This is a genomic window from Streptomyces sp. HUAS MS02 (assembly GCF_055702265.1).
Map to the genome: position 1 here is coordinate 4,497,073 of NZ_CM146747.1, position 57,671 is coordinate 4,554,743.

The 57,671-nt window shown below is 71.4% G+C and carries 41 protein-coding genes and 2 pseudogenes (2 of these 43 only partly in view); 10 read left to right on the forward strand and 33 right to left on the reverse strand.

All coding sequences use genetic code 11. The annotated features are described in order from the left end of the window. The 3 genes from ACZ9QC_RS19325 to ACZ9QC_RS19335 all read left to right on the forward strand — a co-directional run. Window positions 1–326, forward strand: the 3' end of a protein-coding gene (locus ACZ9QC_RS19325; protein ID WP_472921257.1) for an EamA/RhaT family transporter. Its footprint begins 649 nt before the window's first position; 326 of the gene's 975 nt are visible here — the last part of the coding sequence; its start codon lies beyond the left edge, outside the window; the stop codon is at window positions 324–326. Next, window positions 323–1,072, forward strand: a complete 750-nt coding sequence (locus ACZ9QC_RS19330; RefSeq protein ID WP_472921258.1) for a phosphodiesterase — start codon at window positions 323–325, stop codon at window positions 1,070–1,072. Before ACZ9QC_RS19325 ends, ACZ9QC_RS19330 begins: the two co-directional genes overlap by 4 nt. A gap of 65 nt (window positions 1,073–1,137) precedes the next feature. Further along, window positions 1,138–2,280 carry a serine hydrolase domain-containing protein gene (locus tag ACZ9QC_RS19335; RefSeq protein ID WP_472921259.1) on the forward strand — a complete coding sequence of 381 codons (1,143 nt, stop codon included), beginning with the start codon at window positions 1,138–1,140 and terminating at the stop codon, window positions 2,278–2,280. Between the two features lie 345 nt (window positions 2,281–2,625). Here the strand turns inward: ACZ9QC_RS19335 and ACZ9QC_RS19340 are convergent, their stop codons facing one another. The 8 genes from ACZ9QC_RS19340 to ACZ9QC_RS19375 form a co-directional block, all read right to left on the reverse strand. Beyond that, window positions 2,626–5,367: a helix-turn-helix transcriptional regulator gene (locus ACZ9QC_RS19340; RefSeq protein WP_472921260.1), complete on the reverse strand. Its 2,742-nt coding sequence runs from the start codon at window positions 5,365–5,367 to the stop codon at window positions 2,626–2,628. A 182-nt stretch (window positions 5,368–5,549) separates the two neighbouring features. Continuing rightward, window positions 5,550–6,653 carry a methyltransferase gene (locus tag ACZ9QC_RS19345; protein WP_472921261.1) on the reverse strand — a complete coding sequence of 368 codons (1,104 nt, stop codon included), beginning with the start codon at window positions 6,651–6,653 and terminating at the stop codon, window positions 5,550–5,552. A 78-nt stretch (window positions 6,654–6,731) separates the two neighbouring features. Further along, window positions 6,732–8,381, reverse strand: coding sequence for a serine hydrolase domain-containing protein (locus ACZ9QC_RS19350; RefSeq protein WP_472921262.1), 1,650 nt, complete (start codon window positions 8,379–8,381; stop codon window positions 6,732–6,734). Continuing rightward, window positions 8,378–9,295 (reverse strand): class I SAM-dependent methyltransferase, encoded by a 918-nt coding sequence (locus tag ACZ9QC_RS19355; protein WP_472921263.1) that lies wholly within the window; start codon window positions 9,293–9,295, stop codon window positions 8,378–8,380. The genes ACZ9QC_RS19350 and ACZ9QC_RS19355 overlap by 4 nt, the downstream gene beginning before the upstream one ends. Further along, the gene (locus ACZ9QC_RS19360; protein ID WP_472921264.1) at window positions 9,292–10,434 is read right to left on the reverse strand and encodes a Gfo/Idh/MocA family protein; all 1,143 of its coding nucleotides are present in this window, start codon (window positions 10,432–10,434) and stop codon (window positions 9,292–9,294) included. The genes ACZ9QC_RS19355 and ACZ9QC_RS19360 overlap by 4 nt, the downstream gene beginning before the upstream one ends. A gap of 7 nt (window positions 10,435–10,441) precedes the next feature. After that, window positions 10,442–11,755 carry a B12-binding domain-containing radical SAM protein gene (locus ACZ9QC_RS19365; protein WP_472921265.1) on the reverse strand — a complete coding sequence of 438 codons (1,314 nt, stop codon included), beginning with the start codon at window positions 11,753–11,755 and terminating at the stop codon, window positions 10,442–10,444. A 14-nt stretch (window positions 11,756–11,769) separates the two neighbouring features. Beyond that, complete coding sequence (locus ACZ9QC_RS19370; protein WP_472921266.1) at window positions 11,770–12,918, reverse strand: Gfo/Idh/MocA family oxidoreductase; 1,149 nt, start codon at window positions 12,916–12,918, stop codon at window positions 11,770–11,772. Continuing rightward, window positions 12,915–14,483 carry a Rossmann-fold NAD(P)-binding domain-containing protein gene (locus ACZ9QC_RS19375; RefSeq protein ID WP_472921267.1) on the reverse strand — a complete coding sequence of 523 codons (1,569 nt, stop codon included), beginning with the start codon at window positions 14,481–14,483 and terminating at the stop codon, window positions 12,915–12,917. Before ACZ9QC_RS19375 ends, ACZ9QC_RS19370 begins: the two co-directional genes overlap by 4 nt. A gap of 367 nt (window positions 14,484–14,850) precedes the next feature. On the opposite strand from ACZ9QC_RS19375, the gene ACZ9QC_RS19380 reads away from it, so the two are divergent. Continuing rightward, window positions 14,851–16,161, forward strand: coding sequence for a phthiocerol/phthiodiolone dimycocerosyl transferase family protein (locus ACZ9QC_RS19380; protein ID WP_472921268.1), 1,311 nt, complete (start codon window positions 14,851–14,853; stop codon window positions 16,159–16,161). 102 nt (window positions 16,162–16,263) lie between these two features. Further along, complete coding sequence (locus tag ACZ9QC_RS19385) at window positions 16,264–16,791, forward strand: DinB family protein (RefSeq protein ID WP_472921269.1); 528 nt, start codon at window positions 16,264–16,266, stop codon at window positions 16,789–16,791. A gap of 311 nt (window positions 16,792–17,102) precedes the next feature. Here the strand turns inward: ACZ9QC_RS19385 and ACZ9QC_RS19390 are convergent. Beyond that, window positions 17,103–17,258, reverse strand: a pseudogene (locus ACZ9QC_RS19390) (AAA family ATPase); the annotation flags it as partial. A gap of 109 nt (window positions 17,259–17,367) precedes the next feature. Beyond that, window positions 17,368–17,994 carry a hypothetical protein gene (locus ACZ9QC_RS19395; protein WP_472921270.1) on the reverse strand — a complete coding sequence of 209 codons (627 nt, stop codon included), beginning with the start codon at window positions 17,992–17,994 and terminating at the stop codon, window positions 17,368–17,370. A 312-nt stretch (window positions 17,995–18,306) separates the two neighbouring features. On the opposite strand from ACZ9QC_RS19395, the gene ACZ9QC_RS19400 reads away from it, so the two are divergent. Beyond that, the gene (locus ACZ9QC_RS19400; protein ID WP_472921271.1) at window positions 18,307–19,467 is read left to right on the forward strand and encodes a sensor histidine kinase; all 1,161 of its coding nucleotides are present in this window, start codon (window positions 18,307–18,309) and stop codon (window positions 19,465–19,467) included. A 1-nt stretch (window position 19,468) separates the two neighbouring features. After that, window positions 19,469–20,134: a response regulator gene (locus ACZ9QC_RS19405; RefSeq protein WP_472921272.1), complete on the forward strand. Its 666-nt coding sequence runs from the start codon at window positions 19,469–19,471 to the stop codon at window positions 20,132–20,134. Window positions 20,135–20,716: 582 nt separating this feature from the next. Here ACZ9QC_RS19405 and ACZ9QC_RS19410 read toward each other — a convergent pair. Next, window positions 20,717–21,853, reverse strand: coding sequence for a PQQ-dependent sugar dehydrogenase (locus tag ACZ9QC_RS19410; RefSeq protein ID WP_472921273.1), 1,137 nt, complete (start codon window positions 21,851–21,853; stop codon window positions 20,717–20,719). A 463-nt stretch (window positions 21,854–22,316) separates the two neighbouring features. On the opposite strand from ACZ9QC_RS19410, the gene ACZ9QC_RS19415 reads away from it, so the two are divergent. After that, complete coding sequence (locus ACZ9QC_RS19415) at window positions 22,317–23,198, forward strand: alpha/beta fold hydrolase (RefSeq protein ID WP_472921274.1); 882 nt, start codon at window positions 22,317–22,319, stop codon at window positions 23,196–23,198. 194 nt (window positions 23,199–23,392) lie between these two features. Here the strand turns inward: ACZ9QC_RS19415 and ACZ9QC_RS19420 are convergent, their stop codons facing one another. The 18 genes and pseudogenes from ACZ9QC_RS19420 to ACZ9QC_RS19505 all read right to left on the reverse strand — a co-directional run bounded on the left by ACZ9QC_RS19420 (window position 23,393) and on the right by ACZ9QC_RS19505 (window position 45,973). Next, on the reverse strand, window positions 23,393–24,076 hold the full coding sequence (locus tag ACZ9QC_RS19420) for a response regulator (protein ID WP_472921275.1): 684 nt from the start codon (window positions 24,074–24,076) through the stop codon (window positions 23,393–23,395). 121 nt (window positions 24,077–24,197) lie between these two features. Then, complete coding sequence (gene kdpC, locus ACZ9QC_RS19425) at window positions 24,198–24,809, reverse strand: potassium-transporting ATPase subunit KdpC (RefSeq protein WP_472921276.1); 612 nt, start codon at window positions 24,807–24,809, stop codon at window positions 24,198–24,200. Window positions 24,810–24,814: 5 nt separating this feature from the next. Next, on the reverse strand, window positions 24,815–26,953 hold the full coding sequence (kdpB, locus tag ACZ9QC_RS19430) for a potassium-transporting ATPase subunit KdpB (protein WP_472921277.1): 2,139 nt from the start codon (window positions 26,951–26,953) through the stop codon (window positions 24,815–24,817). Continuing rightward, entirely contained in the window at window positions 26,950–28,614 is a 1,665-nt protein-coding gene (gene kdpA, locus ACZ9QC_RS19435) for a potassium-transporting ATPase subunit KdpA (protein WP_472921278.1), read from the reverse strand. Before kdpA ends, kdpB begins: the two co-directional genes overlap by 4 nt. Window positions 28,615–28,622: 8 nt before the next feature. After that, the gene (kdpF, locus tag ACZ9QC_RS19440) at window positions 28,623–28,712 is read right to left on the reverse strand and encodes a K(+)-transporting ATPase subunit F (RefSeq protein ID WP_060894084.1); all 90 of its coding nucleotides are present in this window, start codon (window positions 28,710–28,712) and stop codon (window positions 28,623–28,625) included. A 304-nt stretch (window positions 28,713–29,016) separates the two neighbouring features. Then, a complete protein-coding gene (locus tag ACZ9QC_RS19445) occupies window positions 29,017–29,739 on the reverse strand; it encodes a potassium channel family protein (RefSeq protein WP_472921279.1) in 723 nt (240 codons plus the stop codon). Then, entirely contained in the window at window positions 29,732–31,105 is a 1,374-nt protein-coding gene (locus tag ACZ9QC_RS19450) for a TrkH family potassium uptake protein (protein WP_472921280.1), read from the reverse strand. Before ACZ9QC_RS19450 ends, ACZ9QC_RS19445 begins: the two co-directional genes overlap by 8 nt. Window positions 31,106–31,301: 196 nt before the next feature. Next, a complete protein-coding gene (gene nhaA / locus ACZ9QC_RS19455; RefSeq protein ID WP_472921281.1) occupies window positions 31,302–32,618 on the reverse strand; it encodes a Na+/H+ antiporter NhaA in 1,317 nt (438 codons plus the stop codon). Between the two features lie 198 nt (window positions 32,619–32,816). After that, entirely contained in the window at window positions 32,817–33,902 is a 1,086-nt protein-coding gene (locus ACZ9QC_RS19460; protein ID WP_472921282.1) for a PucR family transcriptional regulator, read from the reverse strand. A gap of 224 nt (window positions 33,903–34,126) precedes the next feature. Further along, a complete protein-coding gene (locus ACZ9QC_RS19465) occupies window positions 34,127–39,103 on the reverse strand; it encodes a DNA repair ATPase (RefSeq protein ID WP_472921283.1) in 4,977 nt (1,658 codons plus the stop codon). A 179-nt stretch (window positions 39,104–39,282) separates the two neighbouring features. Beyond that, complete coding sequence (locus tag ACZ9QC_RS19470) at window positions 39,283–41,316, reverse strand: flotillin family protein (protein WP_472921284.1); 2,034 nt, start codon at window positions 41,314–41,316, stop codon at window positions 39,283–39,285. Between the two features lie 162 nt (window positions 41,317–41,478). Beyond that, complete coding sequence (locus tag ACZ9QC_RS19475) at window positions 41,479–41,967, reverse strand: hypothetical protein (protein ID WP_472921285.1); 489 nt, start codon at window positions 41,965–41,967, stop codon at window positions 41,479–41,481. A gap of 343 nt (window positions 41,968–42,310) precedes the next feature. Further along, window positions 42,311–43,423, reverse strand: coding sequence for an SPFH domain-containing protein (locus ACZ9QC_RS19480; RefSeq protein WP_472921286.1), 1,113 nt, complete (start codon window positions 43,421–43,423; stop codon window positions 42,311–42,313). 29 nt (window positions 43,424–43,452) lie between these two features. After that, window positions 43,453–43,890 carry an NfeD family protein gene (locus ACZ9QC_RS19485; protein WP_472921733.1) on the reverse strand — a complete coding sequence of 146 codons (438 nt, stop codon included), beginning with the start codon at window positions 43,888–43,890 and terminating at the stop codon, window positions 43,453–43,455. Window positions 43,891–44,144: 254 nt separating this feature from the next. Beyond that, window positions 44,145–44,378, reverse strand: a pseudogene (locus ACZ9QC_RS19490) (phosphatase PAP2 family protein); the annotation flags it as partial. Beyond that, window positions 44,371–44,532: a hypothetical protein gene (locus ACZ9QC_RS19495; protein ID WP_472921287.1), complete on the reverse strand. Its 162-nt coding sequence runs from the start codon at window positions 44,530–44,532 to the stop codon at window positions 44,371–44,373. The gene ACZ9QC_RS19495 and the pseudogene ACZ9QC_RS19490, both read right to left, overlap by 8 nt. A 149-nt stretch (window positions 44,533–44,681) precedes the next feature. Next, window positions 44,682–45,458, reverse strand: a complete 777-nt coding sequence (locus ACZ9QC_RS19500; RefSeq protein ID WP_472921288.1) for an NPP1 family protein — start codon at window positions 45,456–45,458, stop codon at window positions 44,682–44,684. A 212-nt stretch (window positions 45,459–45,670) separates the two neighbouring features. Continuing rightward, the gene (locus tag ACZ9QC_RS19505) at window positions 45,671–45,973 is read right to left on the reverse strand and encodes a hypothetical protein (protein ID WP_472921289.1); all 303 of its coding nucleotides are present in this window, start codon (window positions 45,971–45,973) and stop codon (window positions 45,671–45,673) included. 784 nt (window positions 45,974–46,757) lie between these two features. Here ACZ9QC_RS19505 and ACZ9QC_RS19510 point away from each other — a divergent pair. Both ACZ9QC_RS19510 and ACZ9QC_RS19515 read left to right on the forward strand, forming a co-directional pair. Beyond that, window positions 46,758–50,597: an nSTAND1 domain-containing NTPase gene (locus ACZ9QC_RS19510; protein ID WP_472921290.1), complete on the forward strand. Its 3,840-nt coding sequence runs from the start codon at window positions 46,758–46,760 to the stop codon at window positions 50,595–50,597. 733 nt (window positions 50,598–51,330) lie between these two features. After that, window positions 51,331–52,860, forward strand: a complete 1,530-nt coding sequence (locus ACZ9QC_RS19515) for an NCS1 family nucleobase:cation symporter-1 (protein WP_472921291.1) — start codon at window positions 51,331–51,333, stop codon at window positions 52,858–52,860. A 161-nt stretch (window positions 52,861–53,021) separates the two neighbouring features. Here the strand turns inward: ACZ9QC_RS19515 and ACZ9QC_RS19520 are convergent, their stop codons facing one another. The 4 genes from ACZ9QC_RS19520 to ACZ9QC_RS19535 all read right to left on the reverse strand — a co-directional run. After that, window positions 53,022–53,969, reverse strand: coding sequence for a CU044_5270 family protein (locus tag ACZ9QC_RS19520; protein WP_472921292.1), 948 nt, complete (start codon window positions 53,967–53,969; stop codon window positions 53,022–53,024). Between the two features lies 1 nt (window position 53,970). Further along, window positions 53,971–54,603: an RNA polymerase sigma factor gene (locus tag ACZ9QC_RS19525; protein WP_472921293.1), complete on the reverse strand. Its 633-nt coding sequence runs from the start codon at window positions 54,601–54,603 to the stop codon at window positions 53,971–53,973. Between the two features lie 118 nt (window positions 54,604–54,721). After that, a complete protein-coding gene (locus ACZ9QC_RS19530) occupies window positions 54,722–57,343 on the reverse strand; it encodes an ABC transporter permease (protein WP_472921294.1) in 2,622 nt (873 codons plus the stop codon). Next, a protein-coding gene (locus ACZ9QC_RS19535) for an ABC transporter ATP-binding protein (protein WP_472921295.1) crosses the window boundary here: on the reverse strand, window positions 57,340–57,671 show its 3' portion. 439 nt of this gene lie beyond the right edge of the window; the window shows 332 of its 771 coding nt (coding positions 440–771); its start codon lies off the right edge, out of view; its stop codon occupies window positions 57,340–57,342. Before ACZ9QC_RS19535 ends, ACZ9QC_RS19530 begins: the two co-directional genes overlap by 4 nt.

Genomic DNA, 57,671 nt, shown 5'->3' on the forward strand with positions numbered 1-57,671 from the left:
ACAGCTTCGGGCCGTACTCCCCGGCGAACGTGGGGGCGATCCTCGCGATCAGCGTCATCGGGGTCATCCTCTCCCTCTACCTGCTGCAGCAGGGCATCGTGCGGACCGAGCCGATCACCGTCTCGATGCTGTTCGGGACGAACCTGCTGATCACCTACATCACCCAGTTCCTCGACCCGAGGCTGCACCAGTCGCAGCACACCTTCATCGGGATCATGGCGGTGTCCGCCGCGATGTGCCTGGGAACCTGGGCCCGTTGGCGCCACGGGAGGCGCCCGGGGAAGCAGGATCCCGCCCGTCAGCCGGCCGAAGAGGCCAAGGCATGACCGTACTGGCCCACCTCAGCGACCTGCACCTGGACGGCGGTGCCGAGAGCGCGGACCGTGTCCGGCGGGTGGTGGAGTACCTCACCACCCTGCCCGGCACGGTCGACGCCGTTCTCATCACCGGCGACATCGCCGATCACGGGACCGAGGCGGAGTACCGCCAGGCCCGCGAGGCACTGGCTCCGCTCCACGACCGTCACCCCGTCCTGCTGTGCCCCGGGAACCACGACTCCCGGCCGGAGTACCGCGAGGTCCTGCTCGGCCTTCCCGCCGGGCCCGCCCCGGTCGACGAGGTCCACGACATCGGCGGCGTACGGATCCTCATGTGCGACTCCTCCGTACCCGGGCGGCCCGAGGGCGCGCTGGAACCTCGCACGCTGCGGTGGCTCGACGAAACCCTCGCGGCCGCCCCCGACCGGCCGTCCTTCGTCGCCTTCCACCACCCGCCGACGCCGCTCGGCCTGCCGTACATCGACGGGATCGCCCTGCGCGAGCCGACGGCCCTGGCAAAGGTCCTCGAACGCCACGACCAGGTGCTCGCCGTGCTGTGCGGCCATGCCCACACAGCGGCCACGACCACCTTCGCCGGCCTGCCACTGCTCTGCGCCCCGGGCATCGCGTCCACGGCGCTCCTTCCCTGGGAGCAGGGACCCGAGGACTCCTGGAAGACCCGCGGAGCCCCACTCGCGCTCACCTTCCACCTGTACGAGGAGGGACGCGTCACCAGCCATGTCAGGGCCCTGTGAGTCCCCGCCCCCGCGGAGCCGACCAGGGCCGACCCGATCGTGTCGACCGACGAGGAGACACCGACATGAAGGCCCATGAGCCACACCCGGTCCACGGGTGGACGGACAACGGGTACGAAGGAGTGCGCGCCGCCTTCGCCGACGTGATCGACGCACAGCCCGGGGCCCCCGGACAGCAGCTGGCGGTGTACCGGAACGGGCGGCTGGTGGTGGACCTCTGGGCGGGTCCGGAGGTGGACGGTGACTCGCTCCTCGGCGTGTACTCGGTGAGCAAGGGCGCGGTGTTCATGGTCGCCGCCCTGCTGGTCCAGGACGGAGTCCTCGACCTCGACCGGGAAGTGGCCGCGTACTGGCCGGAGTTCGGGCAGGCCGGCAAGGCGGACATCACCCTGCGGCAACTGCTGGCCCACCAGGCCGGTGTGATCGGCGTCGACGAGCACTTCACCGTCGAGGAGCTGGCCGACGACCTCGTGCTCGCCGAGCGGCTCGCCGCACAGCAGCCCTACTGGAAGCCCGGCACGGCCTTCGGCTACCACGGCCTGGTCATCGGCGCACTCGTCGGCGAGGTCGTACGCCGTGCCACGGGCCGGACCCTGCACGACTGGTGGGAGCACCGGGTGCGCGGCCCGCACGGGCTGGACTTCCATCTGGGCCTGCCGCGGGAGCTGGAGCCCCGCTACCGGCCGATGCGCCCCGCCGCCCCGGAGCCCGGACAGATCCCCCCTCCCCCGGACCCTCCGGAGGGCCAGGACCTGGGCGCCATCGCGTTCAGCACCCGGTACCTGCCCGACCTGGCCACCTTCGCGAACGTCCGGCGCGTCCGGGAACTCGGCCAGGGTTCGGCGGGCGGTGTCGCGTCCGCACGGGGTGCGGCGGGCGCATACGCGGCCCTCCTCGGCGGTCTCGACGGGACGCCGCCGCTGTTCACCGCGGATACGGTCGCCACGTTCACCCGGCCCCAGTCGGTGGGGCCGGACGTCGTCACCGGAGCCGAGAGCCGGTTCGCGCTGGGCTTCCAGCTCTACGACGTCCGCTACCCCGCCCTCGGCTCCGATGCCTTCGGCCACTCGGGGGCGGCCGGCTCCGCCGCGTTCGCGAGCCCGCGCCTCGGCATCGCGTACGCGTACGTCCGCGACCGGTTCGCCGTGGGCGACGCCGCGGACCGTGAGAACACCCTGCTCATCAATGAGGTCCTGGCTGTCGGCTGAGGCCGCATCCGAAACGAATCCCGGCTCGGACGATCCCTGAGCCGGGATTCTCGTACTGCGGCTCCTGCCAGGGGTACCCGCGCCGGGACGATCAAGCCTGTCCGTGGGCGACAACGACGGCCTGGGCGTGGTGCGACTCGGAGACCGCCACCGAGGACCGCTCGGCTCGGCTCCGCTCTACCCGCCAGCCTCAGGGAGACGCCGTCGGGCCGGCGGGACGAGCGGGGCTTCTTCGGCCGGGCCACGCGCACCCCGCTCGGGCCGCAGCGCCGGAGCGCGTGTTCCGGTGGCGACGGGCCAGAGACTCTCCGACCGCCCTGGCTCTCGTCGGGGTGGCGGCGGGTGTCAGTGCGATGACAGGAGGAGGTCGGAGAGGTCCGAGCGGCGGCGGACCTTGAGTTTGCGGTACACCCGCGTCAGATGCTGTTCGACCGTACTCACCGTGACGAACAGCTCCTTGGCGATCTGCCGGTTGGACCTGCCCTCCGCCGCCAGTGAGGCGACCTTCCACTCGGCCTCTGACAGCCGGGACGCGGCCTGGCCGCCGCCCTGCGCGGGAACGGCCTCGCCCGGCGGTACCGGGGAGTCCGTATGCCGCCCCGGCGGGAACGGCGAGGGCAGCAGCACGCGTTCGGGCACACCGCACTGGTGGGCCAGGTCCAGCGCCTCGTTCCGGCGCGCGCGGGCCTCGCCCGTGTTCCCTTCGGCAAGGTCGAGCCGGCTCAGCTGAGCGAGGACACCGGCCCGCGAGAGTCTGCTGCCGGTGAGCCTGAGGACTCGCTCGGCCTCCTCCAGATGCGCTCTGCGCTGCTCCGGGAGCTCGGCCAGGGTCGCCAGGACCGTCAGGGCGCGGCCCCGGGCTTCCGTCGGCCGGGCGCCCAGCGCGGTGAGTTCCGCCCTCGCCATGCGCCGCGCCTCCTCCGGCTCACCGAGCGCCAGATGGGCCTCCGCGGCACTGGCACGCCAGCCGAGCAGGTCGAACCCCCGGGTGTGGGGCGGCTCGCACGCCGGTGCGCAGGAGACGAAGGCGTCCAGCGCCGCGCCCGCCTGTCCCGCGCTCAGGAGTCGGCGGCCCCGGGCCAGGTGGTACAGCGCGCCGAAGAACGACCCCTGCATCCCCCGGGGGACCGGGCGTTCCAGGTAGTCGGCCGCCCGGTCCAGGTCTCCCAGCGCGGTGTGGGCGTTGATCACGACCGACAGAGGGAGACCGATGGCGATGCCCCAGCTGTGGTCGGGTAAGAGGTCAAGGGCGGATGTGGCGCGTGACAGGGCGGTGCTCAGGTCGCCGAGACTCCAGCAGATGTGGGCGTGCAGCCCGGACAGGAAGGCGCGCCGGGCCGCGAGGCCACCGGGGGGCATCCGGCCCAGCAGTTCGGCACAGGAGCGGTCGGCGAGCCTCATCTCGCCTTCCCACACCAGCCTCAGTACGCCCATGAGGTCCCTGGTCCAGAACCGGCAGGCGTCGGAGAGTTCTTCGCGCCGCACAGTGGCCTCATGGTCCGGGACCGGCACCGGGGCTGGGCCGGGTCCGTGCGGCCGGGCGGAGTCGGCGCGGTCGTCCGCGAGGAGCGCCCATGAGTGCCCCAGCCGTCCGCCGGACGGCGGACCACCGGACACGGAGGACATGGCAGACACAACTGACACAGCGGGAGAGGCGGCGAGGTCTTCGAGCAGCTCCGGCCGCAGATAGCCGACCAGCGTCCGGAGGTCCCGTACCAGTTCCTCACCGTGGTCATGATCTGTTCCACACTGCTCGGTCACCCTGGCCAGTGTCTCCTGTGTGAGCTCCCGCCAGTTGAACCAGAGGTACCAGACCACCAGCAAACGCAGGGCATGGCAGTGGACCTGCCCCCTGCGCGCCGCGGTCAGCAGGCGTCGTACCTCCGGCTCCGCCGCCCCGGGATTGGTCCACCACAGGGTGCCGATCAGCGCCGTGGCGACCTCGTTGCGAATCCCGTCGTCGAGGTCCGCCCGGTCGGCCAGGCGCAGACAGGCGACGGCCTCGTCCGCCTGGCCGTCGAGCAGCAGGTGGTGCGAGGCGTACAGCAGCACCCGTACCTGCGAGATGTCCGGCGCGTCGTCGGCGACGACCAGGTACCGGGCGACGACGGCCGCCGGCGCTCCGTCGGAGAAGAGGAGCTCGCCGGCCCGCCGGTGCAGCCGTCGCAGGCGGGTGCCGTCCATCGAAGCCGCCACGAAACCGGGGAGAGCCGGGTGCCGGAACGCTCCCCCGGTCAGCATCCCCGCCGCTTCGAGCTCGTCGAAGTCCGTCCCCGTCGCGGCCGGGCACTTGTCCAGCAGCCGCGCCACCCGGGCCCGGGTGGCGTTCTCGCCGAGCACGGTCAGCGCCTCGACGCATGCGGCGAGGTCGGGATGACGGTTCATCACGCCGAGATAGGCGGTCCGGAAGCCGTCGCCGACCGGGACCGGGTCCCCTGGTCGAAGGGGGCCGGCCTGGACCACGTCATGGACAAGTGCCGTGGCCAGGGCGGGGTTCCCGCCGCTGATCGCGTGGACGTCGGGGCCCAGCCGGAGAGCGGTGTCGGCATCGGTCCGCTCCTGAAGCAGCCGGCTCACCTCGGCCTCCCGCAGCGTGGTGGTCTCGATCAGCCGGGAGCCGAGGCCGACCAACTCCAGCGGGTCGAGGATGCGGCCCCGGCAGGTGCGGGGAAAGGCCACTGCCACGGTGACGTCGTGGGATTCGACACGCCGGATGATGTGCAGGAGACACGACTGCGAAACCGGGTCCACTTGATGAGCGTCGTCGACGACGAGGAAGAGGGGTTGCCGGGCGGCACACTCGGCCATCTCGGAGACGACGTTCCGCAGCAGCCGGGCGGGGAGGTCGTCCGAGGGCGCCCCCGACGCCGCCCGGTCGATCAGCCGCAACAGCGCGGACCGCAGACTTCCCGGAATTCCCGGTGCGTGCGTGAGCTGAGAAAGTGCGGCGAAACGGATTTTGCGTTCGTCGTGAAATCCACTGACGGTCAGACATAACGCACCCGACTTCTCGGCCTGTCTTCTGATTTCCGCCAAGGTGTTGGTCTTGCCTGTTCCGGGGCCACCTTGGATTACCAGGATCCCCATCAAACCGTCCTATCCGCATGGAACACGGAGCTGTTCAGCTTCGATTGCCACGGCGCACGGGAGCGCTCCCATGCACTCCGGTGCGCCATGATCAACTCTACGACGCAATGCGGGTACTGCCGGTTTCGAGGGAATCTTTGACACGGTCTTACCAGTTACTTGGCGCTGACACGGTCTTACCGTTACTTGGTGCCGACCACCATGTACTCGGGACCGTCGAGATGGGTGACGGACACCTCGCGAAAGCCCGCCTCGGTGAGCCACGCCTGAGCCTGGGCACCGGTGTAGCCGAGCCCGCCGGCCGACACCAGGGAGACGTTGAGACTGGTCAGCATGCCCGTGGTGTTGCTGCGCCGCTCGTCGTCGATCAGCATCTCGTAGACCAGGAGGGAACCGCCCGGCCGCAGCGCCTCGTACGCCTTGCGGATCAGCATCTGCTTGATGTCCAGGTTCCAGTCGTGCAGGACGTGCCCCATCACCAGGACGTCCCCGGACGGCAGCGGGTCCGTGAAGAAGTCGCCGGCCGCGAACCGGACCCGGTCGGGGAGGCCCACGCCCGCCAGATAGGTCCGGAAGCGGTCGGCGACCTGCGGAAGGTCGAACCCGGTCCCGGTCAGGTGCGGGTGGGCGGCCAGGACATGGCCGAGGAAGGCACCCTCGGAGCAGCCGACGTCGACCACCTCGCGCACCTGGGACCAGTCGAAGGCGGTGGCCAGCGCTTGGTGGGCGCCCAGGCTGAACCCGGTCATCGAGCGGACGAACCCGGTGACCTGCTCGGGGGTGGCGAAGGCCTCGCCGAAGGTGTCGGCCTCGGCGTCCGCCTCCGTGAGTACGGCACCGGAGGCCGTTTCGGCCCCGCCGTCCGCCGCGGCCCGAAGAGCCTCGGAGAAGTCGAGCCGGTCACCGCTGCGCAGCACCGCGGACATCTGGGACCAGGCGGGGAAGGCGGAGTTGAGGTACTCCAGGTAGCCGGAGATGTCCTGGGCGGGCTTGCCCGGGTCCAGGTAGGTGTCCGCCAGTTCCGCGTTGCGGTACACGCCGTCGTCCGAGCGCTCCAGCAGTCCGATGGAGACCAGGACGTCCAGGAAGTCCGGCGCGCCCCGGCCCTTCAGGCCCAGTCGCCCGCACAGTTCCTCGCCACCGAGCGGTCCCTTCGCCAACTCCGCGAAGACCCCCAGCTCCACCGCGCTCAGCAGCGCCTTCGAGGTCCAGAACGCGGTCGCGACAGAGATGATCTCGTGCGGGGACCGACGGCCGTGCGTGCCCGTGTCCGTGTGCGTGCTCATGTGATGACTGCCTTTCGTGAGGGGAGGTCAGATCTGTGTCAGGAGAAGAAGGGTGTGTCAGGAGGCGAGAGGGGTGTGTCAGGAGGTGAGACCCAGGTCCTCGTACACGGCGTCGCCGATGGCGAGGGTGCGCCGCTGGTGCTCGTCCTGGAGCGTCTTGCCGTTGAGGTGGAAGGCGGTGACCAGCCCGGCCGCCGGGTCGGCGAAGACCAGGGACGTCCACAGCCCGTAGTGCCCGAAGGTGCGTGACGAGGCGTGCCTGCTGAAGGAGGTGTACTGCTCGCCGAGGTGGTGGGACTCCACGCGGAAGCCCAGTCCCCAGTCGGCATTGCCGTAGGGGTCGGTCAGGCCCACCCGGTGGCGGGCCGTGATCGCCGTGACGGTCTGCGGGCTCAGCACGCGCCCGCGTGGCCCCTGTCCGTCCGCCAGCAGCATTTCGTACAGCCGCCCGAGATCCCTGATGGGGCCACGGGTGTTGACCCCGAACAGAGGCCGGGTGCAGCTCGCCCGGGTGGCCCACCAGTGCGTCGGCTGGGCGGGCAGCCCGCCGCCGCTGATGTAGAACAGCGGGAGCAGTCCCGCCTCCCAGCCGTACTCCCGTTCACGGAGGACGATCCGGGTGTCGGCCATCCCGCACGGCATCAGGACCTCTTCCGTCAGAAACGTCTCCCAGTCGCGCCCGTCCACCGCGGTGACCACCTCGGCCAGTACGAACCAGGCCCACCAGGGCGAGTAGTTGATCCGCCGGCCGGGTGCCTCCGCGGGGACGGTCATGGTGCGCACCAGCTCCCGGCGCACCTCCACCGGGGCGGCGAGCGCCCCGTGCAGCGGGTCCAGCGCCATGGGGACAGGGGTCGTGTGGGTCAGCAACTGCCGCAGGGTGATGCGCTCCCGGCCGCCGCCGGTGAACCACGGCACGTACGACGCGACGGGCTCGTCGAGCGCCACCAGCCCCCGCTCCCAGAGCCGTCCGAACGCGACCGTTCCGAGCGACTTGGCGGAGCAGTACCACATGGGGCAGGAACTGCGTGTGAACGCCACCCCGGGCCGGGCCTCGCCCAGGGCCACCGAGACCACCGTCCGGGATGGGGCGTGCGAGACATACAGCTGTGCGCCGGGTGTGCTGGTGCCGAGTTCCGCCCGGAGCACGGCCATCGTCCGGGGCAGGATCTCGGCCGCCAGCCGCTGGGCGGCGACCTCGCCCACGGACGGGACGGGGGCGGGCCGGACCGGCCACTCCGGGTCGGCGGGACCGTCCGGCGCGCCCGAGGTAACGGAGCGCAGCCGGGCCACCGTCCCATGCCTGTCCTGCTGGAGAAGCCGGTCGACGAAGAAGACGAACATGTAGGCGCCCTCCAGCCGGAGTGCGCCGTCCTCGAACAGCGCGGTGCGCTGTGCGCCGGTGCCCAGCAGCAGCGTCCTGGCCGCCGCGCGGCCGAGAGCGAGGGTGCAGGTCGGCCGGCCGGTGATCGGCCCCGGGCAAAACCGCAGGGCACCGGTGGCCAGATCGGCGAGGAGTTCCACCTCCTGAACGGTCTCCGGGTGTGCGTCCGTCACACGCAGTCCGATCCGTACGGCCGTCTTCTCGTCCAGCGGCGTGCCCGCGCACTCCGCGTCCGCCGCCGCGAGCCATGCGGGGGAGAACAGCGGGTGCCGGGTTTCCCGGGTCGCCGTGACGGCCCGTGCGTCGGACCGTGCGGTGTCCGGCAAGGCGTCCGTACCGCTCACCGGGACCTCCGCGCCAGGGTGTACCGGACGGTCGACGTGCTGGTCAGGCTGCCGTCCGGGGCGGCCAGCCGAGCCAGTTCGGCGTTCACGGCGGCCTCAGCGGCGGGGCGGGAGTGCTCCGGCACGCCCTCCCAGAACTGACGTCCCGCGGTGGACCACACCCACCGCCACCACTGCTCCGCGTCGGCGAAGCGGGTGACGTACTCCTCCTCGACGGTCTCCACGTCGGTGAAGCCCACCTTGTCCAGCAGGGTGTGGAAGGCGTCGACGGACCGGAAGGGGCTGTTGTCACCGACCGTGTGCCAGGAGGCCGCCCGGCCGTAGGGGGCGCTCGCCTCGAACACCGGTGTCCAGCGCGGATCGCCCGGCCCGAACCAGGAGACCGCCAACCGGCCGTCGGGGCGCAGTAGTTCGTGGTAGCGGGCGGTCGCGAGCTCGGGGTGGGGGAAGAAGAACAGGCAGATTCCGGCGAGTACCGCGTCGAGGGAACCGACCGCAACGGGTACGTCCCGCGCGGAGACCGTCTCCGCGTCGCCCTGTACGGCGTGGGCCCAGGCGAGTCCGAGCCGGGTGATCTCCTCCTGCGCGCGGGCCACCATGCCCGCGGACAGATCGAGTCCGGTCACCTCCCCGTGGACGCCGACCGCGCGGGCCGCGGGCACCAGTACGGCTCCGGTGCCGCAGCCCACGTCCAGGACACGGTGCCCGGGTGCGAGCCGGGCGTGGGCGACCAGCCGCCGGCCGAGCTCCGCGAAGTGGTCCACGCCGACCCGCTCGTAGCTCGGCGCACTGCGGTCGAAGAGCCCGGCCAGCGCCTTTTTCCTGTCCCTTTCCCCCGCTGGTTCGCCCTCTGCTGTCCCGGCCGGCGTCCTGCCCGTGCCGACGCCGGCCGCGTCGGTCGATGTGCTGTTCACGGGATGCTCTCCTCGATGGCGTCGTACGCTGGTGTCTCGACTGTCTTGGTTGTCCCGGTTGTCCCGGCGTCGATCCGCTGGGGCCGGCCGGTCGCGGCGGACGCGTAGACCGCGTTCACCACGGCCACCGCCCGCCGTCCCGCCGCCCCGTCGCTCAGCGGTGGCCGGCCCTCGCGCACCGCGTCGCAGAAGTCCACGAGCTGGTCGCGGTGCGGCTGGTACAGCAGGCCGCAGATGTCGCGGGCGGTGTCGCGCACCAGCGCCGCCGCGTGCTCGGCGGACTGGTCGGCGGCGCCGAACGCCCCGTAGACGGGTGCCTGTTCGCCCTCCGCGGCCAGGTGCAGATAGGCGAGCTCGTCGTCGTCGATGACGACCGAGCCCCGGTCGCCGTGCACCGCCAGGCGGGCGGTACGGCCGGGGTAGGCGCCGGTGGTGGCGAGCAGCGTGCCCAGGGCGCCGCCGGCGAAGCGCAGGGACGCTGTGGCCACGTCCTCCACCTCGATGCCGGGATGGGCGAGGCGCGCGGTGTGCGCGTGCACCTCCACCACCGGGCCGGCCAGCCACTGCACCAGATCCACCGCGTGGATCGCCTGGTTCATCAGCGCGCCGCCGCCGTCCAGGTCCCGGGTGCCGCGCCAGGTTCCGGAGGCGTAGTAGGCCGGGCCGCGCCACCAGGCCAGTTCGGCCGTCGCGGAGGTGATCCGGCCGAGCCTGCCGGTCCGTACCGCCTCGTGGGCGAGCCGGGCGGCCGGGTCGAAGCGGTGCTGCGACACCACACCGAGCACCCGGCCCTGCGCACGGGCCACGGCGATCAGCCGGTCGGCGGCCTCGGGCGTGACATCGACGGGCTTCTCGACCAGTACATGCTTGCCGGCGCGCAGTGCGGCCTCCGCCAGCCCGGCGTGCGTACCGCTCGGGGTGCACAACAGGACGGCGTCCACGTCCGGGCGGGCCAGCAGCCCGGGCACGTCCAGTGCGGCACAGCCGGCCTCCGCCGCCGCCTCCCGGGCCCGGGAGGCGTCCCGGGCGGCGATCGCGGCGAGGCGGGCCCTGCTCGCCAACCGCGGGTCGTCGCGGGTGAGGAGCCGGGCGAGGAAGCCGCCGATCGACCCGCATCCGATGATTCCGAAGGTCAGCACGGCCGCCTCACCCGGCCACGGCCATGGCGTTGCCCAGGTAGTTGGGCAGGGCGGTGAGCCGGCGCTCCTGGTCGTCGAGGTCCACCGGGTACCGCTCGCGGTAGCGGCGGGTGACCTCGCGGACCTCTTCCCAGGTGGCGGGCGCGGTGCCGCCGTTGAGGTCTGCGGCCAGCTGGTCGTAGAGCGGGGTGCCGGGGCGCAGGAACAACTGGTTGATGCCGAACCAGGCCGGGATGTCCGCCGCCCAGTCGACCAGCCAGTCGGAGATGCAGGCATCGTCGTCGGGCAGGCCGAGCAGGACGAAGGCGAAGGGGGTGATGCCCGCGTCCTTCAGCTTGAGCACCGCGTCGCGGATCTGCTGCTCGGTGACCCGCTTGTGCACACCGGTGCCGGCCACCGAGGGGGACTCGGCACCCAGCCACATGCCCTGGCAACCCGCCTCGGCCCACTGCCGGACATCGGTCTTGAGGACGATCTCCGCCCGGGTCTGGCCCACCCAGCCGATGCCCCGGCCCTTGAGCCGTTCGCAGATCTCGCCGTAGAAGGTCTTGTTGATGCCGAAGACGTAGTCGAGGAAGAACAGGAACTCCAGTCCGCCGCGCTGCTGCGCGTCCACCTCGGCCATGACCCGGTCGACCGGGTTGAGCCGCATGCGGGTGCCGAACGGGAGATGGCAGAACGTGCAGCCGTAGGTGCAGCCGCGGGCGGCCATCACCATGCCACAGGTGCCCGGATGCGGCAGGCCGTCCACGATGACCTCGGCCGTGTACCGCTCCAGGGGGACCAGGTCGTAGGCCGGCAACTCCCATTCGTCCAGGTCGAGGTTGGGGTAGGGGCGGGGGCTGTTGCCGACGACGGTGAGGGCCGTAGCCGCGCCGGGGGCCGGCAGGTCCGCGCACAGCACCGGGGCGGTGATCCCGTCCGCGAGGGCCCGGACGCCGTGCACGGTCGCCGAGTCGGCCTCGCCGACCGCCACGTGCTCCACGGCCAGCTCGATGAGGGTGGCGCCGGGCAGCTGAGTGCCGTGCGGGCCGACGGCCATGGTGCGGGCGGCGGGGAAGTGCTGCCGGGCCCGGTCCACGGCGGCGCGGACCGGGTCGAGGTCCAGCGGGTAGCACTGGGCTCGGTCGGCGATGGCCGTGGAGATCACCAGCAGGTCGGGCGCCTCACCGTTCGAGGGCGCGTCCTGCAGCCGCTGGTCCCAGACGGTGACGGTGTGCCCGTCGGCTCGCAGTCGGCCGGCCGCGGTCAGGACGTCCAGCGGGACCTGGATGAAGAACCGGTCGAATCGGTTGGTGGGAATCACCAGACAGATACGCATGGGGAAGGAGAACCTCACAGACGGACGGGGGGCGTGTCGGCCGGAAGCCGGCGGAAGACAGGCGGTGTGTGGGAGGAACGGGCCGCCTCGGCCAGCAGGTTGATGCGTGACACCCCGCGCAGGTCGAGGCCGGGCGGGCCGTACGGCTGCGCCAGCAGGGCGGCGACCGACCAGCGCAGGGCGTTGTCCAGCGGGGAGTCGTGGACGAACCACTCGCGCCGCAGGTCGGGTCCGGTCGCGGTCAGCCAGTGGGTGTTGCGCGGCAGCCGGGTGCCCTGCGGGAGGGTCACCGGATCCAGGGCCAGACCGAACCGGACCGGTCCGGCGTCGACCTCGACATAGCGCTGCCGGCTCTCGTCGGGCGTGACCGGCCGGTCGAACCAGCCCGGCACCGGCACCTGATCGGCGGCCGCCTCGGGGCCCACCACCGTGGAGTACAGCTCGACGGCGACCCCGCGGACCTCCGCGACCTCGTGTGCGGCGGTGCTGACCAACTCGGGGTCGGTCGCCACGCGCAGCCGGTCCGGGTCGGGGTCGGCGGCCAGGTAGGCGTCGAAGGACTCCGGCGGCAGGACCCCGCGCAGCACGGCCAGCATGTGCAGCCACTCGTAGCCGAACACACCGTGGTCCCGGTCGACGAACCGGCCGGCCGCGATGTCCGCCCGCCGGTCCTTGCCGAACCCGACGCGCACGGCCCGCAGCGGGTGCTGGGGGGCCAGCTCCCGCAGCAGCGAGCGCAGCAGGACCATCGACGTGGCGTGCCGGTACTGGTCCATGACGACCAGCCGGGCCTCGGGGTGGGCCGCGAGCAGCGCGGTGATCCGCGGGATCTCCCGGGCGCGGCACAGCGGTTTCTCCACCAGCAGCCGGGCCGCGGGGTCCGCTTCCAGGACAGCCGCGACGGTGTCCACGTGCGTGGCGGTCGGCGAGCACACCGACCAGACGTCCACGGCACGGTGCCGCGCCGCCGCGTCGATCCGGTCGAACGCCCGCACCCCGGGCGGCGGGGTGACGGCGGCCGGGTCGACCACGCTGAGGGCGAAGCCGAGGTCGCCGAGCAACCCCAGGTGCAGGCGGCCGGCCGCGCCGTGACCGACGACGCAGACATGTGCTCCCGACGCGTGCGGTGCCTCGGGACGGCCGGAGGCCTCGGGCGCCGTCATCGGGTCTCCGGGTCCGTGCCGTCCTGCGCCGGGGCGGCCGGGCGGCGGCTGCCCGAGGCGAGGTACTGCTCGTAGTACGCGGCGAACAGGCCGGCCTCGTCGATCACCTGGTCGACGGGCTCCAGGTGGAGCCCGGGACCCAGCCTGTCCGCCTCGCGGCACAGCAGCCTGGCGGCGATCAGGGTGCCCGCCCGATAGGCGTCGTAGCCCCGGTTGGCGATGCCCTCGTACTCGAACAGGTTGAGCGAACGGCCGTCGCCGAGGAGGGTCGCCGTGGTGCCGGTGGGCAGGGTGTAGCGCACCCCGACGTGCGGGATCTCGGTGGAGGCGAGCCCCTCGAACCCCTCGCTGAGCAGACTGAAGTCCTTGGTGGCGAACCCCGCCAGGTACACCCCGTCCGGCAGCAGCGGCAACTCCTCGTGGGTGAGGGCGAGTTCACCGGTGTTGCCGATGACCAGGAAGGGGGAGTGCGCGCGCAGCGCCTCGGCCGTGCTGGTGTAGGTCTCGTAGCCGTGTTCGGCGGCTGTGATCAGCGCGAGCATGTCGGTGTCCACCACGGCGACCCGGACGCCCTGGGAGCGCAGATAGTGCGCCACGCGCGCGCCCAGCGTGCCGAAGCCGAGCAGCAGCACATGCCTGCCGAGGAACTTCTCGCCGGGCAGGATGGCCCTCAGTCGGCGGACGCAGGAGTCGGCGATCTCGTGATAGCCGAGCATGGTTTTCAGCCGGGAGCGCGCCATGTTCAGGACGGGCACGGTCAGTTCGCCCGGTGCGTTCGCGATGCGCTTCAGGCCGCTGACGGTCAACTCCAGCGCGCCGTCGATGTGTTCGTCCAGTACGCCGTCGGCGCCATAGCCCTGGGCGAGCAGTCCGCCGTCGTCGATCACCAGGACCTTGCGTCCCGAGGCGTGTGCCTCGCGGATGAACTGGTCCACCTGTTCGTTGACGGCGAGGGCGTAGGCGCGCTCCGCCGTGTCCGCCGAGCCGTTGATGACCGAGTTGTCGAGGATGTCGCTGCGGTATCCGCGGTGCAGGAACCAGGCATGCACCCGGTCCCGGTGCAGGGTCCGGTCGCCCTTGGAGAGCGCGAAGATCCACTTCGGGTCGATCCCGGCACGCTCCATGCCGAGCAGGAAACCGACACTGTTCTCCACGTAGTGGTCGCGGAAGATCAACGCCCAGTCACGGAAAGCCGGTTCCTCAGTCGCGTACCGGTCGACCAGGGGCATGCCCCGGACGATCGAGTCGGTCTCCGCGTCGGTGTAGCACTGCCCGCGCAGCCGTACGGCCCGCACCAGCCGGTCGAAGACGGCCTCGGCCTGCACGGAGAGCGCTCCGGCGGCCGCGACCAGCACCTGGGTACGGGCAGCCGGCGGGTCGACGGCGTCCAGGGTGCCGGGGGCCGGGTCCGCGACCGCCCGGCTGCGGATGCACACCGGGGTGCCGTCGAGAACAAGCCGGTATTCACCGCTGCTTGGTTTACCGGCCTCCTCGAGTTCCTCGACCGGTATTCCCTCTCCGCGCAGCACCGAGAGCACGGCGTCGAGCAGGTCGGCTGTCGCCATCCGGCCGTCGATGATTTCATATCGACCATCCAGAGAATATGCGAAGGCCCCATCCTCGACTGCGACACCCAATGATTCGCCCGCAGAAAACTCCATGTACTCGACCTCTTCTTGTGCGTCGTTCCGGTCATCACCTGCAGAGCCATGCGAAAGCCTACGAAGCACAGGCGGAAGCCCCCACCCCCTACAACCCCTACGAACCCCTATCCGGAGGTGGAGCTTCCGGATGCCGCCCTTATCTCTGCTTCACTTACGAAAATTCCGTGGCGGCGGATGCCGATGGACGTCTGCCACGGGTTTTGAGAGCTCTGGTGACTTCGATTAAGTTCGACGCGATCTCATAAAGAATTGAGCAACGGTAGGCAAAATGACTGAATTCAAGAGTTCGGCGACCGGCCCTTCGGACGGTATTGCCGGAGCGTCCCGCGAACTGTGCCCGCTGGAGGCGTTCTACCTGGTCCCGCGCACCCGGGTCGTCCTGGCCTCGGTGCTCCACGGCGACCTGGACGGAGACCGCCTCGCCGAGGCGTTCGCCGCCAAGGTGGCCCAGCACCCCTCGCTGCGCTGCCGGGTCGTCACGGAGGGCGCTGTCCCCGTCTTCCGGCCGCTCGACCCGGCCGAGAACCCTGTCCTCGCCCTACGGCCGGACGCCCCAGGGGCACTTGAGGACGAATGGAACGAGCCGCTGCCGACGGTCGGGCCCCTCATCCGAGCCACGCTGCTGAGCACCGGGAAGCAACACACCCTGGTGCTGTGCGCAGATCACCTCGTCTGCGACGGCCGGAGTCTGTTGGCGCTGCACGCCGGAATCTGGCACACGTACAGCGACCTCGTCGAAGGACGTCCCGCCACGGTGCGCCCGTCGGGCACGCTGCCGCCTCCCCTCTCGCAGCTCCTGCCGCCGGCCCGTCCCGAGGACGTCGAGGAGTACGCCACCCGACTCGTCGAGCAGGTCCGCCGACGACCCGTCTCCGCGCTGCCCTACGAGGCAGAGCGCGCCGACCGCCCGCCGAGCTCTGTCCGCGTCCGCCGCGCCCTTCTCGAACCCGACACCACCGCGAGCCTCCTGAAGCGGGCCGGGGAGGCGGGTGCGTCGCTGCACGGCCTCGTCAGCGCTGCCATGCTGCTCGCCGTCAGGCACAGACTGGACCGCGACATGGGGCCGCTGACGCTGGGCTGTTCGTCCCCGATCGACCTGCGCGGGCGGCTGCGCCCGCGCCCGGCGGTGGAGGCCATGCTCCCGGCGGTCACCTCCTGCACGGGCCTGGTCGCGGTGGACAGGGACACCGATCCGCTGGCGCTGGCCCACGCGGTCACCGATCACCTGCGCGGGATCGTCAGACGGGGTGAGCATGTGCACCAGGCGCGTCTGCTGGCGCACGTCGCCGACCGTCCCGAGCTGATGGCGTCGACAGTCCTGTCGAGCAGCGTGGGGGCCATCCCCGCTCCGCGGTTGCCCGCCGGTCTGCGTCTGGCCGACCTGCGTGGGATCATCGCGCTCGATCACTACTTCCCCGAGGCCGGCCAGGGCCCCGTACTGGGACTGACCCTCGGATTCGAGGGCCGGATCGCCGTCGAACTCCCCTACAGCCCCGAGTGCTTCAGCGACGAGCAGATCGAGGAGGTCAGGGACGGGGTCCAGGATCTGCTGACGACCTGGGCCACCGTGGGCTGGTGACGCGGCGACAGACACCACTGCGCGGGGAGCCGGCGGCACGATGTGTGTTCGTTGCCGGCGAAGGCGGTCGTGGGGCACGGCTGTTGCTGCCATGGTGTGCCGATGAATACGACACCGGACGGACGGCCCATCCCACCCGCGCATGCTGACGAGCGCGCCATGCTGGAGGCATGGCTGGACTTTCACCGTGCAACTCTTGCCCTGAAGTGTTCGGGCCTCAAGGATGATCAGTTACGGCTTGCTGCAGTGTCACCCTCTTCGATGACGCTGCTCGGTCTCGTTCAGCACGTGGCTGAGGTGGAACGCAACTGGTTCCAGCGTGTATTCGCAGGTGAGGACGTGCCGCCGGTCTTCGGGGAGAACAACGTCGACGGCTATGCGCTCCGGCCGGACCGAGGGCTCGACGAGGCGACGGCTGCCTGGCAGGCCGAGGTTGCCCGAGGCAGTGAGCTGATCGCTGACGCGTCACTGGACGATTCCGGCCGCCTCTCCGAACAGGAAGCGGGTTTCGTCGGCGATCAGGGGGTCTCCCTGCGCTGGATCTTGGTGCACATGATCGAGGAATACGCACGTCACAACGGTCATGCTGATCTCATTCGCGAGCAGATCGACGGAGTCACCGGCGCATGAGACATGCTTGCGCGGTCGCGAGTACGGCGCAAGCACCCGGCTCCGGCTCTCAGCGGGAGGCGGTCTGCTCAGCCAGGGCCTTGGTGTGGGCTAGGGCCTGTTGCGAAAGTGGCGTCGTCGCCCGAAGGGCGGCCGCGCGGCGTCCGGTGCGTGCTCTCGGCGTGCCGCCCTAAAGCCCTCGTACTGGGTGTACTCGGGCTTTAGGGCGGTGCGGCGAGAGTGCGTGCCGGGCGTCGCACGGCAGGCGCCACTTTCGCAACAGGCCCTAGGCGGTAGGACTCCGTGCCGGTCCGGATGATGGCGCCGTTGCAGAAGGCCCGCAGGCTCTTCTCGCGGGGGAAGGCCGCGGCCCTGATGCGGCGTTCGGACCTGCGTCGGGCCCGGTCCTCGCACTCGGCCATCAGCAGCTCGACGAGGAAGGCCCGATACGACATCGAAGGGCACCCCCTTCTCGTCGGCAATGGCAGACCAGTCGGGCCCGGTTCGGCGTAACTCTCCAGATGCCGGCGGAGCTCCCGGCGGGGGTGCAGGTTCGAGCTGATGGCGCGTGGCTGTGCGCCGACAGCGCTGGTCGTCTCAGACTCGTATCCGGTTGGGGTCCGTGGTGTGCTCGACGCCTGGGGCCGTGCGCCACAGTGCGGCCGAGAGCCACATCAGGATGCCGCCGACCAGGACGTGCAGCCCGCTGGTGAGCAGGGAGTCGGGCAGCGCGGTCAGGAACGCGAACAGCGGCAGAACCACGGCGTACCCCCACGACGGCACCCTCGGCAGGACCCGGGCGCGGATCATGACCGCCCCGAACAGGGCGCAGCCCACGGCGAAGACGGCCGCGGAACCGATGAGCGCGGGGATGGTGGGGCCGGTCAGGGTCTCGTCGACGACATCCTCGTCCAGGTAGAAGATCACCAGGTTCGACGCGAACGCGGCACCGCCGAACAGGCCGAGGCCGATGAGGTTCACGGGCGCGGCGATCTTCCCGAGGCTCCCAGCGACAGGGCCCTGGCGCAGATGCAGCGCGGTGAGCAGTGGCAGGGCGAACGCGGGGGCGAGGGCGAGCGGGACGCTGGTGGCCGAGGTCTCCCCGGTGAACGCCTCGACCAGGCCGGGCACGGCGATCAGCAGGCCGGACAGCGCCCCGCACAGGGCGCCGACGCGAAATGTCGATGAGATGGAGGAGATGGAGGAGTTGACGGATGAGGGCATGGGGCTGCTCCGGTTGCTCGGACGGTGGGTGCGTGGGTGGGTGGTTGGTTGGTTGTCCAGAGCCGTTGACTGCAGGCTCGAACGGTGAGCACCTGCTCGTACAGCCGGTCCGGGTGGCAACGGTAGGAAGAAGCCGGTCGGCGCCGGGAGGTGAAGGACGTCGGGCATCGGCGTCCGGAAGTCACCGTCTTCCGGACGGCACCGTGGCGTTCGGCACATGCCGTCGGGTCTGACCCGGCCGTGATGTGCCCGGCGGTGCCCCAAGGCGGTCGTGCTCGGCCTAGCCTGGCGGCAACGGGTGAGGGGGTGCGCATGGTGGTGTATGCGCCCGTGCGATGGGTGCCGCCGCTGCTGTACGGGGTCGTACTGGTGGGTGGTCTGTACTCCGCGGTGGCCGGCCTGGATGACCGCTCAGGGCCGACGGCCTGGCGGGCGGGCGGCTTCGTCACCGCGATCGGTGCGCTGTTCGCCCTGGAGGCGGCCGGACGCCGTTGGCCCGCTGCTCCGGTACCGCTGCTGCTGGCCCGCTGCACCCTGATCGCGGCGGTGGTGCTGCTGGACGCCTCGGGACTGTCCCAAGTCCTGTTCGTGCTGCTGCCGTTCACCGCCTACTTCGCCTTCGGGCGCACAGCCGCGCTGGCGCTGGGCACGCTGTGTCTGGCCGGGCTGCTCAGCACCTACCTGCTGACCGCGCCCGGCTGGTACCGCGACCAGGAGCATGTGTCGGACCTGTTGATGCTCTGCGTCGGGCTGGTGCTGGCGATCTCGATGGCGGCGGTGGCTGTCGGCGAGCAGCGCGCACGGCTCGAACTTCAGGCGTACGCCGCGCGAGTCGCCGAACTGTCCGCCGCAGCCGAGCGCAACCGGCTGGCGCGGGACATCCACGACAGCCTCGGTCACCATCTCACCGCGATGTCCGTGCAGTTGGAGATGGCCTCGGACTTCAGAAGCCTGGACCCCGACGCGGCCCGGCATGCGCTGGAAGAGGCACGGCGATCGGTGCGGCTCGCGCTCGGCGATGTACGGCAGTCGGTGCGCGCCCTGCGGGACGAGCCGACGCGCCCCACGCTGTCGGCGGCGCTCACCGCGCTGGCGCAGGACGGCACGGCACGACCGCGGGTCGCTGTCGAGGTGAGCGGCGACGAGGACGGCTGGGGCACGGTCGAGCTGACCGCGCTGTACCGGGCCGCGCAGGAGGCCGTCACCAACGCGCGCCGCCATGCGCGGGCCGCACAGGTGACCGTCGTGGTCCAGTTGGCCGGGGACGCCGCGCGGCTGGAGGTGACGGACGACGGCCGCGGCTTCGCACCGCACACGGACACCGCCGGATTCGGGCTGCTCGGCATGAAGGAGCGGGTACATCTGGTGGCGGGGAGCGTCGACATCGACAGCAGCCCGGGCGCCGGCACCCGGGTGACGGTCACGCTCCCGCGCGGGGCGACGGCGAAGTCCGGGTGGACGGGGAGGCAGTGACATGAGCGACGAGGAGCCGGAGCAGGCGCCGCCCGTGCGGGTGCTGGTGGTGGACGACCAGCGGCTCATCCGGGACGGCATCGCCTCCCTGCTGTCCATCCGGCCGGGCATCGAAGTGGTCGGCACCGCCGTGGACGGCCGGGACGCCGTGGCGAAGACGCTGCAACTCGGTCCGGATGTCGTGCTCATGGACGTCCGGATGCCGGAGATGGACGGTGTCGAGGCGGTCGCCGTCCTGCGCGACCGGGCGCCGGGGTGCCGGGTGGTGATGCTGACGACGTTCGACGACGAGGAGTACGTCGTGCAGGCACTGCGGGCCGGAGCGCACGGGTATCTCCTCAAGGATCTGCCGGCCGAGGAACTCGCACACGCGGTCCGTCTGGCGCATGCGGGCGTCACCCAGCTCGACTCGTCCGTGGCCCGCCATCTGACCGCCTTCCTGCCGCGTTCCGGCCCCGCCGCCAAGGCTCCCGCCGTCTCCCTCAGCCCGCGCGAGACGGACATCCTGCGGCTCGTGGCACAGGGGCACACCAACCGGGAGATCGCCGCGCGGCTGTACCTCAGCGAGGGCACGGTCAAGAACCACGTCTCCCGCATCCTGGGCCGACTCGCCCTGCGCGACCGCACCCAGGCGGCGCTCCGTGCCCGGGACCTCGGCCTGTTGTGATCGCGCGCAAGACGTCGAGGACATGTGCCTGCTCGTCGGCCGGGTGCCGGTCGACGACCGTGCCTACGACTGTGCCTACGACCGCGCCTGGCAGGTGCAGGAGGTCCGTGAACAGACCGAGAGCGAGTGCCGGCCGTTCCGACCGCACACTACTGCGCGAGCGCGCCGCCGCTACCGGCCGTACGAAGTCCGCCGAAACGGCGACCCCTTCTCGCCGACGAAGACCGGGCCGTCAGGCCCCTTCCCGGTGAACCGAGCGAGACGCCGCCTCACCTCCTCGTACGGGAAGGCCAGGAGAACCACGGCTTGCACACACCAACGCATCGGCTTGGTCGGGCCTGCCTGCCTGCCGCAGGCTCCGGGCCGAGCCCGGAGAACCCCGACCCGAGTACGTCCCCGAGGGCGCACCACTGACTCTGCGTCGTCCGGCAGCGGTGGCCGAACTGCAGGTCCTGCACCCGAAGGACGTCAGGCTCTCGGGTCGAGGCCCCGGACTTGCCTCAAGCGGGCCGGAGATCCCGAAGGTGATCCAGCCGGCCTGGGGGACACCGGCTGCTCGGCGGCTTCTTCATCCGGTCGTCGTCACGCCGGGTCGATGCGGGAGACGCTGCCACGCAGGTCGAGCACGTACAGCTCGCCCTTGCCTCCCTGCACGAACGAGACGACCCGGCCGCCGTCGACTCCGAGGTTGCTCACGCCGGTCACCTCGCCGTTCTCCATCCGCAGAGCACGGAGGGTGCCGTCGCAGTAGTCGCTGAACACGTACTGCCCCTTGAGGTCCGGGATCGCCTCGCCTCGGTAGACGTATCCGCCGGTCACCGAGCAGCCGGCCCCGCTGCGGTCGTACTCGTAGACCGGCGGTACGTGGTTCGCGGGCTCCGTGCCGCCCCGATAGGGATGGTTGCCCTCCATCTGGGACCAGCCGTAGTTCTCGCCACCCTTGCTGGTGGCCGGGGCCCAGTCGATCTCCTCCCAGGCGCTCTGGCCGACGTCCCCGATCAGCAGGTCGCCCGTGCCCGCGTCGAAGGAGAACCTCCACGGATTGCGCAACCCGTACGCCCAGATCTCGTCCTTCGCGTTCGGGTCGTCCACGAACGGGTTGCCCGGCGGGATCGCGTAGGGCTTGCCGCCTCTCGGGTCGATCCGCAGCAGCTTGCCGAGCAGCGTGCCGAGGTTCTGCCCGTTGCCGTGCGGGTCGCCGGCCGAGCCGCCGTCACCGAGCGCGATGTAGAGGTAGCCGTCGGGGCCGAACGCGATGTCGCCGCCGTTGTGGTTCGCGTAGGGCTGTGTCTGGGTGAGGACGGTGCGCCGGGTGCCCGGCTGGATCCTGCCGTCCCGCACCGCGAACTCGTCGACGGTGCTGGTGCCTTGGAGGTTCGTGAACGAGATGTAGAAGTGCGCGAACTCCTTGTCGAACGCGATGCCCAGCAGGCCACGTTCGCCGTTGGTGGTGGTCTCGCCGGATATGTCGATGACAGGCTGGCCGAGCCCCTCATCGCCCAAGACCCTTACCCTGCCCGCGCGTTCGGCTATCCAGACCGTGCCGCCGGGACCGGCGGCGCCGGCGGACGGATTCTGGGCCGTGGCCACTTTGTTGAGCACGACCTTCGCTGCCTGACGTGGGGCGCTCAGCTCGTCGGCGGACGCCGTGGTCAAAGCGAGGGAAGCGACGAGGCAGAGGGTGCCGATGATCGCCGAGCTTCTGGTGCGAACTTTCACCGTGATCCTCCTGGAGGCGGCGAACGGGGGAGAGCACCCGGCGGCCAGGGACAGAGACAGGTGGGTGTCGTCCACACCGACGCGCATACGTGGGGGGTGGGGGGATGGCGCGCTACTGGCCACAGGTGAGGCTACCGGGGCAGGGGTTGTTGAAATAGACCACACTCCGCCACCCCTTTACGGCCTCGAAGCCGCTCGTCGCATCGCCGCCGGATGCACCAACGACGAAATCGCCGCACGACCGCACAGGGAAGCGACACCACGGACACGTTCCTCGGCCGTTGCGCGGCTCCGTGCCCCGGCGTGCCCGTAAAGGCGGCCGACCACGGTCAACAGGAGTGCGATCCGACCGGCACAGCGACTTCTGCGCAGGGCGTCTGTGCGGGGCGTCTGTGCGGGGCGTCTGTGCAGGGCAGAGCCAAAGGGGCCAGTCAAGCGCCGTCTCAGGTCTACCCTGCCGACCATGCCCTCCATCTACCGCAGCCCGGCGGACCGGCGACGTGTACGGGACTGGTGTCTCGAACGGCTCGACAGCTGGGACGTGCCGCACCGACGCGGAGAGATCAGGACGGAGGCCGGGGTCACCGGCGTGCTCCTCGTCGGCCCGGAACCGGTGGCGGCCTCGCCGACGGTGGTGCTGGTGCCGGGGACCAACACCAACGGTGCCGTCTGCCGCCATCTGGCCGGGGCGCTCGCGGCACGCCGGCCGACCGTCGTACTCGACGTGCCCGGCCAGCCCGGTCTGAGCGCGGACGTCCGCCCACGCCGGGGACGGTCCGCGTGGTACGGGCGATGGCTCACCGAGGCGTTGGAGCAGACGGTGCCGGGGGCGGCCCTGCTCGTCGGGCATTCGCTGGGGGGCGCCGTCGTACTGGCCTCCGACTCCCCGCGCATCGCCGGGCGGTTGCTGCTCTCCAGTGCGGGGCTGGTGCGCCTGCGGGTCCCCATGGGTGTGGTGGCGGCCACCGTCCCATGGCTCGCCCGGCCGACTCCGCCGAGGACCGCCCGGCTGCTGCGTCGGATGACGGCCTCCGACGGGCGGGTGCCGGACGAACTCACGGAGTGGATGACGCTGGTCGCCCGCAGCTGCCGCAGCAGTCTCGCCCCTCCCCCGCTGCCGCCCGAGCTGCTGGCGCAGCGCCGGTCGGTGCCGTGCGTCGTGGCCACGGGTCGCCATGACGTCTTCCTGCCGCCCAGGTACATCGGACCGGCCGCCCAGCGGCACCTCGGCGCCCGGTTGCACGTCATGGACGACTCGGGTCACCTGCTGCTGGACGAGTCTCCCGACGAGGTCGTCGCCCTGGTGGAGCGGGCCATGGACTCGGCGCACGGCAACACCGCGTAGGGGGGCGGAACCCGTGGTCAGCCCTGGAACATCGGTCCCGTCGTGCGCCCGGACCGGACCAGGACCGGATCGCCCTGCCCGCTGCCGGGCTCGCCCCGTTCGTCGTGGCGCTCGCCCTGGTGCCGTTCCGCCCGCACATGACGTCCGCGAACCCGGCGCTGATCCTGGTCGCAGTCGGGAGGGTTTCGGGAAGGTCAGGTCTCGAAGCGGTAGCCCATGCCCGGTTCGGTGATCAGGTAGCGGGGGTGGGCCGGGTCCGCTTCGAGTTTGCGCCGGAGCTGGGCCATGTACACCCGAAGGTAGTTCGTCCTCGTGGCGTACGCCGGGCCCCAGACCTCCTGGAGGAGTTCCTGCTGTGTCACCAGGCGGCCGGGGTTGCACACCAGGATCTCCAGCAGGTGCCATTCCGTGGGGGTGAGCCGGATGTCGCGGCCGGCGCGGACGGCCTTCTTGGCCAGCAGGTCGACCGTGAAGTCGTCGGTCGTCACCACGGTCGCCCCGCGCGCCGGAGGTACGGTTTCGGTGCGGCGGACGGCGGCTCGCAGCCGGGCCAGCAGCTCGTCCATGCTGAACGGTTTGGTGATGTAGTCGTCCGCGCCCGCGTCGAGAGCGGCGACCTTCTCCTCCGAGGCCCGGCGCGCGGACAGGACCAGGATGGGGGTCCTGGTCCAGCCGCGCAGCGCCTTGATCACCTCGACGCCGTCCATGTCGGGCAGCCCCAGGTCGAGGACCACGGCATCGGGCCGGCGGGCGGCGGCGAGCCGGAGGGCCGAGGCGCCGTCGGGCGCCGCGTCCACCCCGTACTCACGGGCCCGCATGTTGATCACGAGGGCTCGTACGAGCTGTGGATCGTCCTCCACCACCAGCACCCGGGTCATCGGTGTGCGGCCTTCCTGTCTTCGGTGGACGGGGTGAGGCGTTCGGAGCCGTGACCCGGGCCGTTCGGTCGGCGAGGGTTGTCGTCCCACCCCCGGTCGTGGTCCCTTCCGCCGGGGGCCATCAGGTGCCGGCCAGCTTCCTGAGCGCGATGTTCAGTTCGAGGACGTTGACGCGCGGCTGGTCCAGGAAGCCGAGCGTGCGGCCCCGGGTGTGGTCGTCGACCAACTTCCGGACCTGGGCGACGCCCAGCCCGTTGGCCTCGGCGACCCGCTCGACCTGGATGTCCGCGTACGCGGGCGAGATGTCCGGGTCGATGGCGGAGGCGGAGCCGGTGACCGCGTCGACGGGCACCTCGGACTCGGGGACGCCGTTGAACTCGGCGACCTGCTTCTTCGCCGCCCTCACGTCCTTGACCAGGGTCGGGTCACTGGCGCCGAGCTGGCCGGAGCCGGTGGCCAGCGGGTCGTAGCCGCTGTGGGAGGGGCGGCCCTGGAACCACTTGGGGTCGGGCTTGTCGGTGCCCGGCAGGTTCCAGCTCTGCCCGATCAGCTTCGAGCCGACCTCCTTGCCGTCGACCTCGACCATCGAGCCGTTCGCCTTGTCGTGGAACGCGGCCTGCCCGATGCCGGTGACGACCAGCGGGTAGAGGATGCCGGTCACCACGGTGAGGACGAGCAGCATGCGCAGCGCCGCCCACAGCAGCCGCGCGGTGTTCACCACAGAAGTGTTCATGTCCTTCACCCGATCCCGGGGATCAGCGAGATGAGTACGTCGATGAGCTTGATGCCGATGAACGGGGCGACGAGCCCGCCCAGTCCGTAGATGCCGAGGTTGCGGCGGAGCATCCGGTCCGCGCTCGTCGGCCGGTACCGCACGCCGCGCAGGGCGAGCGGCACGAGGGCGATGATGATCAGCGCGTTGAAGACGACCGCGGAGAGGATCGCCGACTCCGGCGAGGCCAGGCCCATGATGTTGAGTTTGTCGAGGGAGGGGTAGGCGACGGCGAACATCGCCGGGATGATCGCGAAGTACTTCGCGACGTCGTTGGCGATGGAGAACGTCGTGAGCGCGCCCCGGGTGATGAGGAGTTGCTTGCCGATCTCGACGATCTCGATCAGCTTGGTCGGGTTGGAGTCGAGGTCGACCATGTTGCCGGCCTCCTTCGCCGCCGACGTGCCGGTGTTCATCGCGACGCCGACGTCCGCCTGGGCCAGCGCGGGCGCGTCGTTGGTGCCGTCGCCGGTCATCGCGACGAGCTTGCCGCCCGCCTGCTCGCGCTTGATGAGGGCCATCTTGTCCTCGGGCGTGGCCTCGGCGAGGAAGTCGTCGACCCCGGCCTCGTCCGCGATCGCCTTGGCGGTGAGCGGGTTGTCACCCGTGATCATGATCGTCCTGATGCCCATGCGGCGCAGCTCCTCGAACCGCTCCCGCATGCCGTCCTTGACGACGTCCTTGAGGTGGATGACCCCGAGGACGCGAGCGCCCCGGTCGTCCTGGACGGCGACCAGCAGCGGCGTACCGCCCGCCGCGGAGATCCGGCTCACGATCCCGTCCGCGTCCTCGGCCACCGTGCCGCCCTGTTCCCGCACCCAGGCGACGACCGAACCGGCCGCGCCCTTGCGGACCCTGCGCCCGTCCACGTCCACGCCCGACATACGGGTCTGGGCGGTGAAGGTGACCCACTCGGCGTGCGCCAGCTCGCCCTGGTGCCGCTCGCGCAGCCCGTACTTCCCCTTGGCCAGGACGACGATCGAGCGGCCCTCGGGCGTCTCGTCGGCCAGCGACGACAACTGGGCCGCGTCGGCGACCTCGGCCTCCGTGGTGCCCGCGACCGGGACGAACTCCGACGCCTGCCGGTTGCCCAGCGTGATCGTGCCCGTCTTGTCGAGCAGCAGCGTCGACACATCACCGGCGGCCTCGACCGCCCGCCCCGACATGGCGAGCACATTGCGCTGCACCAGCCGGTCCATGCCCGCGATACCGATCGCCGACAGCAGTGCGCCGATCGTGGTCGGGATCAGGCAGACCAGCAGGGCCGTCAGCACGATCATCGAGGTCTGCCGGTCGGCGCCCGCGTAGATGGCGAACGGCTTCAAGGTGACGGTCGCGAGCAGGAAGACGATGGTGAGCGAGGCGAGAAGGATGTTCAGGGCGATCTCGTTCGGCGTCTTCTGCCGTGCGGCACCCTCGACCAGGTTGATCATGCGGTCGATGAAGGTCTCACCGGGCTTCGTCGTGATCTTGATGACGATGCGGTCGGACAGCACCTTCGTACCGCCCGTGACAGCACTGCGGTCACCGCCGGACTCCCGGATGACCGGGGCCGATTCACCGGTGATGGCCGACTCGTCGACGGAGGCGACTCCCTCGACGACGTCACCGTCGCCCGGGATGATGTCGCCGGCCTCGCAGACGACCAGGTCGCCGACCTTCAACTCCGTACCGGGCACGCGCTGTTCGGTCTCCCCGACAAGGGTGCGGGCCACGGTGTCGGTCTTGGCCCTGCGCAGGGTGTCGGCCTGCGCCTTGCCACGGCCCTCGGCGACCGCCTCCGCCAGGTTGGCGAAGACGACGGTCAGCCACAGCCAGACCGTGATGGTCCAGCCGAACCAGTCGCCCGGATTCCTGACCGCCAGCACGGTGGTGACGACCGAGCCGACCAGCACCACGAACATCACGGGTGACGTGACCATCACCCGCGGATCGAGCTTGCGGAAGGCGTCCGGCAGCGACCGCACCACCTGCTTGGGGTCGAACAGGCCGGCCCCGACACGGCCCTCGGGCTGTCTGTGCCCGGTGGGTGCGTCCTGGTGCGGTGCCCGGCTCGGGGTGACCGTGGACATCGGGTCCTCTTGCTTCCTGGTCTCGGTGGTCATGTCGCCAGCCCCTCGGCGAGCGGGCCCAGCGCAAGGGCCGGGAAGAACGTCAGACCAGTGATGATCATGATGGCTCCGACCAGCAGGCCGGTGAACAGCGGCTTCTCCGTGCGGAGCGTGCCCGCCGTCTCGGGAACGGGCTTCTGCTCGGCGAGCGAGCCCGCCAGCGCCAGCACGAACACCATCGGCAGGAATCGGCCGAGCGCCATGCACAGGCCGAGCATCGTGTTGTGGTACTCGGTGTTCGCGGCGAACCCCGCGAAGGCGGAGCCGTTGTTGTTGGAAGCGGACGTGTAGGCGTACAGGACCTCGGAGAAGCCGTGCGCCCCGATGTTGGTCATCGACGACTCGCCCTTGCCCAGCGCCATCGCCAGCGCCGTGCCGATCAGCACCAGGGCCGGGGTGATCAGGATGTAGCAGGCGGCCAGTTTGATCTCGCGGGTGCCGATCTTCTTGCCCAGGTACTCGGGGGTACGGCCGACCATGAGACCGGCGATGAACACCGCGATGACGGCCATGATCAGCATGCCGTAGAGGCCGGAGCCGACCCCGCCGGGCGCGATCTCGCCGAGCATCATGCCGAGCAGGAGCACTCCGCCGGACAGCCCTTGGAAGGAGTCGTGGAAGGAGTTGACCGAGCCCGTCGAGGTCATGGTCGTGGAGACCGCGAACAGGGAGGACGGGCCCTCGCCGAAGCGCTGCTCCTTGCCCTCCATCGAACCGCCCGCGATCTGCGAGGCGGCGCCCGGGTGCGCGAACTCGATCCAGGTCACCGCGACCACGGCGAGGAACCAGATGATGCCCACCGCCGCGACGATCGCGTAGCCCTGCTTGACGTTGCCCACCATCTTGCCGAAGGTGCGCGGCAGCGAGAACGGGATCACCAGGAGCAGGAAGATCTCCAGCAGGTTGGTGAAGCCGTCCGGGTTCTCGAACGGGTGGGCGGAGTTCGCGTTGAAGAAGCCGCCGCCGTTCGTGCCCACGTCCTTGATGGCCTCCTGCGAGGCCACCGCCCCCGGGCTGATGGCCTGCTTGTCGCCGGTGAGCGTGGTGAGGGTGTGGATGTCTCCGAAGTTCTGGATGACACCGGCGGCGATCAGCAGCACCGCCGCGACCACGGACAGCGGCAGCAGGATGCGGATGACACCGCGCACCAGGTCCGCCCAGAAGTTGCCCAGGTCACCGGTACGGGACCGGGCGAAGCCCCGCACGAGCGCGACGGCGACGGCCATCCCGACGGCCGCCGAGACGAAGTTCTGCACGGCCAGCCCGGCGGTCTGGGTGACGTGGCTCATGGCCGCCTCACCCGAGTACGACTGCCAGTTGGTGTTCGACACGAACGACACGGCCGTGTCGAACGCCTGGTCCGGGGTGATCGCCTTGAAGCCGAGCGACAGCGGCAGCTTGTCCTGGACGCGCTGGAGAACGTAGAGGAACAGCACGCTCACCGCGGAGAAGGCCAGGACCCCGCGCAGATACGCGGGCCAGCGCATGTCCGCGTCCGGGTTCGCGCCGACCGAGCGGTAGATCCACTTCTCGACACGCAGGTGCTTCTCGGAGGAGTAGACGGCGGCCATGTAGTCGCCGAGGGGACGGTGCACCAGGGCGAGCGCGCCGATGAGCGCGGTCACCAGGAGCACGTCGGCGAGGACGGGACTCATGGGCGTGCTCAGAACCTCTCCGGGAAGATCAGGGCGAGGACGAGATAGCCCAGGAGGGAGACAGCCACGACCAGACCCGCGATGTTCTCGGCGGTCACAGCTTCGTCACCCCCTTGGCGACGAGAGCCACGAACGCGAACACCGCGACAGTGGTGAGAACGAAGGCCACGTCGGCCATCGCGAGCTCCTCGAAGAGGTTCGGACAAGAACGGACCTCTCGAGGAAACCTCTCTTTCCGGCGTACTCGGCCGTCCTTGACGCCTCCCTGACGGCGGCGCTGACGCCTTTGACGCATCCCATACGGGCGGATCGACCAGACCCCGCAGCCCGGCCCGGCCCAGCCCAGCTCGGCTCGGCCCAGCTCGGCTCCGCTCCGCTCAGCTCGGCTCCGCTCAGCTCAGCTCAGCTCAGCTCGGCGAAGGTCTCCACCGCGTGGGTCTTGCCGGTGACCACGATGACGTCGCCCTTCTGGACGACCGTGTCGGCGGTGGCGTACGTGAAGTCCTCACCGGGGCGCTTGATGCCGACGACCGTGACGCCGTACCGACTGCGGACGTGGCTCTGCCCGAGGGGGACGCCGGTGGCGATGTCCGGGGCGACGGTCTTCACCAGGGCGTAGTCGTCGTCGAACTCGATGAAGTCCAGCATCCGGCCGGTGACCAGGTGCGCGACCCGTTCGCCCATCTCGTGCTCGGGCAGGACGACGTGGTGGACGCCGAGGCGTTCGAGGATCTGGCCGTGCTGGCGGCTGATGGCCTTGGCCCAGATGTTGGGCACCTCGGCCTCCAGCAGGTTGGAGCTGACCAGGATGGACGCCTCGACGTCGGTGCCGATGCCGACGACGGCGCTGGTGAAGTCGTGCACGCCGAGCTGGCGGAGCACCTCGGGGTCGGTGCAGTCGGCGACCGCCGAGTGGGTCAGTCCGTCGCTGTACTTCTGCACGAGCCGGGTGTCGGTGTCGATGCCGAGGACGTCCCAGCCGCGGTGCATCAGCTCGTTGGCCAGGGAACTGCCGAAGCGGCCGAGGCCGATGACCGCGACCCGCTGGTCCCCGGCGTGCTGGGTGGTCTGGTGGGCCAGGCGCTTGCGGCGGCGTCGGCGCAGGGAGTGCAGGTAGTTAACCAATGACGGGTCGCTCCTCGGGCAGTTCGTAACGGCGGACGCGTTCGCGCAGGGCCAGCGCCGAGACCAGGGTGACCGGGCCGAGGCGGCCGATGAACATGAGCAGGACGAGAATCAGCTGTCCGGCGTCGGGGAAGTCGGCGGTGATGCCGGTGGACAGCCCGACCGTGGCGAAGGCGGAGACGACCTCGAACAGCACTCCTTCCAGGGGCAGCGAGGTCATGCTGAGGAGGGCGAGCGTGGCGGCCATGACCAGGCCGACGCCGAGCAGCACCACGGTCAGCGCCTGGCGCAGGCTGTGCGGGGCGAGCCTGCGGCCGAGGACCGTGGAGTTGGGTTCGCCGCGTACCTCGGCGATGATCGCGACAGCCAGTACCGCGAACGTGGTGACCTTGATGCCGCCCGCGGTACCCGCGCTGCCGCCGCCGACGAACATCAGCATGCACGTCATGAGGAGTGTGGAGGCGTGCATGGCCCCGATGTCGAGGGAGTTGAAGCCGGCGGTGCGGGTCATCGTGGAGTGGAAGAACCCGTTCAGCAGCTTCGCGGGCCAGTCGTGCGACCCGAGGGTGGCCGGGTTGGTCCACTCCAGCAGACAGGTGAGCAGGGTGCCGACGGCCAGCAGCACGACGGTGGTGACGAGCGTCAGCCTGGTGTGCAGGGTCCAGTTGCGGCGTCCGGTGGTGCGGTGGCGGTTGCGGTGGCGGAGCAGTTCCAGGAGGACGGGGAAGCCGAGCCCGCCGAGGATCACGGCGCCGGCGATCGGCAGGGTGACCCAGGGGTCCTGGGCATAACGGGTCAGGCTGTCGGCGTGCAGGCCGAAGCCGGCGTTGTTGAACGCCGACACGGCGTGGAAGTAGCCCAGGTACACGGCCTCGCCGATGGAGTCGCCGTAGCCGAAGCGGAAGCGCAGGGAGAGGACCGCGCCGACCGCGAGTTCCACGATCAGCGTCGTGCCCGCGACGCCGAGCAGCACCCGCCGCACGTCACCGATGTCCAGGCTCTTGGTCTCCGCCTGCGCGGTGAGCTGCAGTCGCAGCCGCAGCTTCCCGGAGACCAGCAGCGCGAGCAGGGAGGCCATGGTCATGATGCCGAAGCCGCCGACCTGGATCAGCGCGAGGATCACGCCCTCGCCGAAGCCGCTCCAGTACGTGCCGGTGTCCACCACGGCCAGACCCGTCACGCAGACGGCCGAGGTGGACGTGAACAGCGCGGTCACCAGCCCGGTGGCCGTACCGTCCTCGGCGGCGACCGGCAGCGCGAGCAGCCCGGTCCCGAGGGCGGTCACGGCGGCGAAGGCCAGCACGACCGTACGGGCCGGGTGCGCGGTCGACAGCGACCTGCGCGGATGCGCGGTACGTCTCGCCACGGCTCCCCTTCTGCGTACGCCCCGCCCGTCGAGGATGGGTACGGACTTGGTGCGGAGCCCATCGCACCCCGCGCGGCCGTCACCCTATCCGGCGGCGGCAAGCGAACGCGGAGCACTCACGAGCCGCTCCGGGGCGGCCCCGCCGGGTCCAGTGCAGGCCGTGGAGGCCGTGTCTCCGGCTCACGCCGCCGACAGCTCAGCCCGTGCCCTCGGCGCCGTCGCGGCCGAGGGCGGCGCGCTGGTAGATGTCGGGGATGCCGTCGGCGTCCTCGTCCAGGTTCTCCGCCTCCCACAGGCGGCGGTAGATGCCGTTGCGGCGTTTGATCAGGAGGGCCGCGAGGGCGGCGGCGATCAGGGAGCCGAGCAGCACGGCCGCCTTCACGTGCTCGATGTCGGCCGGATCGGTGAAGGCCAGTTCGCCGATGAGCAGGGCCACGGTGAAGCCGATGCCCGCCAGTACCGCGAGGGCGAACACGTCCGCCCAGGCCAGGTCGGGGTTGAGGCGGGCCCGGGTGAAGCGGGCGGCGAGGTAGGTGCCGATGAAGATGCCCACCGTCTTGCCCAGCACCAGTCCGAGGACGACGCCCAGTGGCTCCGGTTGCGTGAACACCGCGCCCAGGGCGGCGCCCGACACGCTCACCCCGGCGGCGAACAGCGCGAACAGCGGCACCGCCACGCCGGCCGAGACCGGCCGCAGCAGGTGTTCGGTCCGCTCCCCGGGGGAGGCGTCCTCGTCCTCGTCGCGGACCGTGCGCAGGATCAGGCCCATGGCCACACCGGCGACGGTGGCGTGCACGCCGCCGTTGTACATCAGCGCCCAGATCACCAGGCCCAGCGGCACGTACCACCACCAGCCGCGTACGCGGAACCGCTGCAGCAGGTAGAAGACCACCAGGCCCGCGGCGGCCCCGGCGAGCGCGGCCGGGTTCAGGTCACTGGTGAAGAAGACCGCGATGACCAGGATCGCGCCGAGGTCGTCGACCACGGCCAGGGTCAGCAGGAAGGCCCGCAGCGCGGACGGCAGGTGGGTGGAGAGCACCGCGAGGACGGCGAGCGCGAAGGCGATGTCGGTGGCCATGGGCACCGCCCAGCCCTGTGCGCTGCCGCCGCCGAGTCCGACGGTGGCCAGGTAGACGCCGGCGGGGATCACCATGCCGCACAGGGCGGCGACCACCGGGAGGGCGGCCGTGGCCGGGGTCCGCAGTTCGCCGACCACCAGCTCACGCTTCAGCTCGATCCCGGCGACCAGGAAGAACACGGTCAGCAGTCCGTCCGCCGTCCAGTGCCCCACCGACAGGTCCAGGCCGAGCGCGGATATCCCGAAGTGTGCGTCGCGCAGGTCCTCGTACGACCCGCTCCACGGGGTGTTCGCCCAGACCAGAGCCACCACGGCAGCCGCCAGCAGCACGAGCCCGCCCACCGTCTCCGTACGCAGGGCGCGGGCCACCTGCACCTGCTCCGGCCAGGGCAGCAGACCGAGGAAGACGGAACGTTCACGACGGGGGGCACGCATCCGGGAAGACCTCCACAGCATCGGGTTCCGGGCACACGTGCCCCTTCGACGCCGACCAGACTTCCCGGCACACCCCGCGCCTTTGACGCGTTCTTTACACACTAACCGCCACGGCGCGGGGCATGCGGACCGAGCGCCCCCGATACGGCGGGGCCGCTGCGATCATCATCACGTTTGGGTGTCCTGCCGGGGGGCGGGTCAGAGGGGTTTCGCCGGCCAGTCGAGCAGTCGGGCGCCGATCACCGCGGTCTGGAGGGTGTACCGGTGGACCGGATCGGAGGGGTCGGCACCGGTCAGTTTGTGGATGCGTTCGAGGCGGTACGTGAAGGCGCGCACGCTCAGCGACAGCCGCCGGGCGGCCTCGGCGGAGACGCAGCCCGAGTCGAAGTAGGCGGTGAGGGTGTCGAGGAGTGGCTGGGCTCCGCCGCGGGCCTGACGCAGGGGGCCGAGGGCGTTCTCCACCAGGTCGGCCATGGCCTGTCTGTCCCGGGTGAGGACGGGATAGACGAGGAGGTCGGCGGAGCGGAGCACGGGATCGTCGAGTTCCAGGCGTTCGGCCAGGTCGAGGGCGTTGAGGGCCTCCTCGTACGACTGGACGACGCCCGCCGGGCCGGTGTGCGGGCGGCCGAGCGCCACCTGTCCGCCCCCGGTCGCGGCGAACGCCTGCTTGGCGAAGTACGCGAGGACATCGTCCTGGTCGCCCGGGGCGACGCAGACGAGTCGGCCGTCCTTGGTGGTGAGCAGGATGCTGCGGTCGCCGAACCGGCCTCTCAACGCGCGCTCCACCTCCCGGAGCACCGGGTCGCCCTCCTCGTAGGCGGCCGGGCCGCGGGCCACGGCGACCGCGTGCTCGTACGAGAGCCGCAGCCCGTAGCGTTCCGCGCGCTGGGCCAGTCGGCCCAGGTCGCTGCGGCCGTACAGCAGGTCGTCGATGAACTCCCGGCGGGCGGCCTCCTCCTGGCGCACGGCGTGGCGCTGGGCCCGTTCGTAGCCCTCGGCGAAGGCGTCGAGAGCCTGCGCGGCGACGGACAGCACGTCGTCCACGATCGGTTCGCTGCCGGTGGGCCAGTGCGCCCGGGTGGCTGTCATGTGGGCGCCGACCAGGGCACGCAGCCCGATCCCCGCCTCGGCCGCCTGTTCACCCAGGGCACGGCGCGAGGCCAGTTCCTCCCGGGAGAGCCTGCGGCCGGTGGCCGAGGCATCGGCGAGGATGTCGGCGTATCCCTCCAGATACGTCTCGTGCCCCGCCGCCCCGCGCCCCTCGGACACGTCCCTTCCCGCCATGCAGGTCCCCCCGATCGGATGCGCCCCTGTCGTCGTTCTGACGCACGGTCGCAGGAGCGTACTCGCCCGTGCCCGGAGCGCTGCCTGCCCCCGGCAAGGGGATGCCGGTTCGGGCAGGGGGGCCGAGGCGGGCGGGCCGTCGAAGGGCGGGCAGCCGACGCGGCGCCCACGCTGCTCCCAGGTGTGCCGGGAGGTCCGGTCGCGGTCATGTCGGCCTTGGAACATCAGAGCCCCTCCACGTCGCGTACGGCGTGGGCCGCGTGCCGGGCGTTCGGGTTGGCGCGCAGGTTGCCGGGGTCTGCGGCCCGCGCGATGGCGGACTCGACGGCGGCGATCCGGTCGGCGAGGAGGCCGAGTGCGGCGACCGCGCGCGTGAGCTGATCGTCGTCCGGGCCGCCGAGGGCCTGGGTTCGGACGTACGCCGCCTTCACCTCCGTCCAGCGGGCGGCCTGTTCCGGGGTGAGCGTGCCCCGCAGTTCGGCCAGCTTGAGGAGGTTGGACTCGGCTCCGGTGGTGAGGGTCTGGGCCTCGGCCGTGTAGTGGTCGTCGATCAGGGCGGCCAGTTCGGACTCGTTCATGACCGGCTGGACGCGCTGGGCGATCTTGTTCATGTTGCGGTAGGAGCCCTGGAGCTGGAAGGGCGGCTCGGTGCGGGTGGTGTCCGACTGTGCGGCGGAGGCGATGTACGCGGCGTTCACCGCCAGGACCGTCCCCCGGATCGTGAGCAGGTGGCACAGGACCGCGAGGATCCGCTCCAGCTCGGCGGGGGCGTACGGGTGGGTGAGCCGGTCGGCACGGGCCGTGGGGTCGTGCCCGGCGAGCCGGATCAGCAGGTCGAGGTCGGCGCGGTCACGGCCCGCGAGCGGGGCGAGGACCGGGTGGGCGGTGAGGGCGTTCTCGATGAAGCTGAGCGCGAAGGCGTCCTCCTTGCCGGTCAGGACGTCACCGAGGTTCCACACGTCGGCCCGGTTGGCGAGCATGTCGGGGACGCGGAAGCGGCTGCCGGACTCGGTGTAGGGGTTGCCGGCCATGCAGACGGCGAAGCGCTTGCCGCGCAGGTCGTACGTGCGCGGCTCGCCGTCCCGTACGCCCTCGACGCGGCGGGTGGCGTCGCACAGCGGGATGAACCTCTGCAGCAGTTCGGGCGAGGTGTGCTGGATGTCGTCCAGGTACAGGAGGGTGTTGTTGCCCGCCTCCAGCGCGAAGTTGATCTTCTCGATCTCCCGGCGTGCGGTGGCGTCGGGGGCCTCGGCGGGGTCGAGCGAGGTCACCGTGTGGCCGAGGGCGGGGCCGCTGATCTTCACCAGCATCAGGCCGAGCCGGTCGGCGACGTACTCCACGAGGGTCGTCTTGCCGTAGCCGGGCGGGGAGACGAGCAGCAGCAGACCGCCGGTGTCGGTGCGCCTGGACTCGCCCGTGGTGCCCAGCTGCTTGGCGAGGCTGTCGCCGATGAGCGGGAGGTACACCTCGTCGACGAGCCGGTTGCGGACGAATCCGGACATGATCCTCGGGCGGTGCTCGTCCAGGCGCAGCCGGACGCGTTCGGCGGCCGTCAGGGCGTGGCGGTGACGCTGGTAGGCGCGGTGCGCCGGCACCTCGTGGGTGCGGAACGCGTGGGTGCGGGCGAGGAGTTCGTCGATCCGGACCGTGAGGGTGCCGTCGGCGAGGCGGGGGTGGGTGCCGAGCAGGCCCTCGACCGTCTCGGTCAGGCGCGCGTCGTACTCGTAGCGGGTCAGATCCGGGCACAGCTCGGCGGCCACCGCCGCCGCCAGGTCACCGGGCGCGAGGTCCGCGCCGGTGGAGGCGGCGTACGCGGACAGCCACGCCTCGACCAGCTGCCGGCGTGCCCCCAGGTCACCGAGGGCGGCGAGGTCCTCGTCGTACGCCGAAGTCCCCACCGTACGGCGGAACTTGTCGAGCAGGGTGCGGGTACCGGCGTCGATGACGAAGCCGTCGGCGCCGCCGGTGAGTTCCTCGAAGAGGTAGGCCGCGGCGGCGTCCGCGGTGGGTCCGCCGATCGCTCGCGCCAGCTCACCCCGCAGGTCGGCGATCGCGGGCGCGAGCCCGAACGTCTCCCGGGCGCGGGCGAGCGACACGGCCCGGCGGGTCCACGCCTCACGCTCCTCGGCCGTCGTGGCGTGCGCCCAGAACAGCTGGGCGCTCGCGCGGGCCACCGGCTCGTGGCGGAGCGGGCCCGCCTCCGCGTGCAGGCGGAGCAGCGCGGTCAGGATCAGGACCGTGTCGTGGTCGTGGACTCCGCGCTCGTATCCCTCGTCGTACGCCTCCTGCGCCGCCCGGCGTACGAGGGCGGGCAGGTCCGTGGCCTCGGCGAGGGCCGTCGCGCCGTGCTCGTCGAGCAGCCGGGCGGCGAGGTGTTCGGCGCGGTAGACGTCCGGGGACTCCGACGGCAGCGGGCGCTCCCAGTACGGGCGGGTCGCCGCGAAGTCGGGGTCGGTCACCGGGGAGCGGTGGTCGGTGGCGGTGATCGCGAAGGCCAGGCCGTCGCCGTGCGGGACGAGGGCGAGGTCGAGCGGCTGGGTGTTCACCGTGAAGCGGTGGGTGCCCAGGCGAATCGTGCGGCCGTCGTCGCCGTAGAGGTCGGTGCGGTCGCGCAGGGCGCGCAGGGCCTCCTGGCGGGCGGCCTTCAGATGGCCGTCCAGCTCGTCCGCCCGTACCTGGTCGCCGAGTTGGCGCAGTTCGTCGGCGGTGCGGCGGACCTTGGCGGGCATCGGGTCGGAGGTGAAGTACGTGGTGACGGCGTCCGCGTCGGGGAGGGAGGCGGCGCGGCGGACGACCGTGCGCAGGATGCGGGCCGCCGCGTCGGCGAGGCGCTCGGCGCGGCGGGCGCGGGCATCGGCGAGGTTCTGCTTTCGGGCGGAGAACGTCTCGTGGATCTCGTCGCGCCTGTCGGCCAGCTCCCCGAGGAAGTCGTCGAACTCGGCGGACTCCGAGAACCGCGCCTCCAGGTTCTCCAGCCGTGCCAGCAGGCGGGCGAGCTGCTCGTCGCATGCCTCGGGAGTGTCGGCGGAGGCGAGGGCGATGGTGACCGCCTGGCCGAGCAGGGTGAACTCGGCCGCGAACTCGGCACGTCCCTCCCGGTCGAGGAGCTCGCGGCGGCGGCCGTCGAGCACGGCGCGGGCACGGTTGACACCGGCCAGGACCTCGGCGATCCGTTCCAGGACGGAGGTGCGGACGGTGGCGTCACCGATGTCGAGTCCGGCGACGACCTCGGTCACCGTGCCCAGCCCGTCCGCGAGTGCGTCGATGCGTGCGGAGACGGACCCGGCCTCAGCGACGGTGGCGAGGGCGTCGGCGTCCATGAGGAGGCGCTCGACCTCCGCGTGGTGGTCGGCGAAGGCGTCCTCGCGGGCCAGGTGGGCGACCGCCCGCTGACCGAACGAGGCGAGGTCGGACTCGACGTCCGCGGCCAGTTCGTCGATGCGGGCCGTGTCGGCGTACCGCATGTCCTTGAGCGTGAGCAGATGCCCCTGCGCCTGACGGAGTTCGGTCAGGCCGGACACCCAGGCGGCGGCGCCCCGCAAGGTCTCCCCCCGCAGTCGGCGCACCACCTGGGCGACCCGGTCCGCCGCCTCACCGAGCGCGTCGGCGGCCTGCCGGGTGAGCGCCTGTACGGTCTCGAACTCGGCCAGTACCTGCTCGGCCGTGGTCCGCACGTTCGTGAGCGGCGCCCGCAGATCGCCGAGTTCGGCGTCCCCCAGCCAGTGGTAGGTGTCGGCGGCCCGGACGCAGGCCGCGACCAGCGCCTCGTACACCTCGCTCGTCGGGGTCGTCCCGGCGACCGCACCGGCGATGGAGAGGCAGTCGGAGATGCCGCGCACGAGGTCGGCGTTGCCGACGCGGGCGAGCGGGCCGTCCCCGAGGGGCCGGGCGGCGGCGTGGGTGTCGGAGACGTAGGGGGACCTCCACAGCTGGACCGGGTGGACCCGCTGTGGCTCCTCGCCCTCGGCGCGCAGCAGGACGAGCGTGCCGTCGTCGAGGAGGGCCCAGCCCCGGCAGGTCAGCGGGGTCGCGGTCTCCTTGCGGATCACGTTGTACGGCAGCAGCAGGCTGCGGCCCGCCACGGGGGCGTGGAACGCGAAGAGGACGTCCTCGCCGTTGGGCGAGCGGACCACCCGGTCGAACTCCAGGTCGCCGGCACCGACGCCGTCGAAGATCTTGTGCGTGCCGTTCGCCAGGCAGTAGCCGCCGGGGAAGACGATGCCCTGGTCCTCCGGCAGGCGGCGGCACGCCGGGCCGATGCCGTCGAGACGGACGACACTCCTGGTGAGCGTGTGGAAGACCAGGTAGCGGTCCGCGTCCTCCTTGTAGGGCCGGATGCGCAGCAGGACGAGGGTGCCCACCCGCGCGTACGCGATGTCGGCGTCGGCGAGTGACTGCAACGGCTCGTCGACGGGCTCGGAGTGGATTCCCTCGCCCGTCTCCGTGTCGTCCTCGACCTTGACGGTGAGGGCGCCTCCGACGGTCGTGACGAAGACCTCTCCGTCGACGGACACGTGCGGGTGGCGGCCGAGGACGTGGGACTCACGGGTCGCCTCGGTCCAGGTGAAGTCGTGGGCGGGCGGGGGAACGTGGTCGCGGTCGCCGCGCGCGTCGAGGAAGGACACCTGTCCGTCGTCGGTGAGCGCCCAGCGCAGGACGCGGAGGTCGTCGGCCTTCTCGCCGGTACGGAAGACGGCCAGGAGCCTGCCGTCGACACGGCTCAGGCGCAACAGGTGGGCCTGGCGGTAGTAGCGGTGGAGGGCCGTGAACTCCCGTACGAAGCCGGGGTCGTCGAGCAGACCGGGCACGGCGTCGTCGGGCAGCCGGTTCAGGTCGCGGTCGTGCAGCGCGAGGACGTCGCTCACGGCCGTCTCGGGCCCACGGCGGGTGAGGGCGTTGTGGCCGAGGAGCAGCAGATCACCGACGGAGACGATGTCGCGGGGCACGCAGGAGTGCTCGGTGCGCAGCCGCTCGGTGCCGGTGAGGTCGAGGCGCGTCGAGCCGAACTCCTGGGCGCGGCGGATGTTGAGGGCCTCGGCGCGGCGGGCGAGTTCGGCGGCCTGCGCGGTGAGCCGGTCGCGCAGCACGTCGTACGTACCGGTGTCGAGCACGTCGTGCGTACCGGTGTCGGGCACGTCGTGTGTATCGGTGGCGAGCGCCTCGTACGTGCGGGTGTCCAGGTCCGTCGTCCCGGTGGTCATGCGATCGGTCCCTCTCGGATGTCACTCGGAAGTCACTCGGAAGTCTCAGGAGGTCGGGGACTTTCCGAAGTCGAAGCCTTGTTGGGCCGGTGTGACGCGGCCCGGAGCTGCCGTCCCCTGTGCGGCAGCTCCGGACCGCTGAGCGGCCCCGGGGTGGTGGCCCCGCGCCGCTCGGCCGGTCAGCTCCTGGCGTTGCCGTTCAGCGCGGCGAGCGGGGTGTCCGCGACACCCAGCTCCCCTGCCATGTCCAGCAGTTGCCGCAGAGCACCGGAGTCGGCGCCGCCCGTCTTCATCAGCTTCATCAGCAGCGCGGAGACGGTCAGATCCCGTACGTCGGCCGTGGAGACCGAGCCGAGGGCGCGGGTGAGGTCGTCGGTGAAGCTCGCCGTACCGTTCAGCCAGGGCCCCGCGAGTGCCTGGGCGGTCTCGGAGTTCTGGACGAAGCCGTCGACGCCCTTGCCGAGCGAGATCGCCCCGACCAGCCGGTCGAAGAAGACCGACTCCCCGCCGACGATGCTGATGTCGGCGTTCTCCAGCCCGGTGGCGAGCACCGTGGCCTGCGCCTCGGCGACCTGCCGCTGCACGTCCAGCCCGGCCAGGCGGATGTCCTTCTCGGCCGCGAGCCGCAGCCGGTACTCCTCGTGCGTACGGGACGCCTCGTCGAGCGCGGCCATCGCGGCGGCCTTCTCGGTGAGGCCGGCCGCCTCGGCCTTCAGCTTCTCGCCGATGGCCTCGGCCTCGGCGAGCGCCTTGGCCCGGGAGCCCTCCGCCTCGGCCCGCATGCGTGCCTCGGTGGCCTCGGCCTCCGCGCGGCCGGCCTTCTCGATGACCTCGGCCTCCTTGTCGCGGACCTGGACGGCGGCCAGGCCCTCGGCGGCCGTCTCCGCCTGGACGCCCTCGGCGAGCCGCAGCTTGGCCCGCGCGTCGAGGTCTGCGGTCTTCAACCGGGCCTCGGCCAGGGTGAGTTCCTCGGCGGCCCGGTGGGTGGCGGCCTGCTCGGCGGCCTCCGCCGCCTTGATGTCCTTGACCAGCCTCTCCTGCGCCTCCGCCTCCGCGGCGATGATCACGGCCTGCCGCCGCCGCTCCGCCTCCTCGACGGCCCGCAGCTTCTTGATGGACTCCTCCTGCTCGGCGACCGTACGGTCCACGGCGACCCGCTCCCGGATGACCTCGGCGATCTCCCGCTTCTCCGCCTCGACCTCCTTCTCGGCGGCGATCCGCGTCAACTGGGTCTCCCGCTCCCGGGCGATGACCTCCAGCAGCCGGTCCTTCTCGATGCGCTCGCTCTCCACGGCGATGACCCGCTCGCGGTTCTTGGCGGCGACGGCGACCTCGCGGGCCTGGTTCTCGCGCTGGATGCCCAGCTGCTCCTCGGTCTTGAGGAACGCGCCCTGCGCCCGCAGCCGCTCCTCCTCCACCACCCGGGCCGTCTCGGCTTCTTCCCTCGCCCGTACGGTGTCGATCTCCCGCCGCTGCTTGATCTCGGCGTCGGCCTGGCGCCGCTCCAGCTCCAGGATGGTCTCCCGGGCGTCGACGTTCTGCCGGGTGATCTCCTTCTCCTCGGTGCGCTGGGCCTCGTTGGTACGGACGTGCTCCACGGCCGTCAGCTCGGTGATCTTCCGGATGCCCTGCGCGTCGAGGACGTTGGCCGGGTCGAGCTGGGTCAGCGGCGTCTGCTCCAGGTAGTCGATCGCCGCGTCCTCCAGGTGATAGCCGTTGAGGTCGACGCCGATGACCTCGATGATCCGGTACCGCAGCTCCTCACGCTTGGTGTAGAGGTCGGTGAAGTCCAGCTGCTTGCCGACGGTCTTCAGTGCCTCGGAGAACTTCGCGTGGAACAGCTCCTGCAGCGTGTTCCGGTCGCTCGCCCGCGCCGTACCGACCGCCTGGGCGACCTTGACGACGTCCTCCACGGTCTTGTTGACCTTCACGAAGAACGAGATCCGGATGTCGGCCCGGATGTTGTCCCGGCAGATCAGCCCCTCCTTGCCGGCCCGGGTGATCTCGATGGTCTTCACCGAGATGTCCATCACCTCGGCCTTGTGCAGCACGGGCAGCACGACCTGCCCGGTGAAGGTCACATCGACCTTCCGCGTCTTGGACACGATCAGTGCCTTGCCCTGCTCCACCTTGCGGAACAGCCGGGAGAAGAGGAGGAGGACGAGGAGCGCTATGAGCAGGAAGACGCCGGCGCCCACGGTCATGGCAGTCATGAGAAACATCCTTGGCGGGTGAGGGACCCGAGACCGGGCGGGCCCGGACGTCATCGGGAACGGAAAGATCGGGAGGGAGCGCATGCCGGGAGCCGGAAGGAGCACCCGCGCTTACGTGCGCCTCTGGAGGGCAACCCCCAGGGGCAGGGGCGGGTCTGCGGTTCAGGCGGCCCGACGGCGTGCGTGGAGTTCCGGGGCTGCGCGGTCGCCCTGGAGGAGGCCGGTGTCCGCCGGCTCCGAACGGCCCGAGCGGGACGGCCCGGCGACGCGCGGCGAGGACGGCCCGGGTTCATCGGGATGGAGGCGGCGCAGCAGCCGTACCACCGATCGGGTCGCACCCCATGAGACCGAGGGAGCCACGACGAGGACGCCGAGCCCCGTCAGCGCATGCGCCGGCCCCGACGAAGCCGACGGTTGCAGCAGGACGACGGCGCCGAGGCTGCCGGCCCAGGCGAAGCCCGTCCACAGCGAGAACGCGACCGCGACCGGGACGCCGTCCAGCCCCAGCGCTCCGAGGTCGGCGTCCCCGTCGAAGGTGCGTGAGCCGGCCGCACCCACCGTGACCAGCAGCCAGAAACCCGCGGCCGCCACGAGCGGGACGGTGAACAGGAAAGTCGGAAAGCCTGTGGCGGCCTCCAAGAACGTCCGCATGCCCACCCCCCGATCGACCCCGTCGCACGACTTCGGCACAGCTCCGCGACCCGGATGCCGGACACCTGCCGGTGCCCGGCATCGGGACCTCGGTCGCGTGCTCCCCTCGCCCTTTATGTTGCCCGCATCTGCCCCCCACCGCATTGCCGGATCCCGGCAGTCTTGGGTGGATCGTCCATGCCGGGGCCCTGCTAAGAAGGCGTCAAGAAACGCCGGGCTCCCCCTCGGAGTCCCGGTTCGCGGTCATATGCGCGGTCATACAAGGGCCGGCGTGGCGGTCGCACCGGGGGGCCGTGCACCGGCGCCTGGGCACGCGAAACGGTTCTCGGTCGGCCCCGGCTGCTCAACCGTCAGAAGTCCGCGCCCGGCGCGGCACCTGGGTCGGCTTTGCCGCCTCCGCCTCCGCCTTGGCGTCGCTGACCGCCGCGGCGGCCTGCTTCCCGGCCTCGTCCGCCGCGGCCGCGGCGTCGAGGGACACCATGGAGCCCGCTTCCAGCTGCGGGGTCCGGATGCCGCCGTCCGGGATGTCGTGATCGTCGGCGGTGGCCGCTTCCCCGGACTGCCCGGGGGCCGGGGTCACCGTCGTCGACTCGTCACCGAAGGCTCGGGTGACGGTGCGGACCGCCTCGGTCAGCTCCCCCGGGATCACCCAGAACGTGTTGTTGTCGCTGCTCGCCAGGTGCGGGAGCGTCTCCAGGTACTTGTAGGCCAGCACCTTCGGGTCGGCGTTGTTGCGATGGACGGCCTGGAAGACGAGCTCCACCGCCTTGGCCTCACCGTCCGCCCGAAGGATCATGGCCTGCTGCGCGCCCTGGGCCTCCAGGATGTCCTTCTGCTTCGTGCCTTCCGCGGTGAGGATCTTGGCCTGTCGCTCACCCTCGGCGTGCAGGATGGCCGCACGCTTGTCACGCTCGGCCCGCATCTGCTTCTCCATCGCCTCCTTGATGGTGGCCGGCGGATCGATGGCCTTGATCTCGACGCGGTTGACCCGGATGCCCCACTTGCCGGTGGCGTCGTCGAGGACGGCGCGGAGCCGGGAGTTGATCTCCTCGCGCGAGGTGAGCGTCTCCTCCAGGTCCATGCTGCCGATGACGTTGCGCAGCGTGGTGACAGTGAGCTGGTCGATCGCCTGGAGGTAGTCGGCGACCTCGTAGGCCGCCGCCCGCGGATCGGTGATCTGGTAGTAGAGCACGGTGTCGATGTTGACCACGAGGTTGTCCTCGGTGATCACCGGCCTGGGGTCGGACGAATAGACCTGTTCGCGCACGTCGAGCTTGGTGTTGATCCGGTCCGCCACCGGCAGGACCAGGTTCAGGCCGGGTTGCAGCGTCCGGCGGTATCTGCCGAACCGCTCGACGTTGTAGCGGCGCGCCTGCGGGACGATCCGCACGGTGGAGGCCACGAGGAAGACGACGACGATGGCCGCGACGAGGAGAGGGATGACGACGGGATCCACAGTGCCTCCGTTGCTGGGTGTTCAGCCGTTCACGGAAGGAGTTCGCGGGGGTAGACGATGGCCGTGGCCCCTTCGATCTCCATGACGTCCACCAACGCTCCCACCGGGATGACAAGGGTCTCGTCGAGGGCGCGGGCGGACCATTCCTCGCCGGAGAGTTTGATCAGGCCATGGGTCGCGGTGACCTCCTGCATCACCTCCGCCCGCCTGCCGATCAGCGCGTCGGTGCCGTCGCGCACGAGCGGCTGCTGCGCCATGTGCCGCAGCGCGACAGGACGCACGATCAGGAGACCCGCCGCCGAGGCCGCCGCGAGGGCCACGAGCTGGCCGAGCAGGCCGATGCCCACACCTGCGACCACTGCGGCCACCAACGCGGCGCCCGCCAACAAGCCGAAGACCAGGGTCAGCGTGAAGAACTCCGCCGCACCCAGCGCCGCGGCGGCGATCAGCCAGAAGAACCACGGCATCGAATCGCCCTCCTTCAGGGGCTTCCCCACCAACCTACCTTCCGGAACGCCTGGCAGACAGACGCGGCAACCGTGGTTCTTACGCGGTGGAGGGGAGCGCCCTGATCGGAGTGGTGCCCGCGGGCAGCTGAACGGCCGCCGTGATCATCAGCGTCTGTGGGCGGGTCCGCCCCAGGGGACGCTCCCAGGTGAGCGCCTACACAGCCAGGCATCACGTCCGCGTTCACTGTTGACCGGACCACGGGAGGACACGCCGGACTGAGCGCGTCCCAGAGGCCGTAACAGGCACAAGCCAGCAGTGTGGCTCCCAGCACTTCGCTGGGCCGGTGGCCGCCCATGGTCGCGCTGGCGGCGGCGATGCAGGCGAGCCACAGCACACCTGCCGTGGCGACGTAGGGGCGGATGCGAGGGGATACGACGAGGACGGCGGCGAGGGTCGGCGCGGCGGGGATGGCCGTGTGCCCGCTGGGAAAACCCTGCTCAAGAAGACAGGCAGACGTCCCCGGCGGAGGCCTGACGGGCGATCAGGTCCGCGCGGCCGTCACCGCTGACGTCCCCGGGCGAGGTCAGCACGTCGTACTGCGTCCAGCCGCTGGTGCCCAGCGGGGTTACGCCGTCGACGGGGTCACCGCCGCCCCGCACGCGGGCCGGTGGGCGCGTTCCACGTCCACCTGGAGTTCGCCGCGTAGTCCTTCGCGCAGCGGACAGCGCCGCGTCGTCCTCCGACGGCGCTGTCCGCGATGACCCAGCCGGGACCACCGCCGGCGACTGCCCGGTGGTCGGTCCGTGCGTCAGAACGCGGGGACCTCGCCGGGGCGGGCCTTGTTGATGTTGCTGACCAGGTTGTTGGTCAGCGGGAAGTTGGCCCTGCCCCACTGGGAGTTCCACAGGGCGTCGCGCGGCGTCTTGTCCATCTGCTCCATGGTGACCAGGGCCGGGGTGTCCCAGCCGCCGTTGCCCCAGGCCTCGGGAACCTCGCCCCACTTGGCGAAGCGGAAGGCGTGCGTGCTCGCGCCGTCCTTGTGGTAGACGATCTTGACGCGGTTGCCGTCCATCGGCACCTCGTTGATCGGGTGGGTGCTGTAGCCGCCGTGCCGGGAGGCGGCCAGGTACCGGGGACGCTCCTCGCCCTGCTTCTGGAAGACCACCACGGACTCCCAGTCGTGGCGGTGCCCGAAGGCGTCGGCGCCGTTGAGCGTCTGGTCCTTCTCGAAGTAGAGCGCGTAGACGTAGGCGCACCAGCCGTTCCGGCACAGGGACTGCGAGTACGTGTTGGCTCTGCCGAGGTGGCCGTCGCGGCACTGGCCGGTGATCGAGCCGCTGGGGTTGAGGCCGCCGTTGAGGTTTCCGTTCGCGTCCACCGCCGCCGCGGGGAAGCAGCCGTCCCCGTCATAGTCGAACAGCGGCATGTACTTGTTCTGGAACGTGCTCGCGTTCCACGGCAGCGGGTTCAGGACGCCGGCGCTGGCACTGCCCGTCAGACCGACGGTCAGGGCGGCGGCGCTGCCCAGGACGAGGGCGGCCTTGGCGAGACGGGACCGTCGGCGGGGCCTGGCTGTCTGAGACATGTGGGGTGCTCCAGTGGTTCGCTTGGTTCGTTCTGCCGGGATTCCGGCGGGACGACACCGAGACTGGAGCGCGTGGAGTTGATCGGCAGCATGTTCTGATCAGGGCGAACAATCGTCCTCGGCGTTTCGGGCGGATGTTCCTCGTGGCGTCAACACCCGTTCCTCTCGCGCCGTTCGCCGTTCACCTCGCGTTGTCCCGCGGCCTTGGCGTCTCACTCGAACCGGGCGGGCCTGCCAGGCGGGCCGGTCAGCGGAACCCGCCCCCACCGATCCGTCACGGCCTCGACGATCGCCACTCCACGCCCGTCCTCGGAGAGTTCGAAGAGTTCGAAGAGTTCCGAGAGTTCCGAGAGTCCGTCCACAGCTGTGGACGACCGCGGGCACGGGCCCGTGTCGGTGACCTCCACGCACAGCCCCGGCTCCCCCGGCAGCCGCGGCATCAGCACCGCGGCACGCCGGTCGGGACGACAGATACAGGCGGAGGATGCGGCGCAGGCGCCGGGCGGAGTGCTCACCGAGGGTGAAGACGGTGCCGTGCCGGGCGCCAAGTCCTCCCTCGGGAGAGGCAGTTACGCGCTTCACGCCACCGGAGTGGAGTCCACACCGGATCTGGCCAACGTTCCCCTGGCGTAAGTCCAGTTACACGGAACCACGGGCGGCGACTGCGTCGAGGTCGCCCGCCTCACCCCCACATCGCCGTCCGCGACTCCAAGACCCCCGGGTCGGCGCCCTCGCCCTCTCGCCGGAGGCGTACGTCGCCTTCGTGGGCCACGTCGGGCGCTGACGGCCACGCCAGAAGCCGCCGGCGGACGGGGGGGGGGGGGGAGTGTCCGCCGGCGGCTGTTTCTGCCCCTCGGGGGGGGATGAGGGGCACGGGTTCAAGACTGGCAGTCGGAGAGTTGATCGTCAGCCCGTCCGATCAGGGCAATCAATGCCGGTCGGGTCACGGCCGGCCCTTGGCCGTGTTCAGGACGAGGGCGTAGTCGGCCAGGGCCGTGAGCGGGACGCCGATGAGCCGGTTCCACCGGTCGATCGTCCGCATGTCCGTGTGGGGCATGTGCTGTCCTCCAGGTGTTCGGAGTGCCGGGATCGGCCTTGCCCCGCCGACGCCCGCAACCGGAACGTTGCTGTGCACGTCCCATCTGCCAGGCCGATCAATCTCGTGGGCGGAAGGAGGCTTGATGGACGTCACATGCCGCCTCGCCCGTACGTCACCCGTTGGCAACCTTGTCGCTACCCGGCGGCTTGTACGTTCGTCGCGCTCGATGTCCCTTTCGCCAGCCGTACGGAGGTGTGCGCATGGCGCGCCCGGAAAGACCGCTGGACCCGACGGCCGGTCCCGTGCCGCGGCTCGCGCACGAGCTGCGGGAGCTGCGCAAGGCCGCGGGGAGCCCCTCGTACCGGAAGATGGCCGAGCCGGCGGGCTTCTCCGCGACAACGCTGTCGCAGGCCGCGGCCGGTGAACGGCTGCCGTCCCTCGCCGTCGTCCAGGGCTATGTACGGGCCTGCGGCGGCGACCCGGACGAGTGGGAGCCGCGGTGGAAGGACGCCGAGGCGGAGGTGGCCGGGGAGGTCCGCGAGGACGACGAGGAGGCGGCGCCGCCCTACCGGGGCCTCGCCCGGTTCGAGCCGGCCGACCAGGGGCTGTTCTTCGGGCGGGCCCGCCTGACGGAGGACCTGCTCCAGCTGGTGTGCGGGCACCGGTTCGCCGCGGTGTTCGGCGCCTCCGGCAGCGGGAAGTCGTCCCTGCTGCGGGCCGGACTGATACCCCGGCTCCGGGAGGAGATCGCGGACCGGGACTGCCCGGCGGTGCTGCGGGTGCTCACGCCCGGCGACCGCCCGGCCACCAGGTACGGCCATCTGCTGACCCCGGCGGCGGACGAGCCCGAGAGCTGGGTCGTGGTGGACCAGTTCGAGGAGGTCTTCACCCTGTGCCGGGACCGGGCCGAGCGGGCCCGGTTCATCGACCTGCTGCTCGCCGCCCGGGACCCCGGCAGCCGGCTGCGCGTCCTCATCGCCGTACGGGCCGACTTCTACCCCCGCTGTGGCGAGCACCGCGGTCTGGCGGACACGCTGTGCGGCGCCGGACTGCTGGTCGGCCCGATGACCGCGGAGGAGCTGCGGGAGGCGGTCGTCAAGCCGGCGCAGGAGGTCGGGCACCTGGTGGAGCGGGAGCTGACCGCGCGGATCGTGGAGGAGGTCCTCGACGAGCCCGGCGGGCTGCCGATGCTCTCGCACGCCCTGCTGGAGACCTGGCGGCGGCGCAAGGGCCGGGTGCTCACCCTGGCCGCGTACCAGGCGGCGGGCGGGGTGCGCGGCGCGATCGCGGCGAGCGCGGAGGAGGCGTACGGGCAGCTGACCGCGGAGCAGGCGGATGCCGCCCGGTGGCTGCTGCTGCGGATGGTCGAGCCCGGCCAGGGCACCCCGGACACCCGGCGCCCGCTGACCCGGGCCGAGCGCGCGGAGGTCGCCTGCCCCCACGTGCCCGTGGTGGTGGAGCGGCTGGCCCGCGCCCGGCTGCTGACCGTCGACGAGGACGCCGTCCAGCTCGCCCACGAGGCGCTGATCACCAGCTGGCCCCGGCTGCGTGGCTGGATCGAGGAGGACCGCGAGCGGCTGCGCCCCCGCCGCGCGCTGACCGATGCCGCCCGCATCTGGCTGGAGCACGACCGCGACCCCGGCGCTCTCTACCGGGGCACCCGCCTGGACCGGGCGGCGGAGCTGTTCCCCGACCACGAGCACGACTACTCCCTGACCGTGCCGGAACGCGAGTTCCTCACCGCCGCGCTGGCGGCCCGGGAGGCGGAACGCCGGGCCGCCGCCCGATCCACGCGCCGGGCACGGGCCGGGATGGGCGTACTGGCGGCGGTCCTCGTGGTGGCGCTGGTCGCGGGTCTCGCCGCCTGGACGCAGGGCCGGGACAACGAGCGCCGCCGCAACGACGACGCGGCCCGCCGCATCGCCGCCGTCGCGGACGGCCTGCGCACGACCGACCCGCGCACCGCACAGCTGCTGGGCGTCGCCGCCTGGCGGGTGGCCGAGCTGCCGGAGACCCGGCGGGCGCTGCTGGGTTCGCTCGGCCAGCAGGAACTGGACACCTTCAGTGACCAGGCGCCGGGCGACGGCCCCTTCCGCCGTCTGACGGACTCCGGTCGCACCCTGCTCAGCGTCGAGGGGCGCACCTGGCGGACCTGGGACGTGGCACGGCACCGGCGGATCGCCGAGGGGCGGCTGCCGGAGGGCGGCACCGCGGTCGGGGCGAGTCCGGACGGGCGGCTGCTGGCCATCCAGGGAAACGGCCCGGGCGACGGGCTACGGCTGTGGGACACCGCCGCCGGACGCTGGGTCGGCGACCGGCTGCCGGCGTCGTCCGTCGTGGACTTCGGCGAGGGCGTGTACGTCGTGAGCGGGGTGAACGACCTCCGGGTGCGGGTGCACTCGGCCGCGGACGGAAAGCTGCTGTTCGAGGCGGAGTCTCGCCACACGGCGCCGAGTGCGGACGGCCGGCTGATCGCGGTCTGCCCCGGCGGGGGAGGCGGCGGGCCGCAGGTCCAGGACCTCACGACCCGGCGCACGGTACACGGGCGCTGGGAACGCGCGGGCGACATCTGCGGCGACGAGTTCTCGCAGCTGGTGTTCGGTGGGGGCGGGCGAAACGAGACGGGGGTGGCCTCGGGCGGAAGCCGGGGGAGGTTCGCCGCGGTGCTCCAGAGCGGCGTGCGGGTCTGGGACCTGCACTCGGGCGGGCAGCTGGCCGACCTCCCCGACGCGGGAGTGAAGTACGCCGCCTTCAGCGCGGACGGGCACTTCCTGGCGACCGCCGACGGGGAGGAGATCATGGTGTGGCGGCTGGGCACCGACGCCCCGGTGTTTCGGCACTCCCTCAACAACCAGCACCTCTACGGCGGCCTGGCCTGGGATCCCGCACGCCCGGTCCTGCGCTATCTGGAGGCCGGCACGGTCCACTCCCTGGACGTCGCGACGGCCGTGACCTCCGCCTGGCAGGACCAGCCGGCGGACGACGTGCTGATCAGCCCCGACGGCCGCACCTTCGCCACCGCGCAACGCACCGGCGGCACCTACCGCTTCGAGCTGCGCGACGCCCGCGACAAACGACTGCTCGCCACCCTGCCGCCCCCGCGGCTCCCCGTGTCGCACGACCCCTCCCGGCCGCTGATCCCGGAGTACGCCCTCCCCCTTCTGGCCTTCACCCCCGACGGCAAGGCGCTCGCCTACACCGTCTCGGCGCCCGGTTACGAGGCGTCCCCGCAGCGCCTCACCCTCTGGGACGTCACCCGCGGCCGGGTCCGTACGACGCTGGACCTGGCGGCGCCGACGCCGGCCGGTACGGAGAAACAGTCGGCCGGTGCGGTGATCACGATCGCCCTCGGCCCGGACGCCCGCACGCTCCACGTCACCCGTACACCGGACGTCGGCGAGCTGGCCAACGAGACCTGGGACGTCGCCCGCCACCGCCGGACGGCCGTCGTCACCGGCCTGTCCAGCAGTCACTTGGCCGTCCGTCCCGACGACGGGCTCCTGGTCGGCGACAACCGCACGGCGAGCCTGCCAGGCGGCAAGGCCACCGGACGCGACCTGGTCCAGGGCAGCCAGATCGGCGCCCTCGCCTTCGCTCCGGACGGTTCGCGGATCGCGGCGGGGGACGAGACGGGCCGGGTGGCGCTGTGGGACGGAGCGGTCCGGCAGCGGGAGGGCATCCTGCCGAACGTCTTCCCCGCGTTCCCGAAGGGAATGGCCGGCGCAGACGACCCCGGGTCCGACCCGCTCGGCGACGACACCTCCGAGGCCGTCAGCGCCCTCGCCATCAGCCCCGACGGGCGCACGCTGGCGGTGGGCGGCGAGGCGGGAAGCCTCCAGCTGTGGGACATCGCCACCCAGCAGCCGCTCGGCGGCCTCCTGACCACACCCGGCGACGCGATCGACACCGTGGCGTTCGGCGCGGACAGCGGCACGGTGTACGCGGGAAGCGCGCACGTGCCTCTCCAGCGCTACACGATCGACCCGGCCCTGGCGGTCGAGTCGGTGTGCGCACGGGCGGGAGTGCGCGAGCTGACGCGGGCGCAGTGGCGGACGTACGTGCGTGACGTGCCGTACCGCAAGGTGTGCGACGACGGATGAGTCCGGCATTGCCGTGCTCGACATGCGCTGCGGTGCTCCCCGGCCCGGGCCATGCGGTTCCGCACGGCTCCGATCGAGCGTCCCTCGTTCTTCGGCACCATGAGGCGTCGGCGGACATCGATGGCTTCGGCGAGCGCATCGACCTGGGCGGGCCGGAGATCCCGGTGTCGTCCACACCGGCACGCACACCTGGGGGTTAGTGGTGCGCTACCGGCCACAAGTGATCACGGGACCGCCCGTGCCTACCGTGATGCGGCATGCCGGCCTTCTCAACGACCTCGGAGACCGGCAGCCGCATCGGCCTCGCGGCCACCGTGGCGGCCACCGTGCCGGCCACCGGCCCGACGGCGACCGCACATGCGCCGGGCTCACGCTCCCCCGTACGCCGAGGCAAAGTCCGCCCGGGGAAGGCCTGTTGACGTTCACGCCGGACCGGCCGGCCTGGACCGCCGATATCCGCTCGTGGAGGTCAGGTAAACCGTCACCGCGGAAGCCGCCTCGTGGACGGACCTCTTCCGCAGCACGACCGGGGGGTGTCCCTTACGCGGTGTCCAACCACACCCGCCGCAGCGGGATCGACCGGCGACTCGATCCTGGAAATGGAAGGGGTTTTCCGTTGACGGGTCTGGTACGCGTCCGACACGCCGGTGCAACAACCGGGCCGTTAGCTGCCGCAATCAACCGTCCGGCGCGGCGCCGGTAGGGGACGGGGCACAGCAAGAAGGAGCAGGACATGACGGTCACGGACAGCGCGGACGCGGACAGAACCACCGCCCCGCCCGGGTACTCCTCCCGTCTCTACAACGCGGACCTCGCCCCCGCGACCGAACGCAAGTGGGGCGCCTTCAGCATCTTCAACGTCTGGACCTCGGACGTGCACAGTCTGTACGGCTACTTCCTGGCCGCCAGCCTGTTCCTCGTCGCGGGCAACACCTTCAAGTTCCTCATCGGCATCGGTGTGGGCTCGCTGATCATCTACTGGCTGATGACCCTCATCGGCAAGGCGGGCGTCAAGACCGGCGTTCCCTACCCGGTCCTCGCCCGCGCCTCGTTCGGCACCTTCGGCGCCAACGTCCCGGCCCTCGTACGGGCCGTGGTCGCCACCTTCTGGTACGGCGCCCAGACCAGCGCCGCCGCCGGCGCCATCGTGGCCTTCCTGGTCCGCTACGACGGACCCAAGCATCTGCACGAGACCAGTCGGCTCTTCGACCACAGCGGCCTCGAAGTGCTGTGCTACCTCGGTGTGTGGGCCGCCCAGCTGCTCATCATCAGCAAGGGGATGGAAACGGTCCGCCGTTTCCAGGACTTCGCCGGCCCGGCGGTCTGGGTGATGATGCTGATCCTCGCGATCGCGCTGTCCGTGAAGGCCGGGACGCTGTCCTTCTCCGTCGACATGCCGAGCGGCGACCTTGCCGCACTCGCCAAGAGCGCCACCGGCCTCGACGTCAGCCCCGGCTCGTTCGCCGCGATCGCGGCGATAGCCGCCACCTGGGTCACCTACTTCGCCGCCCTGTTCCTCAACTTCGGTGACTTCGCACGCTTCACCCCGGACACGAAGGCTCTGAAGAAGGGCAACATCTGGGGCCTGCCCGTCAACCTGATCCTCTTCTCCCTCGTCGCCGCGATCACCACGGCCGCCGCCAGCACGGTGTACGGCGAGGTCATCCTCGAACCGGCCGAGATCTCCGCCAAGTTCGACAGCGCGTTCCTCGTCCTGCTCGCCGCCTTGACCTTCGCCGTGGCGACCCTCGGCATCAACGTTGTCGCCAACTTCGTCAGTCCCGCCTTCGACTTCGCCAACGTGGCCCCGAAGCACGTGACCTTCCGCCGGGGCGGCCTCATCGCCGCCGTCATCGCGCTGCTGCTCTACCCGCTCCACCCCTGGGACAACGCCCCCAGCTTCGTCAACGCCATCGGCTCGACGATGGGCCCCATCTTCGGTGTGATCATCGTCGACTACTACCTCATCCGGAAGACACAGCTGAACGTGCCCGCCCTGTACAAGGAAGACGGGGAGTTCCGCTTCCAGGGGGGCTGGAACATACGGGCGTTCGCCGCCGGTGTGGTGGGCGCCGTCTTCTCCAGCATCCTCCCCGTCTACGGACCGTCCGGATACGGGGCCGCGCTGGGGCCGTACTCCTGGTTCATCGGAGTCGTCGTGGCCGGTGCGCTCTACTTCGCGTTCAGCAAGGGCAAGAGCCCCCTCACCGCGAGGACGGCGGCAACGGAAGCGCCGGAGGCGACAGAGGCGACAGAGGCATAGGAGTCAGTTTCTGCCGGCGACCCGAGCAGGGCGCCCGACCTGGCCCGAACTGGGCTGATGCCGGTCGGGCGCCCTTTTCGGCCCGGGAGCGCGCTTCCCGTCGGTCCGCTCGGGCTCCGGCCGCGGGCGGGACTGCCCGTGGGGCGCCCCGCCCGGCCGGTTCAGGGCTTCTCGCCGTCCCGGTCGACGAGGGACTGGGTCGTCTTCAACTCGCAGAATGTGACCTCGCCCTTCTTGTACGAGCGCCCGGCCGACGAGCCGTCCTCGTACTTCTCCTCGTAGTCGCGCACCGCGACCGACTGGTTCCCCCGGTACTGGAAGGAGTCGGGGTCGAGGAGGTACTCCCGGCGCTGAACGGCCTTGCCGCCCAGGTCCGGGTATATGGCGATGGCGTCCTGCCCCAGGGGGTCCTTCACCAGGTGCGGGACCACCTCGATCCCGGGGTCCGCGGCCAGGGCCCGGAACAGCTTGGCCATCCCCCGCGGATGCACGGGATAGGCCTCGTCGAGGGTCGCCAGGAGCGCGAAGGTCTCGACCTGCTCATCCGTCAAGCCCGTGTCCTTGCCCAGGGGGAACATGTCCGCCGCCCGCCTACGGATCTCGGCGGGGTCGTCCGGCAGCGAGGCGAGCAGGCGATACAGTCGCCGCTGCGAGGGCTCGTCGTCGCCGTCCGTGTCGTCCTCCCTCGCGGGGCTGTCGTACTGGACCCACTCCTCGCTCACCTCGGGCTTTGCGTCGGGCGCCGCGTCCGACGCTCCGTATCGGCACTGCGCGGTCTTCAGGTAGACCCACTGGCCGTCGCGCGGACGCGGATCCGGCTGCTGCGACACCACTTCCGCCGCCTGCTCCAGCAGTGCCGTCGCGGACGTCAGGTCGGGGCCGGCAGGCTGCACGCCGCGCTCGGGTTCATCGCCCCCGACGAGCATGGTCACCAGCACCGCGATGGTGACCACCGTCGCGGCGACCCCCGCGGCCGTCACGCGCCAGTCCCACCGCATCCCGCGGGCAGAGCCCTGCTGCGCTGCGCTCAGCAGCTTCTGGCGGCCGGCAACCAGCCGCGCCCGGTCCGGCGTCGGCGCGTCGGCGCGCAACTCGCTCAGCCTGGTCATGTCATCCATGGGTTACCGCCCCGTTGTGGTCGCTTACGAGGGTGGGGTCGGCGCCGAGCGCCTTGCGCATCCTGCGCCGCGCCCGGTTCAGCCGGGAGCGGACCGTGCCGACCGGCACCCCGAGGGCGTCGGCACACTCCTGGTAGGTGAAATCCGCCCAGGCGACCAGCAGCAGCACATGCCGGTCCTTCCCGGGCAAGTCCGCGATCGCCCCGGCCAGCGCCTGCTGCGAGGCCGCGGCCGTCACCCGCTCGTCGGCCCGTTCCGACCAGGACTCGGCCACCGGGTCGACGCCGGTACGGGCCAGCGCCCGCAACGCCCGCACCTCGGAGCGGCGGTGGCTGCCGATGAGGTTGCCGGCGATGCCGTAGAGCCACGGCCGGGCGCTGGCGCGCGCGACGTCGTAGCGGGCACGGTTGCGGAAGGCGATGAGGAAGGTCTGCGCCGTGATGTCGTCGGCGTGACTGTCGCCCAGCCGGCGCATCACGTACCGGTGGATCTCGGCGGCGTGTCTGTCGTAGAGCCGGGCGAATATCTCCGGCTGCTCCAGGGATTCCTGGATGACCAGCGCGTCGTCGGTGGGTGGATCCCCCACGAGGCCCTCACTTCTTCGTGCAGTAGGAGTGGAGTGCATTCCACCCCCCTGTTGTCCGAAGCGGCCAGGAGGGTTCACGCGCGGGTGCGGAACCCCTCGCACGCAGACGCGTCGGTCCGTGTGCCCGGGCAGCCCACGGGCTCTCGCCCGCCTCGGATCATTCGGTGCTGCCCAAGGCCGTCATGGGAGTGACTCGGGTGGCGCGGCGGGCGGGCAGGAAGCCGGCCAGTGCGGTGAGGACGGCCAGGCCGGCGAAGACGGCCAGCAGTTGTCCGGTGGGCAGTCGCAGGGGTGCGTCGGTGACGGCGATGCGGATGAGCAGCCATGCGTAGGGGATGCCGAGGGCCAGACCGAGGACGCCGCCGAGGACGCCGTACAGGCCGGCTTCCATGCTGATGGTCCGCCGCAGTGCGCCGCCGCCCAGGCCCAGAGCGCGCAGCAGTCCGAACTCGCGGGTGCGTTCGATCGCGGTCAGGCTGGTGGTGGCCGTGACACCGACGACCGCGATGAGGACGGTCAGGGCGACGAGCCCGAGTGCGGTGGTGCCCATGAACCGGATCGTGTCCCGTTCGCTGTCCCGGCCCTCGGCCAGGACGCTGATGCTGACGCCGTCGGGGTCGGGGACGTGTTCGCGGATCGTGGCCTCCAGCGCCCGGTGCGCCTCGCCGCGGGCGGCGAAGCCCTCGGCGGCGGCGTCGGCGAGGATGCCGCTCGCGTATCCGGTGGCGCCCATCCGGTCGAGGTCGGCGGGTACGACGAGCACATCCGTGAGGACCGGGCCCTCACCGGGCAGTGTGGCGGCGACGGTCAGGTGGATCTCGCCGCGGCGACGGTTGTCCTTCCGCTCGTGCGAAGCCGCCTGTGGGACAGGGAGGGTGAGGGTGTCGCCCGCCTTCACACCGAGGAGGTCGGCCACCCGGGACGCGACCACGGCGCTGCCCGGGCCGAGGTCGTCGAGGGAGCCGGTGGCGGTGGTGATGGACCTGCCGGTGCGCAGGGCGTTCGGGTCCAGGTCCGATACCGCGATCTCCGTGCGCTGTCCCTCGGGGCCCACGGTGACCTCCAGGGTGCGGTAGCCGGTGACATGGGTGAGCTGGGGGGACGCGGCGAACCGCCGTACGACGGTGGCGTCCAGGCCCTTGCCGTCAGCCGCGACACGGAAGTCGGCGGGCGCCTCGACGGCCGCCGTGCGTTCCGCGTGGCCGGTGAGGCACGCGACGCTGACGAGGGCTCCGGAGACCAGGGCGACGCCGAGGGCGACGACGACGGAGACGGCCGCGGCACGGCGCGGTGTCCCTCCGACACCGCTGACGGCCAGCCTGCCGGTGGTGCCCAGCCGGCGCAGTGGCCATCCGGCCACGGTCAGGACGGGGCGGACCAGGAGCGGGCCCAGGGCGATGAGCGCCAGGAAGGAGAGGGCCGCCGAGGCGACGGTGAGCAGCATCGCGCCGTCGCGGTCGTAGTCCTCCTGGCCCGGCCGGGGCAGCTGGTCGAGGAGCAGGGCGGCGAGCCCCGTGGCCGCGGCGGCGAGGGCGATTCCGGTGACGAGCCGGGCGGGGCGGATGCGGCTCTCCGCGGTGACGGTGCCCGCGGCGCGCAGTGCCTGGAGCGGTGACACACCGGCCGCCGACAGGGCGGGGGCGAGGACCGCGCACACCGTCACCAGCACGGTTCCCACGACCACCAGCACGGCGTGCGCCAGGGGAAAGCCGGGTGCCGAGAGTTCCTGTCCCGCGAGGAGGCGGGCGGCCGGTGGGGCGAGTTGTGCGGCGGCCAGCGCCGTCAGCACACCGAGCGAGCCCGCGACCACGCCCACGAGGGCGCCCTCGACGGCGAGTGCGGTCACCAGCCGGCGCTGCGGGGCACCGATGGCGCGCAGGAGTGCCAACTGCCGAAGCCGCTGCGCGAAGACGATGCGGAACGTCGAGGTGGCGACCAGGGCAGCGGCTCCCACCGCCACGGCCAGGAACACGGAGATGAGCAGGAAGACCTCCTTGAGGTCCCCTCCCACGGCCTCGCGTGCCTCCTGGGCGCGTACCTCGCTGCCGGACTTGAGTACGGCGGTGGAGGACGCCTCGTCGAGCACGGCGCGCACCTGCTGGGACAGCTCGCTCTCCGGGACACCGTCCTTCGCGCGGATGTCCACGCGCGGATAGCCCGGCAGATCCGTGAAACGGGTGACATAAGCGTCGGTGGTGTAAGCGCCGGTCTGCTGCTCGGCGACCGTGGTGCTCCGCACCACCCCGGTGACGGTGACGGGGACCTCGACGGTCTTGTCCGTGTTCCCGGGGTCGAGCATCAGCAGGGTGGTACGGGTGCCGGGGGCGAGCTCCAGCTCTTCGGCGGCCCGGCTGTTGACGGCGATCTGGCCGGCGGCGTCGGGATAGCTCCCCTTGACGAGCCGGGCCTGGGACAGCGGCCCGGTGCCGGGGTCGGAGTGGATCTGGAGGTAGCGCTCGGACGGACCGGCGAGCGGTGCACCGGACTCCACCCGGCCGACGGCCTCGGCCACGCCGGGCAGTGCGCGGATCCGCTTCAGCACGGCGTCGCCGATGTGGGGCGACGAGCCGTCGGTGGTCGCGATCAGGCTCACGGCTTCGGGGGTGCCGCGGAAGCGGTCGAGGGCGGTGTTCGTGGTGATCTGCTGGGCCATGACCGTGGCGAAGACCACGAAGGCGGCCACCAGCACCGACAGCCCCGTCGTCAGCAACCGCCCGGGCCTGCGGAACAGTTCGGCCAGCTGTGACCCGAGGACGCTCGCGCGCCAGGAGGGGTTCATCCGGCCCTCCCCGTGATCCGCGGCGCCCGGGCGACATCCGCGCCGATGGCCGTGTCGACGTCACCGACGGACGGGTGGTCGACGTCGTCGACGACCCGTCCGTCGGCGAGGACGAGCACACGGTCGGCGTGGGCGGCGGCACGCGGGTCGTGCGTCACCATGATCACGGTCTGACCGAGGTCGCGTACGGAGCGGCGCAGGAATTCGAGTACCTCCGTGCCCGACCGCGAGTCCAGGTTGCCGGTGGGCTCGTCGGCGAAGACCACGGCGGGCCGGGCCACCAGGGCCCGGGCCAGCGCCACGCGCTGCTGCTGTCCACCGGAGAGCT

Excerpts from the sequence above, each read along its gene's own strand:
- ACZ9QC_RS19330 (WP_472921258.1), top strand. The coding sequence starts at position 323 with ATGACCGTACTGGCCCACCTCAGCGACCTGCACCTGGACGGCGGTGCC.
- ACZ9QC_RS19335 (WP_472921259.1), top strand. The coding sequence starts at position 1,138 with ATGAAGGCCCATGAGCCACACCCGGTCCACGGGTGGACGGACAACGGG.
- ACZ9QC_RS19340 (WP_472921260.1), bottom strand. The coding sequence starts at position 5,367 with ATGGGGATCCTGGTAATCCAAGGTGGCCCCGGAACAGGCAAGACCAAC.
- ACZ9QC_RS19345 (WP_472921261.1), bottom strand. The coding sequence starts at position 6,653 with ATGAGCACGCACACGGACACGGGCACGCACGGCCGTCGGTCCCCGCAC.
- ACZ9QC_RS19365 (WP_472921265.1), bottom strand. The coding sequence starts at position 11,755 with ATGCGTATCTGTCTGGTGATTCCCACCAACCGATTCGACCGGTTCTTC.
- ACZ9QC_RS19370 (WP_472921266.1), bottom strand. The coding sequence starts at position 12,918 with ATGACGGCGCCCGAGGCCTCCGGCCGTCCCGAGGCACCGCACGCGTCG.
- ACZ9QC_RS19375 (WP_472921267.1), bottom strand. The coding sequence starts at position 14,483 with ATGGCGACAGCCGACCTGCTCGACGCCGTGCTCTCGGTGCTGCGCGGA.
- ACZ9QC_RS19380 (WP_472921268.1), top strand. The coding sequence starts at position 14,851 with ATGACTGAATTCAAGAGTTCGGCGACCGGCCCTTCGGACGGTATTGCC.
- ACZ9QC_RS19385 (WP_472921269.1), top strand. The coding sequence starts at position 16,264 with ATGAATACGACACCGGACGGACGGCCCATCCCACCCGCGCATGCTGAC.
- ACZ9QC_RS19395 (WP_472921270.1), bottom strand. The coding sequence starts at position 17,994 with ATGCCCTCATCCGTCAACTCCTCCATCTCCTCCATCTCATCGACATTT.
- ACZ9QC_RS19400 (WP_472921271.1), top strand. The coding sequence starts at position 18,307 with ATGGTGGTGTATGCGCCCGTGCGATGGGTGCCGCCGCTGCTGTACGGG.
- ACZ9QC_RS19405 (WP_472921272.1), top strand. The coding sequence starts at position 19,469 with ATGAGCGACGAGGAGCCGGAGCAGGCGCCGCCCGTGCGGGTGCTGGTG.
- ACZ9QC_RS19415 (WP_472921274.1), top strand. The coding sequence starts at position 22,317 with ATGCCCTCCATCTACCGCAGCCCGGCGGACCGGCGACGTGTACGGGAC.
- ACZ9QC_RS19420 (WP_472921275.1), bottom strand. The coding sequence starts at position 24,076 with ATGACCCGGGTGCTGGTGGTGGAGGACGATCCACAGCTCGTACGAGCC.
- kdpC (WP_472921276.1), bottom strand. The coding sequence starts at position 24,809 with ATGAACACTTCTGTGGTGAACACCGCGCGGCTGCTGTGGGCGGCGCTG.
- kdpB (WP_472921277.1), bottom strand. The coding sequence starts at position 26,953 with ATGACCACCGAGACCAGGAAGCAAGAGGACCCGATGTCCACGGTCACC.
- kdpA (WP_472921278.1), bottom strand. The coding sequence starts at position 28,614 with ATGAGTCCCGTCCTCGCCGACGTGCTCCTGGTGACCGCGCTCATCGGC.
- nhaA (WP_472921281.1), bottom strand. The coding sequence starts at position 32,618 with ATGCGTGCCCCCCGTCGTGAACGTTCCGTCTTCCTCGGTCTGCTGCCC.
- ACZ9QC_RS19460 (WP_472921282.1), bottom strand. The coding sequence starts at position 33,902 with ATGGCGGGAAGGGACGTGTCCGAGGGGCGCGGGGCGGCGGGGCACGAG.
- ACZ9QC_RS19465 (WP_472921283.1), bottom strand. The coding sequence starts at position 39,103 with ATGACCACCGGGACGACGGACCTGGACACCCGCACGTACGAGGCGCTC.
- ACZ9QC_RS19470 (WP_472921284.1), bottom strand. The coding sequence starts at position 41,316 with ATGACTGCCATGACCGTGGGCGCCGGCGTCTTCCTGCTCATAGCGCTC.
- ACZ9QC_RS19475 (WP_472921285.1), bottom strand. The coding sequence starts at position 41,967 with ATGCGGACGTTCTTGGAGGCCGCCACAGGCTTTCCGACTTTCCTGTTC.
- ACZ9QC_RS19485 (WP_472921733.1), bottom strand. The coding sequence starts at position 43,890 with ATGCCGTGGTTCTTCTGGCTGATCGCCGCCGCGGCGCTGGGTGCGGCG.
- ACZ9QC_RS19500 (WP_472921288.1), bottom strand. The coding sequence starts at position 45,458 with ATGTCTCAGACAGCCAGGCCCCGCCGACGGTCCCGTCTCGCCAAGGCC.
- ACZ9QC_RS19510 (WP_472921290.1), top strand. The coding sequence starts at position 46,758 with ATGGCGCGCCCGGAAAGACCGCTGGACCCGACGGCCGGTCCCGTGCCG.
- ACZ9QC_RS19515 (WP_472921291.1), top strand. The coding sequence starts at position 51,331 with ATGACGGTCACGGACAGCGCGGACGCGGACAGAACCACCGCCCCGCCC.
- ACZ9QC_RS19520 (WP_472921292.1), bottom strand. The coding sequence starts at position 53,969 with ATGACCAGGCTGAGCGAGTTGCGCGCCGACGCGCCGACGCCGGACCGG.
- ACZ9QC_RS19525 (WP_472921293.1), bottom strand. The coding sequence starts at position 54,603 with ATGCACTCCACTCCTACTGCACGAAGAAGTGAGGGCCTCGTGGGGGAT.
- ACZ9QC_RS19530 (WP_472921294.1), bottom strand. The coding sequence starts at position 57,343 with ATGAACCCCTCCTGGCGCGCGAGCGTCCTCGGGTCACAGCTGGCCGAA.